Below are 57,671 nucleotides of genomic sequence, written 5' to 3'. Positions count from 1 at the left end.
CCGCCCGGCGGGCTGCCGGCGTGCATACAGCAACGGGATCAGCAGGTAGAAGGCAAAGAACAGCAGCAGGAACGGCTCGGTGCTGCTGAACTTGTCAGGCGCGTACTGCAGCACGCCCCAGAACGTACCGATACCGAAGGTGAAGGCGAAGCCCAGCAGGTTCAGCGCGCGCCACGGTCGGAACCAGGCAATGGCGAAGATGCCGGCGTTGAGCACCGCGTAGTAGCTGAACAAGCCCACGTGGTTGCCGCTGCCGGTGGACAGCCACAGCGGTGCCATGAAGCCGGCGAGGATGCCCAGCACCGCCAGCGTGCGCGAGTTCTGCACCACTGCCAGCACGCACAGCCCGGCCACCAGTGCAATGGAGCTGACGAACGCGAAGCCCGGGGGAATCAGGTCGAAGCGCTTGAAGGCCGCGAAGATGGTCAGCAGCAGCACCCCGATGGCGCCGCCCTGCAGGGCCAGCGCGAACAGGCGCCTGCGCTCGCGCTGGTGCCAGCCGAACGCCAGCAGGCCGAGTGCGCCGACGGTGACGCCGGCCAGGCGCAGCTCGATCGGCAGCACCAGCCAGCCCTGGTCACTGACGTACTTCAGCAGTGCGGCGACACCGGCCAGCAGCACCAGCATGCCGATCTTGACTGGCACGTTGCCCTCGGTGAACCAGCGCTTGACCGCACCGACGCCGCGCTCGATGAAATTCGGCAGCACCGGTTCTGGCGGCAACGGCGGCTGCACCGGCGCCGGCGGTACCGGCGGTGGCGCAGCAGGACGGGGGGCAGGCGCCTCGGTGGGCGGGGCCTCTCGCACCGGCGGTTGTGGGGGTTGCGGCGCAGCCGCAGCGACCGGGCGCAGGAACGGTGGATCGGCACTGGCCGCAGGCGTGACCATCGGCCGTTCAGGCGCGGGCGTGACGGCCGCCGGCTTGGCAGCGGCAGGCGCGGCGGCCATGGCGCTTTCCAGCGCGGCGACGCGGCGGCGCAGGCCGGCAATCATCACCAGCGCCACCACCAGCAGCAGCGGGATGGCCAGCAGGACCAGTACGACCAGGGCTATCAGTGCTTCCATTGCGTGCTTCCATTGCGTTCCCGCGCCCCAGCGGCAGCGGTCGACCGCCCCATGCTACGACAGGGCCGGCCCCATAAACGACGAACCCCGGCCAGGCCGGGGTCCGTCTGCGATCTACGCCGGCCTTACTTGGCGGCGATGACCTTGGCCATTTCCAGGCACTTGTTCGAGTAGCCCCACTCGTTGTCGTACCAGGTCACCAGCTTGACGAAGGTGCCGTCCAGGGCGATGCCAGCGTCGGCGTCGAACACCGAGGTGCAGGTTTCGCCGCGGAAATCGGTGGCCACGACCTTGTCTTCGGTGTAGCCCAGGATGCCCTTCAGCGGGCCTTCGCTCTGTGCCTTCACTTCCGCGCAGATCTCGGCGTAGGTGGCTTCCTTCTCCAGCTCGACGGTCAGGTCGACCACCGACACGTCCGAGGTCGGGACGCGGAAGCTCATGCCGGTCAGCTTCTTGTTCAGTTCCGGGATGACCACACCGACGGCCTTGGCCGCACCGGTGGACGACGGAATGATGTTTTCCAGGATGCCACGGCCGCCGCGCCAGTCCTTGTTGGACGGGCCATCGACGGTCTTCTGGGTGGCGGTGGCCGCATGCACGGTGGTCATCAGGCCGCGCTTGATGCCCCACTTGTCGTTGATGACCTTGGCCAGCGGCGCCAGGCAGTTGGTGGTGCACGATGCGTTGGAGATGATCGCCTGGCCGGCGTAGGTCTTGTCGTTCACGCCGTACACGAACATCGGCGTGTCGTCCTTCGACGGGGCCGACATGATGACCTTCTTGGCGCCGGCATCGATGTGCTTCTGCGCGGTTTCCTTGGTCAGGAACAGGCCGGTGGCTTCCAGCACCACGTCAGCGCCCACTTCGTCCCACTTCAGGTTGGCCGGGTCGCGTTCCTGGGTCAGGCGGATCTTCTTGCCGTTGACCAGCAGGTCGTTGCCCTGCACCGCCACGTCGGCCTTGAAACGGCCGTGCACGGAGTCGTACTTGAGCATGTAAGCCAGATAGTCCGGCTCCAGCAGATCGTTGATGGCCACGATTTCGATGTCGTCGCCGAAGTTCAGCACCGCCGAGCGCAGGACGTTACGCCCGATGCGACCGAAACCGTTGATACCAACCTTGATTGCCATGTTCTCAAGCTCCTGCAGCCGCGACGGGTGCGGCGGGATGGATAGGGCCCACAAGTCTAGCAAACCGGGGCTGGCCACCGTGGGCCGGCCGGGGCCCGCAGCGGGCTGGCGGACAGGATTTGATCCGGATCAAAGCGTTAGCGCGGCGTGAGGCCGAGACTGTCGCCATCCACCCAGCAACGAGAACACCCCCATGCGCAAGATGTCCCCCCTGATCGTGGCCAGCCTGGCCGCCGCCCTGTCCCTCGCCGCCGCCCCGGCCATGGCCCAGTCCAAGGGCGACTGGACGCTCTCCGCCGGCATCCACCAGGTGGCGCCGAAGTCGAACAACGGCTGGCTGGCCAACCACACCCTGAAGGTCGACGTCGACAACGACGTCAAGCCGACCATCACCGGTGAGTACTTCATCGCCGACAACCTGGGCATCGAAGTGCTGGCCGCGCTGCCGTTCAAGCACGACATCAACATCAATGGCCTGGGCCGCGTGGGCAGCACCAAGCAGCTGCCGCCGGTGGTGACCGTGCAGTACCACTTCAACAGCAAGGGCAAGGTGTCGCCGTTCATCGGTGCGGGCGTGAACTACACGACCTTCTTCAGCGAAGACACCACCGGTGCGCTGAAGGACAGCCGCCTGAAGCTGCAGGATTCGTGGGGCCTGGCCGCGCATGCGGGCGTGGACTTCGCGATCGGCGAGAAGGGCGCGCTGCGCGTGGACATGCGCTGGATCGACATCGACAGCAAGGTGAAGTTGAACGGCGAGAAGATCGGCACGGTCAACATCGATCCGCTGGTCTACGGCGCGTCGTACGTCTTCAAGTTCTAAGCGGTGTGTTGAGCGCGGGGGCTTCGCCCCCGCTCCCCCGCTACCAGCAAAACCCTCGCAGCATGTTGCCCCGGTGATTGCCGGGGCTTTTTTTGTCTGTGCGCGAAGCACCGGCTTCTGGAGTTGGGCGGAGAGGGTGTCTGCAGTTGCGAGCGGCAGGTTTTGATCCTGCATTTGCTTTTGATGTTGCCTTTGACGTTTGCATCCGCCTTCGCTGCCATGTTGGATGGGGGCTGCAGGGGCAGGCGCTGCAGCCCGCCCCCAGCAGACAGGAACGCGCCGCTCTTCAATCCACCTACCCCGCTAGAATGTGCGCATGAAAGCCCTGCACTCCCTCTTCCTCGCCGCCGCCCTGGCGCCGGCCCTGCTGTCCGTCTCCGCCCCCGCCCATGCCTGGGGCGCGCAAGGCCACCGTCTGGTCGCCGAAGTCGCCGACGCCCGCCTCACCCCCACCGCCCGCGCTGAAGTGGACCGCCTGCTGGCCATCGAACCGGATGCCACCCTGGCCAGCATCGCGCCGTGGGCCGACCAGCTGCGTGCCAAGGACCCGGGCCTGGGCCGTCGCTCGGCCGGCTGGCACTACGTCAACATCGCCGAGGACAACTGCCATTACGAAGCACCGAAGCATTGCAAGAACGGCAACTGCATCGTCGAGGCCCTGAAGGCCCAGAGCGCCATCCTCGGTGACCGCAGCCTGACCGACGGCGAGCGCCTGCAGGCACTGAAGTTCGTCGTGCACCTGGTCGGCGACATCCACCAGCCGATGCACGCCGGTTACGCCCACGACAAGGGCGGCAACGATTTCCAGCTGCAGTTCGGCAACCGCGGTACCAACCTGCACTCGCTGTGGGACAGCGGCATGCTCAACACCCGCAAGCTGGATGACGCAGGCTATCTGCCGCTGCTGCAGAGCCAGCGCGCGCCGAAGCTGGCGCGCCAGTCCAACCCGCAGCGCGACCCGCAGACGTGGGCCGAGGCCAGCTGCCGCATCTCCATGCAAGCTGGCGTTTATCCGGCCACGCGTAAAATCGGTGACGAGTACACCGAGCGCTACCGGCCGCTGGCCGAAGCGCAGCTGCGACTGGCCGGTGAGAACCTGGCGCAGTTGCTGAACCGCGTGCTCGGCGCGCGCTGAGGAGAGTTCCGATGTCGGTCCAGGTGCAGTCGTTCTTCCACCGTGACAGCAACACCTTCAGCTACCTGGTCAGCGACCCGGCCAGCGGCGAGGCAGCGCTGATCGACCCGGTCCTGGACTACGATCCGGATACCGACGCCAGCAGTGAAGCGCCGCTGCATGCCGCGTTGCAGGCCATCGAACAACAGGGCCTGCAGCTGCGCTGGCTGCTGGAAACCCATGCCCACGCTGACCATGTGTCGGCCGGGCGCCGCCTGAAGCATCGTTTCCCGCAGGCCACGCTGGCCATCGGCGAAGGCATCCGCGCGGTGCAGGCCACGTTCGCACCGCGCTATGGCCTGCAGCTTCCGGCGTCCGATGAGATCTTCGACCACCTGTTCAGCGATGGCGAGACCTTCACCCTCGGCGAACTGCGCGGCCAGGTGATCGCCGTGCCCGGGCACACCAGCGACAGCATCGCCTACCTGATCGGCGACGCGCTGTTCACCGGCGACTCGCTGTTCATGCCTGACGGCGGCACCGCACGCTGCGACTTCCCGGGTGGCGATGCAGCGCAGCTGTACCGCTCGATCCAGCGCCTGCTGGCCCTGCCCGATGCAACGCGCGTGTTCGTCTGCCACGACTACGGCCCGGGTGGACGCAGTTTCGCCAACGAAACCACCATCGGCGAACAGCGCGCGCACAACATCCACGTGCATGACGGCGTAGCCGAGGCGGAGTTCGTCAGCGTGCGACAGGCCCGCGATGCCACGCTGGAAGAACCGAAACTGATGCAGCCCGCAGTGAAGGCCAACATCCAGGGCGGGGCCTGATCGACGCCGCTGTATTGGCCGGGCATGGCCCGGCGCCACCCGGCATCACGCGCGATCATTTTCCCTGCGTGCGGACCGTCTGCCGGCCCTTCACGACCTCGAAGGTGAAGGCGTACTGCAGGGTGACGGCCACCGGTTCGACCCGCTCGGCACTGCGGCAGTCGCCGCGATCAGCCGGCACTTTGCCTGCCGCGAAGTGACAGACTGCGGCGGAGGAGTACTTCCACATGGCAACCGCCTCCTGCGCTGCCTGCAGCAAGGGCGCATTCTCCGGTGCCTCACCCGCACTGCATTCGCTGCGGTCGGTCAGCGGGATGCTGCGCTCAACGCTGCCCTGCGCATCCACCACCACCTGCAGGCAGACCGTAGTCGGCGGCAGCGAGGTGCGTGGATCACGCTCGCCCACTACCGGGTCCGGTGCCGTATGCAGTTGTGGCATGCGGTAGCCTTCGCTGGCGGCCAGTGCGTAGGGCTGGATCTGACCGGTCCCTCCCCCCGCATCGGGTCGCAGACGCTGGTGACCGACATTCTCGCTGCGGGTATCGGCCGTGGTCAGGCGATCCTGGGTTGCACATGCCGCCAGCAGCACCGCCATCATCAGCAGCGGCGCTCGCTTCACTTCGTGTCCTCGGTGTCATCCATGGCGTAGGTAATCGGGACGCGCACGGCACCGGCCACCGGCTTGCCGTTCTTCACTGCGGGCCGATAGGTCCAGCTGCGCGCCGCAGCAATCGAGACAGCATCGAACACCCCCGGATTGGTGGCGCTGAGCACCTGGACGTCGGTGGGATGGCCTTGGGCATCCACTTCCACGCGCAGGTTCACCACGCCCACCTGGCGCTGCTCGACCGCAGATTTCGGATAGGACGGTGGCGGCATCTTGTCGACCTGGATCTCCCGGTCCATGACGGACCCTGCGGCGCCTCCCGCGCCTCCCGCGCCTCCGCCCTGGCTGGCCCACGCCACCGCTCCCATTCCCAGGCACACCCCGACCACCAGTACCTGTCCCGACACCCACGGCAATGCCTTCCGCTTGGACTGCTTCAACATGGCGATGCGCTCCTTCAACACGGGTTGGCTGCGCCAATGGCAGACCGCGGGCGCAACCGGGTGGACCAGCTGCGCCTTCAGCAGCGTGCTGGCGTAGAGGCCGCGCAGCGCAGGCTGCGGGCCGATGGTGCGGGCATCGCAGGCCAGTTCCTGGTCGCGCAGGAAGCGGCGTGCGGCCCAGGGCAGCAACGGGTGGAACCAGAACAGCGCGCGCACCAGCAGCAGCGCGCCGTTGGCCCAGTGGTCGCCATTGCGACGGTGGCTGCGCTCGTGCTGCAGGATCAGGCCCTGTTCCTGTGCGGTGAACTGCTGGTCGAAGTCCGGGCCTACCACGATGCGCGGACGCCACAGGCCGACCAGCGCGGGCAGCCCGGGATCAGCGCTGGCCTGCCAGCTGCCATCTGCGCGTGCACACAGTTGGCCCATGCCACGTTCAAAGCGCCGCTGCGCACGTAGATCGCGTAGCAGACAAAGGACCGCCCCCAGCGTCCATGCCAGCAGCAACAGCCCGGCCCACGGCAGCGACTGCCCCGCCATGCCTTCGACGGCGCCGGGTACCACTTTCAGCGGCAACGTCGGCACATGCTCCAGAAGTGCCACCTGCGGCAACGGCAGCATCAGTGCCAGCAGCAGCATCGGCAGCAGCCACCAGCTGCGATAGGCCAGCGCAACGCCCCCCAATCGCACCAGCAGCGGCCGCATCACCGCCAGCAGGACCACGCCCACCGCCAACCACAGGCTGGCCTGCCACACTCCGTTGAGCAGCTCAGTCATGGTCCAGCTCCTGGATCAGCTTCTTCAGTTCGGCGATGTCCTGCGCACTCAACTGGCCGCGTTCGCTGAAGTGCGCGACCAACGGCGCAACGCGCCCTTCGAAGACACGGCCGATGAAGTCCTGGCTCTGCGCCTCCACCCACGCCTGGCGCTGCAGCAACGGCCGGTACAGGTAGCGCCGGCCATCACGCTCGGCAGCAATCGCGCCCTTGGTCAGCAGGCGGTTGAGCAGGGTCTTGATGGTCGGCTCGGCCCAGTCACGGTGGGCCAGCGCGGCCACCACGTCGTCGGCGCTGCGCGGTGCCTGCTGCCAGAGCACCTCCATCACAACGGCTTCGGCTTCGCTGATCGGGGTCATGATTTACATCCGTAATCGACGATTTGATTACGCGCGTAATCGAAAGCCTTGTCAACCCCCTCGACTCCAGGTTCATCGCACCTGCGCCAGCATCGATGCCTCCCGCCCCAGGCCCCGGATGAAAGCGCTGCCCAAGAAGGACGTCCCGGTCGAGCACGCCCGCCGCTTCCTCGAACCCGGCCCGATCGTGCTGGTCAGCACGGCGTGGCGTGGCCAGCACAACCTGATGACGATGGGCTGGCACATGGTGATGGGCATGTCGCCTTCGCTGGTCGCCACCTACCTGTGGCACGAAAACCACAGCCACGCATTGGCGCGCGGCAGCGGCGAATGCGTTATCAACGTGCCGGGGGTTGAACTGCTCGATACCGTCGTGGACATCGGCAACTGCAGCGGCCGCGAGGTCGACAAATTCGCCCGTTTCGAGCTCGATGCGCTGCCCGCGCGCGAGGTTGGCGCACCGCTGGTCGGGCAGTGTCATTCCTGCTTCGAATGCCGCCTCTACGACGACAGCCAGGTCGCAGCGAACAACCTGTTCATCTGGGAAGTCGTGCGCGCCCACGTGTCGCCACGGCCGAAGCTGCCACGCACGGTGCATTACCGCGGCGATGGGCAGTTCATGGTGTCCGGTGCGGAAGTCTCGCGTCGACGGCGGTTCAAGCCCGACATGCTGTAATGCCCGCACTCCCCCACACGCAGGACCACCGCGCATGACCGAACACCTCACCGACCTGGACGCCGCCGTCGATTGGTTGTTTGCGCGCGTGGACGGGCCGCTGCGGATCGGGGCACCGCTGGCACTGGGCAAGCCGCATCGGCTGCTCAATGCCCTCTACGCACGCGTCGAACACGATCCTTCGCGGCCGCTGCAGCTGTATACCGCGCTGTCGTTGAACCCGCCGAAGGCGCGCGGCAACGGCCTGGAAGCGCGCTTCATGGCACCGTTCGCGCAGCGTCACTTCGGCGACGATTTCCCGCGCCTGGCCTATGCCGATGCGATCGCGCGCGACGCGTTGCCGGCACATGTGCAGGTGGAGGAGTTCTACATGCAGTCCGGCGCCCTGCTCGGTTCGCGCCAAGCGCAGTCCAGCTATACCAGCCTGAACTACACCCACGCCGCCGATGCCGTAGCGCAGCGCGCGCCGCAGGTGATCGTGCAGAAGGTGGCGATGCGCCCGGATGACCGCCGGCTCTCGCTGTCGTGCAACAACGACATCACCCAGGACACGCTGGATGCGATGACCGCGCGCGGCCTGCCGCGCCCATTGATGATCGCCGAGATCGATCCCCAGCTGCCCTATCTGGGGGGCTCGGCGACGGTCGATGTGTCGTTCTTCGATCTGGTGATCACCCCACCGCCGCCGTACCCGGCGCTGTTCGGGCTGCCGCGGCAGCCGGTCGGCGATGCCGACTACGCCATTGGCCTGTACGCCAGCACACTGGTGCGCGACGGCGGCACCCTGCAGATCGGCATCGGCACGCTGGCCGACGCGCTCAGCCATGCGCTGGTGCTGCGCCACACCGACAACGCGCGCTACCGCCGCGTGCTGCATGCGCTGGATCCACAGCTGGCCAGCCACCCGCTAGTGCAGGAGATCGGCGGACTGGATCCGTTCGAGGTCGGCCTGTATGGCTGCAGCGAGATGCTCAACGAGGGCTTCCGCCGGCTGGTGCAGACCGGCGTGATCAAGCGCAAGGTGCACGACGACCTGGCGCTGATGCAGCGCATCGAGAATGGCAGCACGCTGTCCATCGACCACGCCACCCTGGCCGCCGAAGGCGAGTACCTGCATGGCGCCTTCTACCTGGGTTCGCCGGAATTCTACGAGTGGTTGCGCACGCTACCGGAAGACGAATGCCGTGCGATCGGCATGCGCCGCATCAGCGAGATCAACCAGCTCTACGGCGGCAACGAGACGCTGGAGCGCCTGCAACGCCGCCATGCGCGCTTCTTCAACTCCTGCATGATGGCCACTGCACTGGGCGCGGCCGTGTCGGATGCGCTGGACGACGGACGTGTGGTGTCCGGCGTGGGTGGCCAGTACAACTTCGTGGCGATGGCACATGCCCTGCCGGAAGCGCGCAGCGTCCTGATGTTCCGCGCGGCGCGCGATGACAAGGGCCGGCGCGAATCCAACGTGCGCTGGAACTACGGGCACACCACCATCCCGCGCCACCTGCGCGACATCTACCTCAACGAGTACGGCATCGCCGACCTGCGTGGACTGACCGACGAGGACTGCGTGCATGCGATGACGGCGATCACCGAAGCCCCGTTCCAGGGAGGCCTGCTGCAGCAGGCACACGCCTCGCGCAAGCTGCTGGCGGCCACGCAGCCGGATCCACAGCATCAGCAACGCAACACGCCGCAGGCACTGGCTGCGGCACTGGCCCCATTCCGCACCGATGGCAGCCTGCCCGACTATCCGTTGGGCAGCGACTTCAACGAGATCGAGCAGGTGCTGGTGAAGGCGCTGGGTTGGCTGAAGGCCAACACGCAGACCCGTGGCGACAAGCTGCGTACCGTCTGGTCAGCGCTGCGCCAACCGGCTGGCGACGGCGATGCGGTGTACCTGCAGCGCATGGGCCTGCAGGCCCCGAAGGATTTCGCCGAACGCCTGGACGCGCGACTGCTGCGCCTCGCACTGGCACGCACCGCCTGAAAAAAGGGGACGGAGGGGATTAAGTCGTTTGTGCACATGCGACTTAATCCCCTCCGTCCCCTTTTTCTCATCCACGCATGGCGTGGATCTACCGCTCTATCCTCACTGCATCCTCAAGATACAGACGGGCAATCGGTGGATGCGCTCGATGCTCGACCTGCCACAGGTCATATGCCGCCTGCATCGCCAGCCACATGCGGGCATTGCCCAGACCTGCAAGCTCAAGGCGGAATGCAAGTTCCGCGGAGATGCCCGCGTGCCCGTTGATGATTGTCGACAGCTGTCCGCGCGAATAGCCAAGATGCTGCGCCAGCGCACTGATCGACATACTGATCGCTGGCAGGATGTCTTCGCGCAGCGATTCCCCGGGATGCGGCGGATCATGCAACGGCATCGAGCAGACTCCTAGTGGTAATCAAGGTAATCGACCAGTTCGACGTCGAGCCCACGAAAGCGGAACACCAATCGCCAACTCGCCGAGACACTTACAGCCCAGTAGCCGCTATAGCTCCCGCGCAGGGGATGCAGGCGATTTCCGGGCAGCCCCATGTCCCCAGGCACGCGGGCCTGATCCAGCTGCAGAAGCAAACGCCGCAACCGGGCCACATGATCGGCACGGACTCCGGAAATGTCGCCCCGCTCATAGAGCGCTTTCAGGCCCTTGTGCCTGAAGCTGACGATCATGCGGCGCCAGTGTAAGGCATCACCTTACACCCCGCAAATCCACCATGGGTTTCTGCGCCGATCTTCTTGTCCATGACCACTTCTGAGGGTGCCTCGGCAGGTCCTCCTTTTCGCAAGGAATGCAGGTCAGATGAAGAGGCCAACGCGACACTGGTGCCGCGGGGGGCAACATGCCGGACGAAAAAAGGGACGGAGGGGATTAAGTCGTTTGTGCAAAAACGACTTAATCCCCTCCGTCCCCTTTTTCTTCCGGCAACGAGAAAGGCCGGCTTGCGCCGGCCTTTCCCTTCCTGCTTCGCGAGGCTGCTTACAGCGCCTTGGCGGCTTCCACCACGTGGGCAGTGGTGATGCCGAAGTGCTTGTACAGCTGGTCGGCCGGGGCCGAGGCACCGAAGGTGTCGATACCGATCACGGCACCGTCCAGGCCGACGAACTGGCGCCAGAAACCGGTGACACCGGCTTCCACCGCCACGCGCTTGCGCACGGCGTTCGGCAGTACCGATTCACGGTAGGCCGCATCCTGGCGCAGGAACACGTCGGTGGACGGCATCGAGACCACGCGGGTCTTGATACCGGCCGCGTCCAGCTGGGCCTTGGCTTCGGTGGCCAGCGAAACTTCCGAACCGGTGGCGATCAGGATCACGTCCGGGGTACCGGCGGCATCGGCCAGCACGTAGCCACCGCGCTCGATCTGGGCGATCTGCTCGGCGTTGCGCGGCTGGTGCGGCAGGTTCTGGCGGCTGAACACCAGGCAGCTCGGGCCGTCCTGGCGGGTGATCGCAGCCTTCCAGCTCACCGCCGACTCGACCGCATCGCACGGACGCCACACGTCGTTGTTCGGGATGTAGCGCAGCGAGGCCAGGTGCTCCACCGGCTGGTGGGTCGGGCCGTCTTCGCCCAGGCCGATCGAGTCGTGGGTGTAGACGTGGATGGCGTGCGCCGGAATCAGTGCGCTCATGCGCACGCCGTTGCGGGCGTAGTCGCTGAACACCAGGAAGGTGGCGTCGAACGGAATGAAGCCGCCGTGCAGGGCCAGGCCGTTGGCAATGGCGGTCATGCCGAACTCGCGCACGCCGTAGTACACGTAGTTGGCGTTGGCGTCGTCGCTGGCAACCGACTTGCTGCCCTTCCACAGGGTCAGGTTGGAGTGCGCCAGGTCGGCCGAGCCACCGACGATTTCCGGCAGCAGCGGGGCGTAGGCTTCGATGGCCAGCTGCGAGGCCTTGCGCGAAGCGATCGTCGGGCCTTCAGCGGCCACCTGGGCGATGTAGGCATCGGCCTTGGCAACGAAGTCGGCCGGCAGCTCGCCGTGCGAACGGCGGGTCAGCTCGGACGCTTCAGCCGGGTACTGGCTGGCGTACTTGTCGAACAGCTGTTCCCACTCGGCCTGGCGCAGGGTGCCAGCGCCATTGGCGCGCCAGCCGTCGTAGATCGCCTGCGGGATCTCGAACGGACCGTATTCCCAGCCCAGCTGCTTGCGGGTGGCTTCCAGCTCGTCCTTGCCCAGCGGAGCGCCGTGGCTGGATTCCTTGCCCGCCTTGTTCGGCGAACCGAAACCAATGGTGGTGCGGCAGCAGATCAGGGTCGGCTTGTCGCTCTGCGACAGCGCGGCCTCGATGCCGGCCTTGATGCTTTCCGGGTCGTGGCCATCGACATCGCGCACGACGTTCCAGCCATAGGCCTCGAAACGCTCCGGGGTATTGTCGGTGAACCAGCCCTCGACGTTGCCGTCGATGGAGATGTGGTTGTTGTCCCAGAAGCAGACCAGCTTGTGCAGGCCCCAGGTACCGGCCAGCGAAGCGGCTTCATGCGACACGCCTTCCATCAGGCAGCCATCGCCCATGAACACCCAGGTGCGGTGGTCGACCACTTCCAGTTCCGGGCGGTTGAAGCGCTGTGCCAGCAGCTTCTCGGCCAGGGCGAAGCCCACGGCATTGGCGAAACCCTGGCCCAGCGGGCCGGTGGTGGTTTCCACGCCCGGGGTCTCGTGGCGTTCCGGGTGGCCGGCGGTGTGGCTGCCCAGCTGGCGGAACAGCTTCAGCTGCTCGATCGGCAGGTCGTAACCGCTCAGGTGCAGCAGCGCGTACTGCAGCATCGAACCGTGGCCGTTGGACAGCACGAAACGGTCGCGGTTGAACCAGTGCGGGTTGCTCGGGTTATGGCGGAGGTAGTCGTTCCAGAGGACTTCGGCGATGTCGGCCATGCCCATGGGCATGCCGGGGTGGCCGGACTTTGCGGTTTCAACCGCATCGGCGGCAAGGAAGCGGATGGCGTTGGCCAACTGGCGACGGGTAGGCTGCGTCATGGTTCTGTCGGAATCGGGAGGCGGCCGCGGACGTGCGGGCGGCCTATTGTCCCATAGTCGCCGGGCGGGGGGTCGGTTCACCTTGCCCGGTCGTGCCGGCCGCTGGCCGGCAACGTCGTCACCTCCGCCGGATTCCGCATGTGAAACGGGGTCGGAGCCCTTTCCCTGCGGAAAGGAATCCGACCCCGATCAGGTCGCCAGCAGTGGCGTTGGACTCAGTCCTGCTGCGGGCCCAGCGCCGGGCCGTCGTGCGATTCGCCCTTGGCCACCAGGGTGGTCAGGGCCAGGTCGCCGGTCACGTTCAGGGCGGTGCGGCACATGTCCAGGAAGTGGTTCACGCCCAGGATCAGGCCGATGCCCAGCGGGTTCACGCCCACCATCGCGCAGATCATCGCCACCACCGGCAGCGAGCCCGACGGCACGCCGGCCGTGCCGATGCCACCGAGGATGCAGACCGCCATCACCATGATCTGCTGGCCGATGCTCAGGTCCACGCCGAAGAACTGGGCCAGGAAGATCACCGTCACGCCCTCGAACAGCGCGGTGCCGTTCTGGTTGGCGGTGGCGCCCACGGTCAGCACGAAGCGCGACACGCGCTGCGGCAGGCCCATCTGGTCAGCCACGCGCAGCGCGGTCGGCAGGGTAGCGTTGCTGGACGCGGTGGAGAACGCCATCACCGTCGCTTCCTGGGTATCGCGGAAGAACGACAGCGGCGAACGTCCGGACAGCCACACCGCGGTGCCGTAGGTCACGATCATGTGCAGGCCCAGCGCCAGCACCACCACGCCCACGTAGGCACCAAGGCGGATGATCAGCTCGAAGCCGAACAGTGCGGCCAGGTTGAACATGAAGCAGGCCACCGCATACGGGGCCAGGCGGATGACCAGGTTGATCAGGGTCATCGAGATTTCGAACACGCCTTCGATGGCGCGGCGCAGCGGGGCGACCTTCTCGTTGTCAGTCAGCACCATGCCGATGCCGAACATCAGCGCGAAGAACATCAGCGACAGGATCGCGCCGTTGTCCGACGCCGCCTGCAGCACGTTGCTCGGCACGATCGACAGCAGCATGTCCATGCCCTTCGGCGTGCCATGGATGCCCGCGACGATTTCCTTGCTGCGCTCGGCGTTCTCAGACAGCATCATCGCGGCGACCTGCGGGTCGACGCCGGCACCCGGCTTGAGCAGGTTGACCAGCACCAGGCCGATGCCCACGGCGATGCCGGACAACAGCACGGTGTAGGCCAGGGTCTTCCAGCCGATGCGGCCGAGGGCGCGGATGTCGCCCATTTCCGACACGCCCATGATCAGCGCCGAGAAGATCAACGGCACGATCAGCATGAAGATCAGATTGAGGAACAGGCCCGACGCCGGGGTGGTGACGTAGTCCATTACCCACTTGGCACCGGCCTGCAGACCATCGACGCTGCCGCCCAGGGCGTGCACGATCAGTCCCAGGACCAGGCCGATCGCAAAGCCGATGCCCATCTTCCAATGCAGGGGCAACTTCTTCTTGTCGGCAGCAGCTGCTGTCATACGCGGGTTTCCTCGAAAAATGAATGCACTCTAACAAAGCGCGCAAGCGGCGCCGGTTCAGGTTCGCCGTGGCGGATACAGCGGCGCCAGGCCAGTGTCGGCGGTGCCCGTAGCCGCCGACCAGTGCGGTCCGTCACGGAAGACCTCGCGCAGGCGCGCACGCAGCGGCGCCAGATCACCCTGCCCGCCCCAGCGCGCCTGCTGCAGGTCCTGCAGCACCTGGCGCTGGGCAGCATCCTCAAGCCGCGCGATGACCTGCTCGATGCGTTCAACGCCGGCCATCGCACACAGCTGTGCTTCCACCTGGTCGAAGCCTTCGCCATCCAGCGCGCGGCGCAGTTCGGCCAGGCCGGCACGCCCGCTCGCCATAGTCGGCACAGCGGGCTTGCCCGCCACAGGCGCCACTGCACGCGGGCGCCGGCCACGCTGCCAGCCCCACAGCAGGGTCAACAGCCATAGCAATGCCAGGCCGATGGCGGCGCCCATCCATGGCCACGGACGTTCGGCCAGGCCACTAGCGCGTGGATCGGCCGCCGCGATGCGGCTGTCCTGGCCATCGGCACCGGGCAGCGCCGCATCGGTGTCGATCGGCGGCAACGGTGCCGGTGTGGCCGTGCCACCCCCATTACCCGCGGCGACGACCAACGTCAGGTCCGGCAGCTTCGCTTCCTGTGCCTTGCCGTTGCGCACATCCCACCACGGCAGGCGCGGCCCCGGCACCACCAGCGAACCCGGCTGGCGCGGCACGATCGAATAGCGGCGAGTGATCTTCAGCCGCGGCGTACTGCCGTTGAAGGTCTCTTCGTACTGCGCAGGTTCGGCGAACACCTGCGCAGCGTTGCCGACGTCCGGCACCGGCAGGTCGGTGAACTGCGCGCGGGTCGCGCCTTCGGCAATCGCCTCCACCACCACGTTGGCGGCCTCACCGCTGCGGGCGCTGGTCGGCGCGCTGGTGTAGCGCAGCTGCAGGCTCTGCAGCGGCAGCCATGGCTGCGGCGCCTGTGCCGGTTGTGCCTGCACCTGCAGCGTGCGGTCCGCACCGGTGGCATTCATGCGGCCGTCGCCGCCACCGAAGAAGTCATCGAAGAAACCGCCAGCGCTGCGCCCGTTGAAGCGGGCACCGGCGAGGCGCAACGCACCACTGCGCTCCGGAATCAGCAGGAAGCGGCGTTCGACCATGTTGTAGCGGCGGCCGTTGACCTGGCGCACATCGGTGCGGTCGTCACCTACCCGCTGCAGCGACGCACCCGCCGGGGTATCCAGCACCAGTTCGCCCGACGCCAACTGCGACGCGAAGTACAGACGCACGACCACGCCCACGCTCTGTTGCACGTAAGGCGTCTCGTCATCGACCACGGTCTCGATGAACGCCATCGCATTGCTGTCCGGACCGGCCACGACGGCCGCATCCACCTGCAGGGTCAGCGGCGCGGTGCGCGTGCTACCCACCTGCAGGCCCGGAACCACCAGCGCGCCGCTGCGCCGTGGCGTCAGCGCCACGCCATACAGGTTGCGCTGCTGCATGCTGCCGTTGCTCCACTCCACCTGGCGGCTGCTGGTCTGCCCGCTGAGATCGAAGTCGGTACGCAGCGGTGTGAAGTCTGGCGCGCCTTGATCACTCTCGACATTGAGAGTGACCGTGTCGCCCATCGCGATGCGGTCGCGGTCCAGCCAGGCACGCGGCTGCGCCCAGGCCAGCAGCGGCAGCCACAGCAGCAGTGCCGCCAGTACCTGCAATGGCCAGCGCCCGTGCATGTTGATCGCCCGCGTCATCGCCCTTCCCTCTTCCTGCGTTCGTTTTCCAGCTGGAACTTGGCCCGCAACAGCGCACCCGGATCATCCGGTACACGCCGCATCCACGCCTCCACCGCCTGTTGCTCCTCGCGCTGGCGCGGGGTGCTGCCCTCACTGCCCGGCACCGGCTTGCCGTCCTTGTCAGCCTTGCCCTCGCGCGCCTGCTGCATTGCCTGCTGCATGCGCTGGCGCTGCTGTTGGTCGGCCTGCGCCTGTGCCTTGGCATCTTCCACCTGCGGCGGTGCCTGCTGGCCATCGCGGCCACGCTCGCCGGGCTGCGGGCTCGACTGGGATGTGTCGTCACCCGCCTTGGGCTGCCCCTGCTGGCCCGACCGCGGCTGCCCTTGGCCGGGATCCTGCTGGCCCTGCTGCGGTTGCTGGCCCTGCGGGTTCTGCTTGCCGCGCGAATCGTCCTGCTGCTTCTGCTGGCCGTTCTGCGGCGGCTTCTGCTGATCCTGGCCCTGCCCCCCCGACTGCTTGCGCTTGCGCGCGGCATCGACCACGGCACGGTTGGCCACCGCATCGGCCATGCCGGGATGCAGTGCCAGCGCGCGGTCGTAGGCGGCGATGGCCTCATCGTAGTTGCCCTGGCGTGCCAGCGCGTTGGCCAGGTTGTACCAGCCTGCATCGCTGTCGATGCCTTCGAACTGCTTGCGTGCACTGGCAAAGTCGCCATTGCGGTAGGCCTGTACGCCTTCGGCCAGGCGCTGGTGCTGCAGTTGGTCGGCGCGCTTCCACAGGGTGCCCTGCACGGGCGGCGAAGACGGTGCAGCAGGCGTCTGTGCCTGTACATCCGTCATCCACGGCAACAGGCCAACCGCCAGCACGGCGGCCAGCACCGCGCGGCGACGGAAGGCCAGCAGCGCCAGCAGCATCACCGGCGGCAGCAGCCAGAAGCCCTCGTCACGCCATTGCTTGCCTTCGCCCGGCCGTTGCGCTGCCGTACCCTCGCGCGCATCCAGCACGCCCAGTGCGCGCAGGTCACTGTCATCGGCCGCGATGCGCGCATAGCGCCCACCGCCTGCCGTGGCCAGCGCGCGCAGGCTGCCTTCATCCAGCGCGGTCTGGCGGATCTGGCCACTGCTGTCGCGATAGGCGGCACCGGCTGGCGTGCCCAGGCCCAGCACCGACACCTGCATGCCGAGACTGCGCGCCTGCGTGGCCGCCAGCGTCGCTTCACCGTCGGCCTGATCGGTGACCAGCAGGATCTGCCCCTGCGGCGCAGCAATCTGTCGCATCAACCGGGTGGCCCAGTCGATGCCGCGGTCGGCGCGCTGGCCCTCGCGCGGCATCACATCGGGCGACAAGGCATCCAGATACAACGCAACATTGCTGCCGTCGTCGGTCAGCGGCGCGACGGTATAGGCATCGTCGGCATACACCACCAGGCCGACCTGTCCGCCCTGGCGTGCGCGCAGCAGTTCACCCACCTTGGCCCGCGCCTGCAGCAGGCGCGAGGGCGGCAGATCGGTGGCGGTGATCCGGCTGGACAGGTCCAGCACCACCAGCAACGGCGCGCTGGCCTGGAACATCGGTTGCGCCTGCTGGCGCCAGCTCGGTCCGGCCATCGCCAGCGAGGCCAGCGCCCAGCCCAGCAGCAGTGCCCACGGCAGGCGCGCACGACGGCGCGTTCCGGCAGCCAGCAGATGCGGCAACAGGTGTGCATCCACCGCCTGTCGCCACACATCGCTGCGTCGCTGCCGGTACAGCGCAAGCACCAGGATCACTGGCAACGCGAGCAAGGCCCACAGCCATTCCGGGCGCAGGAAGTGCAGCGCGTTCCAGTCGGGAAGATTCGAAGCCAATGCGATCATCGGCGTCGCTCCGGCCACAGCCAGGCCAATGCGCCCAGCAGCAACGCCAGGCCCAACGGCCATGCATAGCGTTCTTCGCGCGGGCGCAGGCTCGGCCCCTTCGCCGCGATCGGCTCCAGCCGATCCAGCTCGGCATAGATGCCGGCCAGCTGCGCGGTATCGCGGGCGCGGAAGAACTGGCCGCCGGTCATGCTCGCGATCTTCTTCAAGGTGGCCTCGTCGACCGGGTCCTGATCGGCGGAAATGGGAATGCCGAACAGGCGCATGCTGCCATCGCCACCAAACGCAACGGTGTGGATGCGTACGCCTTCCGCACGCGCGACTTCGGCGGCACGCAGGGGTTCCAGCACGCCGGCATTGCTGACGCCGTCGGTCAGCAGGATCAGCACGCGCTGGCCTTCGGGCTGGCTGCGCAGGCGCTTCACCGCCAGGCCGATGGCATCACCGATGGCGGTCTCGCGCCCGGCCAGACCAACCACGCTGTCGCGCAACTGGTCGCGCACGCTGGCCAGATCGGCAGTCAGCGGCGTGAGTGTGTAAGCGCGGTCGCCGAACACCAGCAGGCCGATGCGGTCACCGGCACGGCGGTCGAGGAAATCGGCCAGCACGGCCTTGGCGGCGGTGAGGCGATCGACCACCTGCCCGCCCAGCACCATGTCGCCCTCGCCCATGCTGCCGGACACGTCCATCGCCAGCATCATCTGCCGGCCCTCCTGCGGTGGCGTGACTGCCTCACCCAACTGCTGCGGACGGGTCAGCGCGATGCACAGCGCGCACCAGCCCAGCCACAGCAGCAGCGTACGCAGCCACGACACATCAACGCGTCCACCACCGGCCAACGCTTCCAGTTCGGTGGCCGCATATGGCACGCGCAGCGCAGCGCCCGGATCGGCACGACGTTTCCACCAATGCATCAGCAACGGCAACGGCAACGCCAGCAGCGCCAGCGGCCACGCCAGCTGCAGGTCCGGCCACGGCCAGTAGCTCGCCAGCAGGTTCATCGACGGCGCTCCAGCAGCATGGCCAGATAGCGCTCACGCGCCCAACTGCGCACGGCGGCCACTTCGCTGGCGTCAACGCGTGGACGGTAGGCCCCTTCGGCCAGCAGGCTGCGGCGGGCATCGGGCAACGTGCCCTGCGGATCCACCCGCCGCCACCAGGCATCATCGCGCAGGGATTCACTGCCAGGCCGTGCCTGACGTGCGGCGCGACGCAGCAGTCCTGCGATCGCCGCCAGTTCCGCAGCAGCATCGGCGGTCGATGCCAGCTCCTGATCGAACAGCTGCAACCAGCGTTGGCGGCGACGGCGACGCTGCCAGCCGAAGAATGCGACCACCAGCAGCACCAGCAGGACCGCACCTGCGATCATCAGATAGCCCGGTGCCGGCGGCCACCATGAGGGCGCGGGCGGCAGCTGCACGTCGCGCAGCGGCAGGTTCGCGCTCATGCCGGCACCTCGGTCGGTGACGGCGCCAGCCAGGCGTCGCTGGCTGCATCGGTGGACAGTACCTGCACGTCGACGTGGCGTGCGCCGAGCTGGCGGCGCAGCGCCTGCAACGGTTCGACAAAGTGCGCCTGCCAATGTGCCTGCACCTCGCTGCGGCGCAGGTCGAGACCGACGCGCTGCTGCGCGGTCTGGAACTGCAGCGCGGCCGAGGGCGGCTGCATCTCCAACGGATCGACCAGCAACACCAGGCTGAGGTCATGGTGCTGGGCCAGCGCGCTCCAGCGCGCCGGTGGAATGCGGATGGCCTGCCGCGGATCGGCCAGCACCAGCATGCGCGCACCCGGGCGAAGCACGCGGGCGGCGTGGTCCAGCGCGCGCTCCAGGCCGAGGTCATCGGCAGGCGGCTGTGCATACCAGCGGGTGAGTGCATCGAGCACGCGCAACACGCCACGGGGGCCGCCGGCGGGTGCGATGGGCGGCTCACGATCACTGCCGCGCAATGCACCGATGCGGTCGCCCCGACGCTGCGCCGACCATGCGGCGACGGCGCCCGCGCGCGCGGCCTGCACCGACTTGAAGCGCACGCGGGTGCCGAAATACAGGGCCGGCGACGTATCGGCCACGATCAGGCTGACCCGCTCGCGCTCGGCCTGGAACAGCTTGGTGTGGGCACGGCCGGTCCGCGCGGTCACCCGCCAGTCGATATGCCGCGCATCATCACCGGCCACGTACTCGCGTGACTCGGCGTATTCCATGCCGCGCCCACGCAGCGGCGACGGCGCCTGCCCGGCGTTGCCCGCACGGCCACGGCGCGGCGGTGGCGGCCGCTGTGCAAGGCGGCGCAGCGCCACCAGTTCGGACAGCTGCGGGCGCAGCCCGTCGCCATCACTGGCGTTGGATGCAGGTTCCAGGGACGGATCGGTCATGCGCAGGCTCAGGGTGCCGGCACCCGGGCCAGCAGTTCCTGCACCAGGCGCTCACCATCCCAGCCTTCGGCGGTGGCCTCGTAGCTGGGCAGCACGCGATGGCGCAGCACGTCGGCAGCGACCGCACGCACGTCATCAGGGGTGACGAAATCGCGGCCGGCCAGCCAGGCGCGCGCACGTGCGCAGCGTTCCAGCGCGATCGATCCACGCGGGCTTGCACCCCAGGCGATGCGGCGGCCGAGACCGGCGTCATAGCGCGATGGATCGCGCGAGGCCAGCACCAGTTCGATCAGGTAGCGCTCCAGCGCCGGCGCCATGTGCAGGTCCAGTACTTCGCGGCGGGCGTCGAACACATCCTGCATCGGCAGCTTCTCCGGTGCCGGTGCCGCCTCGCCCAGCGCGCCGCGGGCACGCTCGCGGGCCAGCCGCAGGATCTCCGATTCGGCGGCCTGGTCCGGGTAGCTGATGCGCACATGCATCAGGAAACGGTCCAGCTGCGCTTCGGGCAGCGGGAAGGTGCCTTCCTGCTCGATCGGGTTCTGCGTGGCCATCACCAGGAACAGCGACGGCAGTGCGTAGGTGTGGCGACCCACGGTGACCTGGCGCTCGCCCATCGCTTCCAGCAGCGCCGACTGCACCTTGGCCGGTGCGCGGTTGATTTCGTCGGCCAGCAGGATCGGATGGAAGATCGGACCGGGCACGAATTCGAAGCGGCCTTCCTGCGGGCGCCAGATCTCGGTGCCGGTCAGATCGGCCGGCAGCAGGTCGGGGGTGAACTGCACACGGGCGAAATCGGCCTCCAGGCGCGCGGCCAGCGCGCGGATGGCGGTGGTCTTGGCCAGGCCCGGGGCACCTTCCACCAGCAGATGGCCGTCGGCCAGCAGGGCAATCAACAGACGTTCGACCAGTGCGGCCTGGCCCACGATCTCCGCTGACAGCGCGTCGCGCAGCTGGGTGAAGGCGGCATGCAGGCGGGAGGTGGCCGGCGCAGGCGGCGGCGAGGCGGTTTCGGGCATCGGCGGTGGCAGGTTCATGGGGGCCTTTGACCGGCGCGGGACGGCACGGGTTCCCGACATCATCGCAGGGTGCCCTGCGATTGGCATCAAGAACGGCTGAACGGCCCATCCGCGCATGGCGTGGATCTACCGGCGGAAACGAAGAAGGGCCGCACGCGGCGGCCCTTCTTCGCATCGTGGGTTGCGCGGGCTTAGTTCTGCTTGGCCACGCGCAGCACCTTCGGGGTGACGAACACCAGCAGCTCGGCCTTGTCCTTGTTGCGGCCACGCTTCTTGAACAGGTTGCCGAGGAACGGCACGTCGCCGAGGAAAGGCACCTTGTTGATGCTGTTGCGGTCGGTGAACTCATATACGCCACCGATGACCACGGTCTGCCCATCCTCGACCAGTACCGCGGTGTTGACCTCGCGGCGGTTGATCGACGGCACCGTGCCGTAACCGTCCAGCTGGATGAGCTGGTCCACTTCGTCCTTCTTCACCTGCATGTTGAGGAAGACGCGGTTGTCGTTGGTGATGGTCGGGGTGACCTTCAGCTCCAGCACCACTTCCTTGAACTGCACGTTCGGCGTGGCAATGCCGCCGGCACCACCACCGCTGATGGTGACGTAGCCGATTTCCTTGCCCTGCTTGATCAGCGCTTCGCGCTGGTTGGTGGTGACCACGCGCGGGTTGGAGATCACTTCGCCACGGGACTCTTCCTGCATGGCCGACAGCTCCACATCCAGCAGGTAGCCGGCGTTGAGGATCGACAGGGCCAGCGAACCCGGATTGCTGGCCGTCGCGACCGGCAGGCTCCAGTTCAGGCCACGGGTGATGGTCGAGCCCGTCGGCACCGGCGGGGGACCGACGCGGCCGCCAGCAATCCAGTCACGCTCGGCCTTGGCATTGTCCTGCGCCGTCTTGACCTGCGATTCGCGGGTCAGGCGATTGGATTCCAGATCGCCGCTGAAGTAGACGTTGTCACGGCTGCCACTGATGCCGAACTTCGCACCCAGCTCGCGGGCGAAGGTATCGGTGGCGATGACGATGCGGCTTTCGATCAGCACCTGGTCGACCGGGCGATCAATCACTCCGATCAGCTCGCGCATGCGCGCGATCTTCTTCGGAATGTCGCTGATCATCAGCGTGTTGGTGCGCTCGTCGGCGACGATGCGGCCACGCGAGGACAGGAAGCCGCTGTCTTCCTGCGAGGGCGAGCCCGAGCCACCCGCACCACCGCTTCCGCTGCCGCCGATACCCTTGGCTTCGGTCAGCGCTTTGAAGATCTGGGTGGCGCTGTGGTAGTTGATCTGGACGTAATCGGTAACCAGGTCCTCGCGGTTCTCGATGGCGATGCGCGCGTCTTCCTTCTCCTGCTCGAACTTGGCCAGTTCAGCCTGCGGAGCGACCCAGATCACGCTGCCGTCGCGGCGCTTGTCCAGGCCCTTGGCACGCAGCACGATGTCCAGTGCCTGGTCCCACGGCACATTGACCAGGCGCAGGGTCACATTGCCCTGTACCGAATCGGACGCCACCACGTTGAGATTGGATTCTTCAGCGATCAACTGCAGCACGGTGCGCACCGGCACGTCCTGGAAGTTGAAGGTCACCGGCTTGCCGGTGAAACCGCGCTGGCCGACAGCCTTGGCGGCCTGGGTGACGCTGCCGGCAGTGACCGCACCAACGGCGGCCGGAGCCTGCCGCGGGCTGATCTCCACCACGTACTCGTTGCCGCTCTGGTAGGCCAGCGATTCCACGGCGCCACCGGTGCTCAGCACCAGCTGGGTGCCGGCACCGGACGGCTTGGCGTCGATGCGCTGCACCGGCGTGGCGAAGTCGGTGACGTTCATCGGCTTCTGCAGGTTGGCCGGCAGTCGGGCGTTACCGACATCGACCACCACGCTGTTGCCCTGCGTGCGCAGGTCCGGGATCGCACCCTGGCCGTCGAACTGGACGATCAGGCGCCCGGCGCCATCATCGCCACGCTTGAAATCGATCTTGGCCACCGACAGGCCGGCCGGCGCGGTCGCCGGGGCCACGGTAGCGCCCACCGGCTTTTCCGCCGGTGCGGCGGCCAGCGCCGGAGCGCAGGCCAGCATCAGCGCGACTCCCAACGCGCTGACACGGTTCAAGGTAGAGCGCCGGATGGGACGCAGCCCCTTGGCTTGGTGAAAGGTCATCGTGCTATCCCCAGTAAACGATCATTGATCTTCAAGCGAGAGCGTTGCCGGCCGTTCCAGCCAGCCGCCCGCGCCATCCGGCACCAGTTCGATCAGCTCCACGCGGTCTTCGAAGACCGCCGTGACCCGCCCGTCGCTCTGCCCGAGGTAACCGCCCGGGCGCACCCGGTAGGTGACCTTGTCCGGCCCCATCACCAGCGCGACGGTGCCTGCACCGGTGCCGATGGTACCGACCATGTCCAGTGCATCCAGCGGGAAGCCTTCCAACGGCTCCTTGCGCCGGTTCGGATCCGGACGCATTCCGCCATTCCCCTGCTGCGGATTGGTCCAGGCATCGGTGAACGGGTCGCGCATGCCCTGCGCGGAGTACTCGAAGGTCTCGAACTGCTGCATCACCGGCAGCGGCTCCAGCGGCTGTGCCGGTCGTGCACGCTCGCCCTCCACCCACTTTTCAAGATTCGGCGCATCACCCGGCGTGCTGGTCACGCCGCGGCCGCATGCGGCCAGCAGCAGCACGGCAGCCACCATTCCACAACGTGCAAAGAAGGAACGGATCACTTCTTGTCCTCCTTGCCGGCTTCAGCCTTCTGCTGTTCCTGCACCTCGGTCTCGTCCAGGTAGCGATAGGTCTTGACCGTGCCGGACAGTTCCAGCGCGCCACTGCGGACGTTGCCGCTGGTCTTGTCCTTGGGCTTGAGGTTGATGTCGTGCATGGTCAGGATCACCACCCGCGGCAGCGAGGCCACGCCGCTGACGAACGCGCCGAACTGGTGGTAGCTGCCCACCATCCGCAGCTTGATCGGCTTCTCGGCGTAGAACTCCTTGACCTGCTCCTGCTCGGGCTCGAACAGCTCGTTGGTCAGGCCGCTGGACAGCGCGGTCTGCGAAATGTCGATGATCAGGTCCGGCATTTCGGTCTTGCTGGGCAGCTGCCGCAGCATCTGCTGCAGCACCTGCTCCATCTGCGCCAGCTGCTGCTTCAGCGGCGCCAGGTTCACCGCGCGTTCCTGCTGCTTGGTGAACTCCGAACGCAGCTCGGTTTCCTTCGATTCCAGGCCGGCCAGTTCCTCGCGCTTGCCGCTGATCAGCAGCATCCACGCCAGGAACATGATCACCAGTGCCAGCAGCGAACAGAAGACGATCTTGGCCTTCTGCGGCCAGTTGCCGATGTCGTTGAAATCCAGGTTCTTCAGATCGATCTTCTGGCTCATGCGCGGTCCCCCTGCAGCGGGGCATTGAAGGCCTGCGGCGGCTGCGCCAGGCGGCTGCCCTCAGGCTTCGGGGCAGGCTGGGCAGCCGGTGCGGCCGGTTGGTTCGGCTTGGCCGGAGCAGCGGCCGGCGCACTTGCCGGCGCGGCAGCAGGTGCCGCCGGCGTCGGTGCAGCCGGGTTCGCTGCCGGACCTGCAGCCGGAGCCGCAGGCGTGGCCGCATCCGGGCCAGCGGCGAGCGGTGCCACCGGCGCCGGCGCAGCCGTCGCCACCGAACCGTCGGCGTTCAGGCCCGGCGTCGCCGCCACTTCCTCGCTCTGTGCCGGCAGTTTCACCTTGACCACGAACACGTACGGCAGCGCCTTGATATCCGCAACCGGGCCGGTCTTGCCGTCCTTGTCCTTCTCGGGGTCACGCGCTTCGATGATCGACAGCTCCGGGTTGGTCATCCAACCGGAGGTCTCCAGGTTGCGCATGTAGGCCGAAACACGGGCATTGGACTGGGTACGGCCTTCCAGGGTCAGCACATCGCCTTCCTGCTTCAGCGCGGTCAGCACCAGGCCATCGGGGATCGTGCGCACCAGCGCATCGAACAGGTGCACCATCTGCGAGCGCTTGGCCTGCAGTTCCTCGATCACCTTCTTGCGGGCCAGCAGGCGGTCCTTCTGGGCGTCGAGGCGATCGATCTCCTTGTTCTGTTCCTTGACCTTCTCGATCTCGGCTTCCAGATAGGCGTTGCGGTCCATCTGGCCGCTCACCTGGCGGTCGTAGTAGAACCAGATCAGCAGCGACAGCAGCAGGCCACCGATCGCGGCCATGCCCAGCATTGCGTAGAACTCGCGCTGGCGTTGCTTGCGCCGTTCGGCGCGCCAGGGCAATAGATTGATGCGTGCCATCAGTCGAAGCTCCTCAGCGCCAGACCGGTGGCGATCATCAGCGCGGGGGCATCCTGGGCCAGCGCATGCGCGTTCACCTTCGGGCCCAGGGTCATCTGTGCCAGCGGGTTGGCGACCACGGTCGGCACGCCCAGCTGTTCCTCGACCATTTCCGGCAGACCGCCGAGCACGGCGCAGCCGCCGGCCAGCACGATGTGGTCGACGCGGTTGAACTCACTGCCCGCATAGAAGAACTGCAGCAGGCGGCTGATCTGCTGGACCGTGGCTTCCTTGAACGGCTCCAGCACTTCCATCTCGTAGCTTTCCGGCAGCCCGCCCTGGCGCTTGGCCAGTCCGGCTTCCTCGTAGCTCAGGCCGTAGCGGCGCATGATCTCGTCGGTCAGCTGCTTGCCACCGAACACCTGTTCGCGGCTGTACAGGCTGCGGCCGCCGCGCAGGACATTGAGGGTGGTCATGGTGGCACCGATGTCGACCAGCGCGACCACGCCCTCGATGGATACCGGCAGCTCGCTGGCGACCAGGGCATAGGCGTTCTCGACCGCGAAGGCCTCCACGTCCATCACCTTGGCCTGCAGGCCGCCCAGCTCCAGCGCCGACTGGCGCAGTTCCACGTTCTCCGAACGCGACGCGGCCAGCAGCACCTGGACCATCTCCGGGTTGTTCGGGATCGCCCCGATCACCTCGAAGTCCAGGTTCACTTCCTCGATCGGGTACGGAATGTAGTTGACCGCTTCCAGCTCGATCTGGGCTTCCATGTCGTTTTCGTCGAGCTCGGCCGGCATCGGGATCACCTTGGTGATCACCGCCGACCCGGCGACGGCGGCAGCGGCCAGCTTGGCCTTGCTCCCCGAGCGGTTCATCGCGCGGCGGATGGCCTCACCCACGGCCTCCACTTCCACGATGTTCTTCTCCACCACCGCATTCGGCGGAAGAGGTTCCACAGCGTAATGTTCCACACGAAAACGGTTGCCACTGCGGGACAGCTGCAAAAGCTTTACCGCAGTCGAACTGATGTCGACGCCCACAAGCGGCGACTGACTTTTTGGGATGAGCCCCACGGTTTCTCCCCTGCCGACGGGCACTTGGACGCAAGACCTGCGCCCGAGCATTAATAACGTATTCTTAGCAAATGGCAACGGCCCTGCTGTGAAGTCCCTCACGGATTCACCATGCAGCCCCTGACTGTTCCCTTTGCGCTCCCCGGCGACGACCCCAGCCGCCACCTTGCGTAATCTATACTCTGCGACCACGAAATTCGCAATCGGAATCTGAACCCGATGACTCGACTCCGCCGCTGGCTGCGCTGGATCTTCCTGATTGTCCTGGTCCTGGCGCTGATCGGCGCGGCCGCCGTGGGCGGTCTGTACTACGCTGTGTCCTCCAAGCTGCCCGACGTGCAGACCCTGCGCGACGTTGAAATGCAGGAGCCGATGTACGTCTACGCTGCTGACGGCAAGCTGATGGCCGTGTTCGGCGAGACCCGGCGTACCCCGATCACCATGAAGGACGTGCCGGAGAAGCTGAAGCAGGCGTTCCTGGCCACCGAGGATGCCCGCTTCTACGAGCATGGCGGCGTGGACTACATGGGTATCGGCCGCGCGGTGTGGCTGCTGGCCACCACCAACGACAAGCGCGTGCCGGGTGGCTCCACCATCACCCAGCAGGTGGCCCGCCAGTTCTTCCTCAGCTCCGAGTACAGCTACACCCGCAAGCTGGCCGAGATCCTGCTGGCGCGGAAGATCGAGTCCGAGCTGAGCAAGGACGAGATCTTCGAGCTGTACCTGAACAAGAGTTTCTTCGGCAACCGCGCCTACGGCGTGGCCGCTGCTGCCGAGTTCTACTACGGCAAGAAGCTGAACGAGCTGGACCTGGACGAGATGGCCTCGCTGGCCGGCATCCCCAAGTTCCCGTCTTCGGGCAACCCGATCTCCAACCCGGAACGTGCCCGCCAGCGCCGCGACAACTACGTGCTGCAGCGCATGGCCGACCTGAAGTTCGTCAGCCAGGCCGAGGCCGACGCGGCCAAGGCGGTGCCGATGCACGCCACCGCGCATGAGCCACCGGTGCAGGTCGATGCCCCGTACGTGGCCGAGCTGGTGCGCCAGGAAATGATCGCCCGCTTCGGCGGCGATGTGGTCAACAAGGGTTACCACGTCACCACCACCATCGACTCGACCCTGCAGACCGCCGCCAACCTGGCTGTCCGCGATGGCCTGCTGCTGTACGACCACCGCCACGGCTGGCACGGCGTGGAGAAGCAGGTCCAGGTGGGTGCCGGCGAAGACGCCGCCGCCCTGGCCGAGCACCTGCGTGGCATGTTCGGCCAGGCCGGACTGCTGCCGGCCATCGTCGCCAGCACCGGCGCCGACGGCAGCGCCACCGTGGTGCTGGCCAACCGCAGCGAGATCGTGCTGCCGGCCGGTGCCGCCAAGTGGACCAACAAGACCCCGGGCAAGCTGGTGCAGCGCGGCGACATCGTGCGCGTACGCGCCGGTGCCAAGGACGGTGAGTGGCTGCTGGACCAGCTGCCGCGCGGCCAGTCCGCGCTGGTCTCGCTGGATGCCCACAACGGCGCGCTGAAGGCGCTGGTGGGTGGCTTCAGCTTCTCCGGCAACAAGTTCAACCGCGCCACTCAGGCCCGTCGCCAGCCGGGTTCGAGCTTCAAGCCGTTCGTCTACGCGGCTGCCTTCGACAAGGGTTACAACCCGGCCTCGATCGTGCTCGACGCCCCGGTCGTGTTCCGCGACCGCCGCGGCAAGACCTGGGCCCCGCAGAACGACGGTGGCGGCTTCCGCGGCCCGATGCGCCTGCGTGAAGCGCTGGTGCAGTCGCGCAACCTGGTCTCGGTGCGCCTGCTCGATGGCATGGGCGTGGACTACGCGCGCAAGTACATCAGCGAGTTTGGCTTCGCCGAATCGGAACTGCCGCCGAACCTGTCGATGTCGCTGGGTACCGCCTCGCTGACCCCGCTGTCGGTGGCCCGTGGCTACGCCGTGTTCGCCAACGGCGGCTCGCGCGTGGATACGTGGCTCATCGACCAGGTGAACGACCGCGACGGCAACCTGGTGTTCAAGGAAAACCCGGCACTGGCCTGCCGCGACTGCGCCGGCAGCAGCGACCAGCCGGTCAACCAGGTGGTGGACGGCTTCAACTTCGGCGCCCCGGCCCCGAAGGTCGACCCGGCCGCTGCGGCCAAGGCCGAAGCCAAGACCGAAACCCCGGTGGCTCCGGCCAACCCGGATGCCCGCACCGCCCCGCGCGCGATCGACGCCCGCACCGCCTACCAGCTGGTGTCGATGATGCGCGACGTGGTCCAGCGCGGTACCGGTGCCCAGGCCAAGGTGCTCGGCCGCGAGGACGTGGGCGGCAAGACCGGCTCCACCAACGACCACCGCGACGCCTGGTTCTCCGGCTTCGGCGGCCCGTACGTGACCACCGTGTGGGTGGGCCGCGACGACTTCCGCTCGCTGGGTTACCGCGAATACGGTGGCAAGGCCGCGCTGCCGATCTGGATCGACTACATGCGCACCGCGCTGAAGGACACCCCGATCGCGCAGAACGACCCGCCCAGCGGCATGGTCCAGGCCACCCTCAACGGCGCCACCGAGTGGGTGAAGGTGGAAGACATGGACCGCCTGACCGACTACGACCTGAACCTCAATACGCCGCAGGCCGACGCCGCCGCGTTCGATATCTTCTGAGGAAGGGTGCAGCGGGTGCCCCCAGGTAGATGCCAACCTTGGTTGGCACCGATGCGGCTCTGGTAGATGCCAACCTTGGTTGGCACCGATGCCGCCCCGGTAGTTGCCAACCTTGGTTGGCGCCCTGTGCCGACCAAGGTCGGCACCTACCAAAGCGTTGGTGGGTGCCAACCTCGGTTGGCACCGATGCCGCCCCGGTAGTTGCCAACCTTGGTTGGCGCCCTGTGCCGACCAAGGTCGGCACCTACCAAAGCGCGGGTGGGGCCAACCTTGGTCGGCGCCGATGCCGCCCCGGTAGTTGCCAACCTTGGTTGGCGCCCTGTGCCGACCAAGGTCGGCACCTACCAAAGCGTTGGTGGGTGCCAACCTCGGTTGGCACCGATGCCGCCCTGGTAGATGCCAACCTTGGTTGGCGCCCCTTGCCGACCAAGGTCGGCACCCACCAAAGCGGTTGCATCCGCCATACCCACGCAGATGTCACATCCGTGCGCTAGTCTGTAGCCAGGTCGCAACAGGGAGTCATCGCATGCATCGCGCCCGTCAGCATGCTGCCAGCCAGACCCGCGAGCGGCGCCACCGCCTCGCCCACGAAGCCGCCCGCCTGATGGCCGAAGGCGGCATCCGCGACTACCACCAGGCCAAGTTGAAGGCCGCCAGCCGGCTCGGCATCCACGACGATGCCTCCCTGCCCCGCAATACCGAGATCGAAGACGCCCTGCGCGAGTACCAGCGGCTGTTCTCCGGGCCCCAGCACGGCAACGAACTGCAGCGCCGCCGCGAAGCCGCCATGCGTGCCCTGGAGTTCCTGCACGGCTTCGCCCCGCGCCTGGCCGGCCCCGTACTGGACGGCACCGCCGACGCCAACAGCCCCGTGCAGCTGCACCTGCACAGCGACGACCCGGAAGCCGTGCACCGCTTCCTGGACGAACACGGCATTCCCGCCGAATCGCGGACGCGCCGCCTGCGCATGGACCGCGAACGCTGCCTGGATGTGCCGGTGTGGGTCTTCAGTGCCGAAGAGCTGACCTTCGACCTGGCCGTGCTGCCGTACGACGCCCTGCGTCAGGCGCCGCTGTCACCGGTGGATGAGAAGCCGATGCGGCGCGCGTCTGTGGCGCAGTTGCGGCAGGTGCTGGCCGAGGCGGAGATCACCGCGTACATCGGCGGTTGACGGTAGCGCCGGTCCTGGTGGGTGCGGACCGGTGGTCCGCACTGTGCTTCAGGCGTCCGGATGTCTGACCGAAGAGCAGTCGAGCGCGAATCCTGCCCTCGGCCCAACGGCATTCCGCGCGCATGGCGATGCGTTCATCTGGAGGGCGCCTACAGATCCTTCGGCGCGGCACAACTCTACAGAAGGCAACGGCCGTCGCGTTACGGCGGCATTCCGCTGCCGGTTGAGGACTCCGTGCCCATCATCCACTCCGGCAGCCACGGCGCCGGGGCGCGCCTGGGGTACTCCGCCATCATCCGTGCGTGCATGCTCTGCAGATCGTTCAACAACCATGTCTGGTAGTAGATGTCGTCGAACGAATCCGACCAGCCGCTCTTCACCCGCTGGCGGTCACCACGTTCCAGGCTCGGCATCAGATCGCTCGGCCCGTCCAGAATCCGCTGCAAGGTCTGGTTGATACCCGCATTCTGCACCGCCGCCTCGCGCAACAGTAGGAGGCGGGCCTGCACCTGAGCGCACGGGTAAGGCACACATCCTCCGGTAACCTCGATGTAGTCCGCGATGTCCGCCAGCAGATTCGCCTTCAGGCGCCATGCCACTTCCCCGTCCAGCACCTGTCGCACCCGCATCGTGCGCACCGTACTGGCGCGAACCTCCTGCGGCGTGGTGAATTCCTGGCCCGGCGTGCTGCCGCCATGGCGCACCAGCACGATGCGGTGGATCGCTTCGTTGGTGATGCCTTCCACCCGCAAGGCTGCAGCCTGTGGGTGCATCCGCGGCGGCGGCACGTTGGTGTACCGCCAGTAGTACCAGAGCAGCAGCACCACACCCGCCAGGCACAGCGCACTGACCACGATCCTGCCATTCAAGTGGCGCGTGTAGTACCGGTAGCGCGCACGCCACACATAGAAGGTGCGGTAGCTCATGAACCGGCTTACCCAACCATACATTGCCATCTCCTCGGCAAGGACCCCGGCGCGACGGGGTGGATTACGCGCGTCACGCCGGGGCTGCATGGCTTACCAGCCGATGCCCACACCCACGCCCATGCTGCGCTCACCGCTGTTGGTGAACGCACCATTGAGGCTGAAGGTGGCTGAGCCCTTCTCGTTGAGCACGCGCTGGTAACCCACCGCCATGGCCGACTCACCCTCGCTGTAACCCACGCCCGCACCAAGGCGGTTGTAGGTGGCCAGGCCGGCGGTGTTCATCGCCATCGCCGTCTGCGCGCTGCTCATCGCCGCCATGCGGTTGAAGCGCTTGTCCATCTTGTCCAGGCGGTGCTCGAAGTTGCTGATCGCACCATCGGTGTACTCGTTGGCGCGGGCCAGCATCTTCTCCAGCTCGGCGGTGTCGACCTGCGGCTTCGGCGTGTCGTCCTGCTTGGCCTTCGGCTGCGGCGTGGGCTTGCCGCCCTCGCCTACCGAGGCGACCTGCTGGGAGTCCTTGCCTTCCGGTACCACAGGGGTGTCTTCGGTCTGCGGCTTCGGCACCGAGGTCGACGCCAGCGCACGCGGTGCCGGGGCGTCGTCGATGCGTTGCTCCAGACCGTCCATGCGGCTGTTGAGCTGCTGCTGCATCGAATGCAGTTGGCCACCGTTGACCGCATCACGGCTGCCTGGCGCCACTCGGCCGTCCGCAAGATTGGTCAGCACCATGCCATTCACGCCATTCAGCGCGATCTGGCTCATGCCGTCGGCACGGGCCGAAGGTGAATCCTGGAAAATCGAATTGAGCTGACCTTCCACCTTGTCCGCGCGACGCCCGGCGGTGATGACGGCGCCATCGAGTGCCGTCAGCGCATCTTCTACAGTGTTCTGCGTTCCGCCCTGCACCGTGTAGGTCGGGGCGATGATGTTTCCATTGCCGTCCATGCCTGCGCCGCCGCCGAAGGTGGCGAGGGAATCATTGAGCTGAGAAACGGTGGTGGCGTTGTGGTCGGCGGTGCCTCGGGCGATGTTCACCATCCGGCGTTCGGTTCCAGCACTGCCAAAAGACACAGTTCCTGCCTCAGTAGCTTCCGATCCTGCGCCCAGTGCCAACGACCCTTCGGCACCAACATGAACCCTTGAACTTGCACCAATTGCAACGCCGTTTGTCGAAGCCACATGTGCGCCGGCGCCCAAAGCAAACCCATTCAATGCAGCAACTGACACGGTCGCGCCTCGTCCAACTGCAACCGAGTTGACCCCCAAGGCAGAAGAGAGTGCACCGATAGCAGTGGCGCCCTCTTCTACTGCCCGCGCTGAATCCCCGATCGCAACACCCAGCACCCCAGCTTCAGCACGCTGGCTAAACGAATCCACGCCGATGCCAACGTACTGAGCGACATCTTCCAATGACGCAACTCTGCTGTTCGTCGCATGAAGCTGACGCCCCGAGACTGCCTCTGCACTACTCGCGTCGATGGCGCCATCCGCCACACCACTAATCTTCCTATTGGCATTCGCGCCGTTGCGCACATCCAAGATCGTGCCACTGTTCTTCTCGCCCAAACGCACACTCCCAGACGCAGATACCTGCGCCACCAGCCCACCCAGCGCCGCAGTCTCGACCAACGCCTTGGCCGCATCCGTCTTTGCCACGCCAGCTTCCGTACCCGCAGACCTGGCAATGCCCTCCACCGTCACCACCTTGTCATTGGTCGCGTTGAGCTGCCTGCCATTGACGGCCTCGTAGCTGCTGGCGCTGACTACTCCATCAGCCACGCCGCTCAGCTTCCGATTCGCGTTCGCGCTGTTGCGTACATCCAGCACGGTGCCACTGTTCTTCTCACCCACGCGGACATTGCCGCTGGCACTGGCCTGACTGAGCAACCCATTGAGCGTCCCCACCTGGGTCAGGGCTGAGTTTGCGGTGGTCTTGGCCGCGCTGGCGTCGCTCAGCGCGGTGCTGACGTTGCTGTTGGTGGTGTTGAGCTGCCGGCCGGTCACCGCATCGGTGCTGGTAGAGGACAATGCTGCATCGGCAACACCGGTGATCTTGCGGCTCGCGTTGGCGCTGTTCCGCACGTCCAGCACAGTGCCGCTGTTGCTTTCGCCCACACGGACGTTGCCCGATGCGGACGCCTGACTCAGCAGTCCAGAGAGCGTGTTCGCTTTCGACAACGCACTATCGGCACTGGTCTTCGCGGAGTCAGCGACAGATCGAGCGGCCGTGACGTTGCTGTTGGTGGCATTGAGCTGCTTGCCGGATACGGCCTCAGTGCTTGTTGTACTGAGCGTGGCGTCTGCCACGCCCGTGATCTTGCGGCTGGCGCTTGCGCTGTTGCGGACGTCCAGCACAGTGCCGCTGTTGCTTTCGCCTACTCGGACATTGCCCGAAGCTGAGGTCTGGCCCAGCAGCCCTGAGAGCGCATTGGCCTTCGACAACGCGCTATCGGCATTGGACTTCGCGGTGTCCGCAGCCGTCTGCGCCTTCGATACGGCCTGATGGGTAGCATGCAACTGATTGCCAGTGACTGCATCGGTACTACCGGCACTGACCGCACCATCTGCGATGTACTGGATCTTGCGCTTCTTGCTGGAGCTACCAACGGACACGGAATCGACCGAAGTCGTGACTGAGCCAGCGCCCAAAGCCACTGCATTTTCATGCTTGGCTTGTGCACGGTCGCCCAATGCCACCGCACTGATGGTGGTCGCCTTGGCCAGATTGCCCAGCGCGCTGGCGAACTGCGCCGTCGCCTCGCTGCCACGCCCCAGCGCGGTGGTCTGGCTGGCACTGGCCTTGCTCAAGTAGCCCGCAGCAGTACTATGCTCCGCTTCTGCCTTGGCATCCGTGCCAACGGCAATGGAGAAATTCCCACTCGCGTTCGCACGGAAACCCGTCGCCACACCGCCATTGGCACTGCGTGTGCCTGCACCAATGGAGATGCCTGCGTTCTGGCCCGAGACCTTGTTGCCCTCCGCATCCACGCCAGCACGTGCGTCGTCACCCAGTGCCACACTGCGCCCGTTGTAGGCCTTGGCATTGTTACCGAGTGCCGTACTGATGCCGTAGCTGCCATTTTCGGCGGTGGCTCCTCTCCCGAGTGCCAGGGTGGTTGCGTCAATACGATTGCTCGCCGCCTGGGCAATGCCTCGGACGGCGGCGGCCTCCGATTTGGCCGCATCGGCCGTCTTCTCGATCACGGCCAGTTTCGTGTTGGTCGCATACAACTGCTTGCCGGTCACCGCATCCGTGCTGGCCGCGGTGAGGCGGGCATCCGTAACATTCACGATCCTCCGGGTCAGCTTGGTACTGCTGTTCCCAACCGAGACACTGTCCACCTCCGTTGCACGGGAGTCGGCGCCAAGTGCAATTGCATTGTCTGCCGAGGAGCGCGCACCACTACCAATTGCAATCGCATTGAACTTCTCGGCCAGTGCGCTGTTTCCCAGCGAGGTGGCCCCCAGTCCCTTGGCCTTCGCACGGGTGCCCACAGCAACGGCGTGTCCGCTGCCCTCTGTTTTGGCGTGAAACCCCAATGCAACGCTGTCAACACCCGATGTCTCGGCAAAAAAGCCGACGGCAGTGCTGTACTGACTGTGTGTGGCGGCTGCACTGCCCAAAGCCGTGCTCCTGTCCCCGAACGCCTTCGCGTCCTTGCCTACTGCGGTGGAGTGGCTGTATGTCGCCTCAGCGGCAAGTCCGATGGCCACCGCTGACTGATCAAGCATCTTGGCGTTCGCGCCGAGGATTGCGACACCTTTTCCAGAGTAGATCGGAGCGAAGGGAGGGCTCGAGACGGCAAGGCCGCTAGCCTCAAGGACGCCGCTCATGGGCCTGAAACATCCGGGCCTCCGGTCCTGGCCATCCGGCTCGCACGGGAAGTACGGCACCTCTTGATTTTCGGCAGCGTAGACGGTGGCAATGCTGAACAAGGCACTGGTCAGCAGCAGGATACGCAGCGGTGCCGACGACGAAGCCTTGCCGGCGTTGCGGGAGCGCACGCCTGCAAGTTCGCTGGCCACCACCCAGCACTGTTTGGCCGTGCTCCAGATGCGGCAATAGATGTGATTCATGTTCTTTCCTTAACAGGACAAGGGAAATGAAGCCCCGCGCGTGCGCGGGGCAATAGAAGGTCAGGCGCTCGGCGCCAGGGTCGTTACGTGATCGCGATAGCTGTCGTTCGACAGTCGGTACTGCAGCTGCAGAGTGCTGCCCGGCTGGAGTTGGAACGGCAAGGTCAGCGCAGCGTCGGGGTAGAGACTTCTGGACAGCTCAAGCGGCGTGCACACGCCACCGGTTTTGCACTCGGCAGCACCGGTAATGCCCACACGCAGCGTGCCGGTGTTGCGCAGGGTGTTGCCCTGCAATTGCAGATCCACGCTGCCCTTGGTGGGCACTACGTTCACCAGCGCGCCCCAGACCAGGCTGACGCCGACGTTGGCCTGCGCCGCCTGCTCGTCGCCTTCCAGAATGGTGCCGTCGGGGCCCTTCACGCCCTCGAAGTAGATGCGGTAGGCCACCTCCTTCTCGACCGTCTGCAGCGGAATCACCCGGATCAGGCGATTGCCACCACCGCTGAGTGCGAACTTGCCGGGCGTGATGGCAATCGCCGCATCGGCCACTTCCACTTCAATCTCTTCCTCACCCACCTGTGCCGGGTTCGCAATGCGCAGCAGGCGGGCCTGCACGTACTGCGGCTGGGTGGATTGCGAGTACACGCGGATCTTCGTGCCATGCTTGGCATCCACCGCTGCACGCATCGGATGAATGGACAGATTGGCCTGTGCCGGTGGGGCCAGCAGTGCGCTCAACGGCAACAGGCAGAACAGCAGCTTCTTCATGATGAGCCTCCGTGGGGATCAGGGTTTGGCGGTCGGCACGCGTAGCTCAACCGTCAGCTCGCCGTCGTAGAGACCGGGGCGTTTGCTGGCGATGGGCGTGGGCGGGGTTTCCAGCGTCAGTGGCGTGGGCACGCAGTACACGGGTTGACTGATGCCCGGCAGCAGCACCATGCGCAGCTGCGCGCTGTCGATACCGCGCAGCAGCTGTTCCTCGCCGTGCTTCATTGCCAGCAGGTTGCCGCCGTAGTTCACGCCAACCTGGTAGTCGAGGCGCTGGGTATCGTCGCTGCCACCGTCCTGATGCCAGACCGAGAAGTCCCGCCCAGGCGGTGGGCGCGGCCCACTGTCACGCACGGTGACGCCGAGGAATTCGCTCTGCGAACCCACGCCGTCGTAGAGGCACATGTCCACGTCTTTGCGCCCGGCGACGACCTTGCGGATGGGGTCGTAGCGCAGGTCCATATTGACTAGGGGGGCGACACCGTCGAAGCCTGGGAAGTAGATCGTGATGGCGTCGTAGTCGGTGACGGTGAAATCGAAATTGAAGGTGGCTGTTGCAACCGGTGCGGTGGCTGGATCGGCTTTGATGTTCAGGCGCATCGTGGCCTTCCAGTGGCCTGCTACAAGCCTGGAAAGTTCGGCTTGAGGAAGGACCAGTTCCGCCCCCGTTCCGAGGGGAAACTCCACGCCTGGAGAGCATTCGAACCAGAACGCAGCATTTAGCCAGCGCTTGTCTTTGTCCCAGAAATCGGCAGAGCAAATGCGACCGGAGAACACCCTCCGCACGTGGCCAATTGCGCGAACATCGGCACGTAGGCCAGTCCGCTGCTCAACCATCCGAAGCCAGATCTCCGACTCGCCCAAAACGATGTTCGTCCTTCCTTCTGTCTCGCACCTTCCAAATTCAGGATCAGAAGCAGACCCACAAACCACATGGATCTGCCCGTACTTGAACGCCAAGTCGTGACTGAACCCCAACACCGTCCGCGGCGCCCACAGCTCCACATCACCCGGCACCGCCGAGCGATCCCAGGTCATCACGATGTCCCTGCTCTGATCCGCCGGATGCGTCTCCGGCGGCCACTGCGCCCACGCCCTCGGCGCCAGCGCCACCAGCGCACACACCAGCATCAACACCAACAACACACGCCGGTTCATGGCGTTCCTCCTGCAGCAGCGGTCTGGGGCGTGGCGGCAATCAATGCGCGTTCCTGCAGCAGGCGGGTCACCCGGGCCTGCTGGCGGATCTCAGCCGGCAGCTGGGCCACGGCCAGCGGCTCGCAATGCACGGCGCCCACCAGCAGCACCACCTGGCGGCGCTCGCGCACCTGCAGCGGGCAGTGCAGCAGGCGGTCGTCCTGCAGCAGGTACAGCGTTGTTTCGCGACGCGGGAAGTCGGCAACGAAGCCGCCGTTGGCGCTGGTGCCGGGTACCGGCGCGTTGAGGATGCGGGCGCCACCCAGCGGCGCTCCGGCAAGATCCTTGGCATTGCCGATGAAGGTGTAGGTCACCTCGATCGGCACCGGCATGCGCATCAGCCGCCCGGGGCTGAGGAACATCGGCCGCGCGCCACCCACGCCGGTCACGCGGATGGCGGCAATGCTGTCCAGCGTGCTGGCGTCCTGTACTTCGGCGCGGTGCGCCTGGTACGACGACAGCGGCAGCAGGCGGCGCTCGCCGATCTGCAGGCGTTGCCTGCGCAGGCCGCCCACCTGCAGTTCGGCCGCCACGCCACGCAGGTCGACATCGTCGGTGTCGGCCACCTGCACGGCCAGGCCGGCGTCGGCGCCGTTGCTGCCGCTCCAGTAAAAGCCGCGCTTGCCCAGTGCAAAGCCGGAGCTGTGCATGCCGCTGTAGGCGGTCTCGCTGCGGCCGCGCTGCTGGTAGTGCGCCAGCGTGGCGCCGCTCTGGCCCAGGCTGTTCTGCAATTGGCCGCTGAGCGTGGCGCTGTAGCGGTCACTGTTGTTGGCGCGCAGTTCGGCCGACAGCTCGCGGTACTGCGCATCGACGTCCTGGCGCAGGCTGTGGCCGACGCTGTAGTTGATGTCCGGGCGCTGGTGCTGCGGCTGGCGCACGTCCACGCTGTAGCGGCGCTGGCCGCTGCCGGCGGTACCGCGCAGCAAGCGGGTCAGACTCAGGTTGAAGTAGATGCCGCGGTCGCGTTGGTCACTGCCACGCAGGCTGTCGCTGGCACGCTGCTGCCACACACCCACGCGCGTGGAGACACTGAAATCCTGCCAGCGATGGCTGCGGCTGAAGCTGGCCTGCCAGGTGCGGCTGAGCTGCGGCTCGCGGCGCGGTTGCCACGGCGACGGCGGCGGCAGCAGCGGGTCCAGCCCGGCCAGCGGATCGTCTTCCGCACCCGGCAGGATGCGCCCGGCGCGCCAGGTCTGCCGACGCGTGTAGCCCACATAGGCGCTGCCACCGGCCAGCGGCAGCGCCATCGAGGCGCTGAGCGAATTGGTGCAGCCCAACTGGTCGCGGGCGTCGGCCTCGAACTGGCAGGCCTTGCCGCGCATGCGCTGCTGGTAGATGTTCCAGGACGCGGTGCGGCGGTACGACAATTGGTGCTGCTGGCCGGTGCTGCCATCGTTGCCGCGCATGCCGCCGAAGCTGGCGCGCAGTTCCTGGGTGGCATACAAGCGGCGCAGGTCCACGCGCAGCTCGCCGTAGCGGAAGCCGCCCAGGTCGGCGGCGCCGGCTACCATCGCCACATCACGGCCCAGCGGCACGCGCATGCCGGCCACGGCCACGCGTTCGCCATCGAAGCGATCACTGCGACGCTCGTTGCGCCTGCCGCCCTGCACGAACCACTGCCACTGGCTGTTGGTCCAGTCGCCGCCCTTGTCGAACGGCGCGTCTTCGCTGCGCACCAGCACGCCGTCTTCGTAGATGCGCAGGGTGATGGTGTAGTTGCCGAACGGGAAGTTGCGGGTGTCGATCTGGTTGATGCCGGCCTGCAGGTAGGAGGTCTGCAGCAGGCGCGTGCCGTCGTAGGCGTCCACGCGTGCGTCGCGGGCCAGCAGCACGGTCAGCGGCGTGGCCTGCACGGCGGCATCGGCATCCACATAGGCCTGGGTAGTGCCCACGCGCAGGCCCTGCAGGCGGTCCAGCGGCAGCATGCTGAAACTGAAAGTGCCGCCCTGCGGGCTGGACAGGTTGCGGCGGTCCATGCGTCCGGCCTGCAGGTAGTGCGCCTGCCCCAGGTCATGGCGGTAGTAGACGTTGTCGAACTGAAACGCGCTGTCACTGCCGCGGCTGCGATAGCGCTGCTGGTTGAAGTTCCATTCGGCGGAGACATGCCCGCGATCGAACAGGCCAAGCACGCCGGTGCCACGCGCGGACAGCGTCTGGTAGTCGCGGCTGCCACTCACATTGATCACCTGCTGGTGCAGGAAGGCGTTCTCGGCATTGGCACTGACGGTGTGGAAGCGTTCGGCAGCCGGCTTGCCGGGAATCCAATGGCGGGCGACGAACAGGCGCACTGCGCCCTCGCCTTCGTCGTACAGCGCGCGCACGGCAGCGGGGTCTTCTGGTGGATCGAGATAGCCGCAACCAGCAGTGGCGCCACCGAAGCGGCAGGCCAGGTGGCTGTTGCGCGGCATGGGCTGCGACAACGCGGGCAGCAGCGCGGCCTGCGCATCGGCAGGCAGGTCGAGCGCCTGCAGCACGCTTGCTGGATCTTCCAGCTGTACGTGTTCCAAGGTCACGCGCACCGGCGACAGCCCGGCCGAGCGGCCGAACAGCTGGATGTCGAGTTGTTCGGTCTGGCCTTCGACCAGATCCTCGAAGCCGGGCGGGACGCCGCGCGCCGCCGCCAGCGGCGTTGCCAGCGCCAGGGCGAGCGCGACCGCCAGCCGGGTGATGGCGGGGGCGTGTGGGGTCATGGGGGTACCGCTGGAAAGGCAGCCGGCCCGGCGTACGGGCCGGCGCGGGGATTACGGCGTGGTGGCCTTCTGGTTCAGCACGATGTTGACGATGCCGGTGTAGGCACCCTTGGTGGCGATCGGGGCCGGCGTGGTCTGGGCGATGACCAGCGGCATCGAGATCGACGCGCCCGGGGTGGAGCCGGCACCGGTGAACAGATCGGCGGCCTTGAACTCGACCGGAGTCACTGCCAGCGCGCGGTTGTTGAGGCTGACCGTCATCGGCACAGTAACCTTGCCATCACCATTGGCGAGCACAAAGGCGCTACCAATCTTGGCCTCGATATCGGCGCTTTCATCATTGGAGTGGATGCGCACATGCTGGGTGCTCGGCACCAGGCCACGCAGCGGATCGTGGGTCAGGGTGACGGCGTCCGGCAGTGCGCTGCCGTCATCACGCAGCAGGGCCAGGGTCGGGTCGACGTCGGCGTAGACGGAGATCTTGGTTTCCACGGCGTGCGCGGACAGCGAAGCCGTGGCCAGCGCTGCAGCGAGCGCGGCCTTCTTGATAGTGGCGTGCATGGGTGTCTCTCTCGGACAAGGGGGAATATGAAAGCCCCCCTCCCCTAAGGAGATAGGGAGGGAGGCGCCGCCCGCAGAGGTGGTTGCGGGCGACGGAGAGAATGTTAGAAATCCCTTGTCCTGCCGGCCATTCAAGCATTCCTAAAACATTGAATGCTAAGGAAGATTCTTGAAGGCGCTCAATGTTTGAGGGTTATGCAATTTCCCTCATTCGTTGAATGCAACAAACCTCATTGCCTTGCTTTTGTAGAGTCGAGCCATGCTCGACTGCTGTTCGCGCCGCTCGCGCTATGCGTGCGAGTCGAGCATGGCTCGACTCTACAGTGGTTCATCCACGCATGGCGTGTATCTACAGACAAGGTTACGCAACTTCCCTCACGCGTTGAGTACAACAAACCCCATTGCCTCGCCTTTGTAGAGTCGAGCCATGCTCGACTGCTGTTCGCGCTGTGCGTGCGAGTCGAGCATGGCTCGACTCTACATGTCGCAATCGTGACCGAGCCTCAGCCTGCGGGCACCACGGTGGCCCGATCAACAACGATGTCGGTCGGCTTGAACCGATACGTGTCGACCTCGCCATGCGGTTCCACCACCGTACCCATCCGATGGCCTCCGTCGGCAGATCGTCGTCGATCTCCTATTCGATCAAGGCGATGACAACAGAAAGGACTCCATGGCCGCCACCAGGGCCAAGGGTGTCTCATTCATCGGGTAGTGCCCTGCATCCTCCAGAACCTCCAGCGTGGCCTGCCGGTAGCGGCGCAGATAGGTGCGCTCCATCAGTGATCGGTTGAAGGTCGGATCGTGCCCACCTATCAGCACCTTCAACCGGTGCTCGCCGACGATCTCGTCGCTGAAATCCGTATCTGCCCACGCGGCTAGATAGGCAGCAAACGCGTCGGGCGCGGAGTGCTGCATTGAATAACGGGCCTTCCAATCCAGCCAGGCTGCGGGCAGCCGCCCGCCGGTACTGCGATCGATGATGGCCCTTCGGCTGGCCACGCTGCCGGAAGCGCTCTCCAGAAGTCCTCGCGTGGATGCGTCATAGGCAATGCCGCCACAGGGAACGGGTGCGATGGCCAGCATGGACCGCACCCGCTGGGGGGCGAGCACGGCAATGCGCTCGATCGCCATGCCCCCCATGGAATGCCCCGCTACGCTGAACGTTTCCAGCTGAAGTGCATCGGCGAGCGAGAGTGCGTCACGGGCGATTTCGTCGATGCTGTACTGCCCCACCACATCGCGCATGCCGCCGTATCCACGGCAGTCCATGAAGATGTAGCTGAAGTGGTCGCGTGACAGCCACGGCTCGATCGGTTCGAACGCGTGTGCGTCGCCGAACCAGCCATGCAGGACCAGGACGGAGTGAGGCCCCTGCCCCACGCGATGAAAAGTGTTGGCCATGAAGCATTGCCGCAATGAGGAGGAGTGTTGATGCTAGGCAGCGCAGGCCCGGCCCACCGTCGATGACAGGTCAACCGCTATAGAATCCGGGCCATGCGCAATTCGCTGCTCGATCCCTATGAAGACCTGCCGCGCGATGTCGTGGTCACCTCGAACGACTACGCAGCGTCGTCCACCTTTCCGCGCCATGCCCATCGACGCGGACAGTTCGCGTTCGCCGCGCGCGGCACCATCAGCGTGACGACACCGCAGGGGCGCTGGCTGGTGCCGCCACAGCGCGCCTGCTGGGTTCCCGCCGGGCTGGCCCACGAGATGACGATGCGCGGGCCGGTGACGATGCTCAACGCCTTCCTTTCCATCGAGGCCGCTGCTGCGGTGACGATGCCGGCGCAGTGCCACGTGTATGCCGTTTCGCCGCTGCTGCGGCAGCTGCTGGAAGGCGCAGTGGACCTACCTGCGCTGTACGACGAGGACGGGCGTGCGGGCAAGCTGATGCAGTTGCTGGTCGCGGAGATCGCGTCGATGCCGATGCTTTCCCTGCATGCGCCGTTGCCTGCCGATGCACGCCTGGCACACGTCTGCCGGGCGCTGTTCGATGCGCCCTCACTCGCCATCGGGCTTGATGAGGTGGCTGCGGATGCAGGCATGAGCCGGCGCACCTTCACGCGGACGTTCCGCGCGGATACCGGGGTGAGTTTCGCCGAGTGGCGGCAGCAGGTGTGCCTGCTGGCGGCCATCGAACGGCTGGGCCAGGGGCAGGCGGTGACACGCGTGGCCCTGGACCTGGGGTATGCGAGTCCCAGTGCGTTTTCCGCCGCGTTCCGGCGCGAACTGGGGTGTTCGCCGAGCCAGTATTCAGAGGTGTAGTGCTCTGCTTTTGTAGAGTCGAGCCATGCTCGACTCAGCAAGAGCAGTCGAGCATGGCTCGACTCTACAAAAGCGTGCCGACCAAGGTTGGCACCCACCAGGACGGCAAAAAAAACGCCCCGCGGATGCGGGGCGTTCTCGGCACAACCTACGCGGGCGATCAGCCCTGGTAGTCGCGCACGTCGCTGCCGGTGTAGACCTGGCGCGGACGGCCGATCTTCATTTCCGGGTCAACCTGCTGTTCGAGCCAATGCGAGACCCAGCCGGAGGTACGGCCCAGGGCGAACATGACGGTGAACATTTCGGTCGGGATCTGCAGCGCCTTGTAGATGATGCCGCTGTAGAAATCGACGTTCGGGTACAGCTTGCGGGCGACGAAGTACTCGTCCTGCAGCGCGGCCTGTTCCAGCTTCACGGCCACGTCCAGCAGCGGATCCTGCACGCCCAGCTGCTTGAGCACCTTGCTGGTCATCTCGCCGATGACCTTGGCGCGCGGATCGAAGTTCTTGTAGACGCGGTGGCCGAAGCCCATCAGGCGGAAGCCGGAGGTCTTGTCCTTGGCCTTGACCACGGCGGACTCGACGTTGTCGGCGCTGCCGATCTCTTCCAGCATCTTCAGCACGGCTTCGTTGGCACCGCCGTGGGCCGGACCCCACAGCGCGGTGACGCCAGCGGCGACCGACGCGTACGGGTTGGCACCGGTCGAGCCGACCAGGCGCACGGTCGAGGTCGAGGCGTTCTGCTCGTGGTCGGCGTGCAGGATGAACAGCAGGTCCAGCGCCTTGACCACGTCCGGGTTCAGGTCGTACTGGCCATCAGCCGACTCGAAGGTCTGCTTCAGGAAGCGGCTGACGTAGTCCAGCGAGGTATCCGGCTTGTTGGCCGGCAGGCCCTTGCCATGGCGGTAGATCAGCGCCGACAGGGTCGGCACCTTGGCGATCAGGCGCACGGCGGCCTGGCGGCGCTGTTCGGCGTCGGACAGGTCCAGCGAGTCGTGGTAGATGGCCGACAGCTGCGCGATCGCGGCAGCCAGGATGGCCATCGGGTGGGCGTCCTTGGCGAAGCTGCCGATCAGGGTGTTGATCGACGCATCGACGTTGGCTTCGGCGGTCAGCTCATCGGTGAAGGCCTTCAGCTGCTCGGCGCTCGGGCGCTCGCCGTTGATCAGCAGGTAGGCCACTTCGACGTAGCTCGACTTTTCCGACAGCTGTTCGATCGGGTAGCCGCGGTACAGCAGCACGCCCTTGTCGCCGTCGATGTAAGTGATGGCGGACTTGCAGCTGGCCGTCGCGGTGAAGCCGGAATCGTAGGTGAAGAACCCCGTTTCCTTGGTCAGCTTCGCGATGTCGACGCAGTCGTTGCCAAGGGTGGGTTTGATGACGGGCAGAACGACGGACTTATCGCCGGCGTTGAGCGTGACCTGATCAAGATCGGACACTGTGTGCGCTCCTTCATGGGAAGGCGCCTGCCCAAGCGCATTGGTCAGGCACGTGAATGACGTCCTCGGCCTGTGCCGGGGATCACGCCATTATCGCACAGCAGCATTTGCCCGGCGCTAGACAGAAGTCGTATACGACAGGCGGCCAGACGCCGGCCGTTGAGCGGCCCGGATCGGCAAAAGCGTTGTCACACGAACGCAGTGTTCCGTCCATCCAAACGCCCGTTGGGTTGGCGTTGGGGAAAAACAAACGGCCGCGCAGAGCGCGGCCGTCGGTTCGAAGCTGGATCGACAGATCAGCGCGCGTAGCGCTTCTGGAACTTGTCGATACGGCCCGAGGTGTCGATGACCTTGTGCTTGCCCGTGTAGAACGGGTGCGAAGCCGAGGAAATTTCAACCTTCACCAGCGGGTAGTCGTTGCCGTCTTCCCACTTGATGGTTTCCTTCGTCGCCATGGTCGAGCGGGTCAGGATCTTGAAATCGGAGGTGACGTCATGGAAGACGACGTCGCGGTAGTTCGGATGGATATCGGCCTTCATGGGCTCACACCGTAAATGGGCTGGTGGTCAAGAGCGGCATTATAAGCACCGGTTGCCGCTCGGGGCAACCGGTGCCGGTCAATCAACTTCAGTCCGCGCCCAGGGCCTGGCGCACAAGGGCCTCGAAACGCTGCTGGTCGTAGGCCATCAGCAGATCGCAGTTGTCCGGCTGGCCGGTCTGGCGGTTCCAGTCGACGATGGTGGCGCCGCGGCTGAACGTGCCGTTCAGTTCCACGTTCAGCGGACGCGATTCGACCTGCAGCTGCCCTTCCGGGTTCAGTGCCCAGGCCATGGCCACCGCATCGGCGGTGTACCAGCGCCCGCCCTTGCTGTCTTCGGACAGGCCACGGGTCTTGCGGGAGATCAGCTCGTAGAAGCGGGCACGATCGGAATCGGCCTGCAGCCACTTCTCGGCATCCTGCAGCGGCAGGCCATGGGCGACGGTGGCCTCCCAGTCCGACACCAGCAGGTGCTTGAACGAAGTGAACACCACGTGCGCCGCTTCCGGATCGAACGCAATGTTGAATTCGGCCGCCGGGGTGATGTTGCCGTGGCAGGTGACCGCGCCACCCATGACCACGATGCGCTTGATGCGCTCGGGCAGGGTCGGGTCCAGCTTCAGTGCCAGCGCCAGGTTGGTCAGCGGGCCAAGCATCACCAGCATCAGTTCGCCGGCGTGCTCGTGCGACAGGCGCAGGATGGCCAGCGCGGCATGCTCGGCCTCGGCCTGGCGGCTCGGCGGCGGCAGGTCCACGTCGCCGTAGCCGTCACGGCCATGCACGTGGGCGGCGTCAACGGAGGGATGCAGCAGCGGATCCGGGCTGCCGGCAAACACCGGCACGTCGGCGCGGCCGACGATGTCGCAGAGCTTGAGGGCGTTGCGGACGGTGTACTGCAGGCCGACATTGCCGGCGGCGATGGTCAGGGCGACCACGTCATGCCGTTCGTCGGCAAAGGCCATCAGCAGGGCCAGGGCGTCGTCCACACCGGGGTCGGTGTCGATCAACAGGGGGATCTTGTGGGTCATCGTTGCCGTCTTCAGATCGGCAACGAAGTGTGGACCGGGATGATGACCGTTGCAAGTACGGGGGGTTGGGGTTCGGCAGGGCTGCGCCCTGCACCCGCAGAGGCAGGAGCAACGGCAACAGCAACGGCAACGTCAGAAGCTGGTTTTCTGGAGGATGGCGGGATGGGTCCGGTGGCAGGGGCCGCCGTGAACCCGTCCATGGGGGCTTGGTCGCGGCATCCATGCCGCTCACACCCCTGCCACCGGACCCATCCCGCCTTCGACAGATTTCCGCGATCTGTCGGAACGGCGTTCTGCTCTGGTGGGTGTCGACCTCGGTCCACACATCCACGCAATGCGTGGAGGAACATGTAAATGATCGAATTGGCTCTCTGTAGAGTCGAGCCATGCTCGACTCCCGCGCGCAGCGCGAAAAGCAGCCGAGCGTGGGCGTGGGCGTGGCTCTACAGTAGATCCACGCCATGCGTGGATGAGCGTCCCGGGGATGGGGTCAGAGCCCTTTGCTGTGCAAAGGGGTCTGACCCCGCCACTTACGCCGAGGCGTAACGCACGGCGGTGCCGATCCAGCGCTGCACCACGCGATCGGCCAGCGCGGGTTGCTGGGCCAGCAGGCGTTCGGCAAGATCGTGCACGCCGGGCAGCAGGCCGGCGTCGCGGGCCAGGTCGGCAATGCGGAAGCCGGCCAGGCCGGTCTGCCGGGTACCCAGCAGTTCGCCGGGGCCGCGCAGTTCCAGATCCTTTTCGGCGATGACGAAGCCATCGTTGGTTTCGCGCATGGTCTGCAAACGCTCGCGCGCCATCTGCGAAAGCGGCGCCTGGTACAGCAGCACGCAGCGCGATACCGCCGAACCACGACCCACGCGGCCGCGCAACTGGTGCAGCTGGGCCAAGCCCAGCCGTTCGGCATTCTCGATCACCATCAGCGAGGCATTCGGTACGTCCACGCCCACTTCAATCACGGTGGTCGCCACCAGCAGGTCGATCTCACCGGCCTTGAACGCCACCATCGTCGCCAGCTTCTCGGCGGCCTTCAGGCGGCCATGCACCAGCCCGACGCGCACGCCCGGCAGCAGCGCCTGCAGCGACTCGTAGGTGGCCTGCGCCGGCGTCGCATCCAGCTCCTCGCTTTCCTCGATGAGCGTGCACACCCAGTACACCTGCCGCCCTTCCTGGCAGGCCAGCGCGATGCGCTCGATCAGTTCGGGACGGCGATCGTTGTTGAGTGCCACGGTCTGCACCGGTGTGCGGCCGGGAGGCAGTTCGTCAATGGCCGACACATCCAGATCCGCGTATTCGGACATCGCCAGCGTGCGCGGAATCGGCGTGGCGGTCATCACCAGCTGGTGCGGCACGCTGTTGCCACCCGCGCCCTTGTCGCGCAGGGCCAGCCGCTGGTGCACGCCGAAGCGGTGCTGTTCGTCGACGATGGCCAGAGCCAGATCCTGGAATACCACCGCCTCCTGCATCAGTGCATGGGTACCGACCACCACCTGCGCTTCGCCGTTGGCGACCTGCTCCATCACCTTGGCGCGCGCCTTGCCGGTGACCTTGCCGGCCAGCCAGGCGATACGCACGCCCAGCGGTTCCAGCCAGCCGCGCAGGTTGTTGAGATGCTGCTCGGCCAGCAGTTCGGTGGGCGCTGCCAATGCGACCTGCTTACCCTGCTCGACTGCCAGCATCGCGGCCAGTGCGGCGACCACGGTCTTGCCGGAGCCGACGTCGCCCTGCACCAGCCGCAGCATCGGGCTGGGCCGTGCGAGGTCTTCGCGAATCTGCTTGAACACACGCGCCTGTGCACCCGTCAGCGCGAACGGCAGCTGTTTCAGCAGCGCCTTGGCCAGCTTGCCGGGGCCGGCCAGCGGCGGCGCATGGTGCGCCTGCAAGGCAATACGCTGGCGGCGCAGGCTAAGGTGATGGGCCAGCAGCTCTTCCATTGCCAGACGACGCTGCGCCGGGTGGGTGCCTGCTGCCAAGGCGGCCAGATCGGCATCCGGCGGCGGCCGATGCACGGTCAGCAGCGCACTGCGCAGCGACGGCAGGCCGAGGCCATCCAGCCAGCCGCTGGGCAGTAGTTCCAGCGTGCTTTCCTCAGGCAGGCGATCCAGCGCCTGACCGATCAGCTTGCGCATGGTCATCGGGCCGACGCCTTCGACGGTGGGATACACCGGGTCGAGGCGGTCGCCGAGTTCGGGATCGTCGTTGCGGCCCAGCACCTGGTAGCTGGGATGGACGATTTCCAGGCCGAGGTGGCCGGGTTTGGGCGTGCCGAAGCAGCGCAGCCGGTTGCCGACCGCGAACTGGCCGACCTGCTGCTGGCGGAAATGGAAGAAGCGCAGCACCAGGGTGCCCTGCCCCTCATCCTCCACCGCCACTTTCAGCATCGGCCGGTAGCGCATGCCGCGCTCGACCGCGACCACCCGCACTTCCACCTGCGCCGGCACGCCATTGCGCAGGTCTTCGATGCGGGTCAGCCGGGTCCGGTCTTCATAGCGCAGCGGCAGATGAAGCCAGAGATCCTGCAGGGTGGCCAGGCCACGCGCCTGCAGTTTGGCGGCCACGGCCGGCCCCACGCCAGCGAGCATCGCCAGGGATGCTTCGCCGGACGGTGACAGGACCGGGGTGACCGCCGCCTTGCGTGCCACGTGGCGGTCAGTCGATGACCATCACCGCGTCGACCTCGAAGTTGGCGCCCTTCGGCAGGCCGGAGACTTCGATGGTGGAACGGGCCGGGTACGGGGCCTGGAAGTAGTCCTGCATGACCGCGTTGACCTTGGCGAACTCGCCCAGGTCGGTCAGGTACAGGCCCAGGCGCACGACCTTGTCCAGCGAGCCGCCAGCGGCTTCGGCCACGGCCTTGAGGTTGTCGAAGGCGCGGCGGGCCTGCGCTTCAACGTCACCGGCGCCGACGATGTCGCCGGTGACCGGGTCGAGCGGGATCTGGCCGGAGAAATACACGGTGTTGCCGGCGCGCACGGCCTGCGAGTACGGGCCGATGGCGGCGGGGGCCTTTTCGGTGTTGATGATCTGGCGGGACATGGGTCGCTCCGGTGCTTGGGGGAAAACAGAGCGGTGATTGTACCGGGTGGGGGCGCGCGTCGGCTGGGGTCGGATCCGTTTCCCGGCGGGAAACGGCTCTGACCCTGCACGGTGATGGTAGTGCCGGCCGCTGGCCGGCAACTCCATGAACGTTTGCCGGCATCGCAAGGTTGCCGGTCAGCGGCCGGCACAACCGGGAATATCCACGCATGGCTTGGATCTACTGCGATACAACCGGTAGCGTCGGGCCATTCCCGGCGAGCGCGCGATCATCCACGCATTGTGTGGACCTACGGGGGGATTCAATGGGGTCAGAGCCCTCTCCGCAGGAGAGGGATCCGACCCCCGGGTTCGCGTTACTGGCGGCGTACCGATTGCACGACCGACAGGCGGCGCAGGCGGCGCATCACTTCGGCCAGGTGGTTGCGGTCGCGCACCTGGATGTTGAACGCCAGCACGGCAGCGTTGAAGTCACGGTCCAGGTAGTCCACCCGTTCGATGTTGGAGTGGCTCTGGGCGATGGCGGCGGCCAGCTGCGCCAGCACGCCGGTGCCGTTCTCCACTTCCACCACCAGCGAGGTGTCGTAGTCGCCGGAAACGGTGGTGTCCCAGCCGATCGGCACCCAGCGCTCGGGCGACTTGCGCAGCTCGGCCAGGTTCGGGCAGTCCATGCGGTGCACCACGATGCCCTTGCCGGCGGTGTGGTAGCCCATGATCTCGTCGCCGGGAATCGGCTGGCAGCAACCGGCGAAGGTGACCACGCCGCGCTCGCTGCCGTTGATCAGGATCTTTTCCTGCGAGTGGTGGCGCGAATGCGGGCCGCCACGCAGTTCGGCATAGGCCATCAGCGCCTGCGCGGCCTGGGTCGGCATCCAGTTGCCCAGTGCGACCTCGGCCAACAGTGCCTCCAGGCGCGGGAAGCGGTGCTCGGTCAGGAACGCATCCAGGCGCCCCTTCGGCAGCCGCTCCAGCGACGAATCCATCGCCTCCAGCGCACGGTCGAGCATGCGGTGGCCGAGCTGCACGGCGTCTTCGTGCTCCAGCTGCTTGAGCTGGTGGCGGATGGCGGTGCGCGCCTTGCTGGTGACCACGAATTCCAGCCACTGCGGCTTCGGCGTGGCCGAACGGGCGGTGATGATCTCCACCGACTGCCCGGACACCAGCTTGGTGCGCAGTGGCACCAGCTTCTTGTCCACGCGCGAGGCCACGGCCATGTTGCCGACGTCGGTATGCACGGCGTAGGCGAAGTCCAGCGCGGTGGAATTGCGCGGCAGGGCCAGGATCTTGCCCTTCGGGGTGAACAGGTAGACCTCGTCCGGGAACAGGTCGACCTTGACGTTGTCGAGGAACTCCAGCGAGGACCCGGCGGCGCGCTGCGAGTCGATCAGCTCGACGATCCAGGCGTGCGCGCGGCTCTGTGCGCTGTTGGGCGAATCACCACCGAACTTGTAGGTCCAGTGCGCGGCCACGCCGCGTTCGGCAATCAGGTCCATTTCCTCGGTGCGGATCTGCACCTCGATCGGCGAGCCATAAGGCCCGAACAGCACGGTGTGCAGCGACTGGTAACCGTTGGCCTTGGGAATGGCGATGAAGTCGCGGAAGCGGCCATCCAGCGGCTTGAAGGTGGCATGCACCGAACCCAGCGCGTGGTAGCAGCTGGGCACGCTGCGCACGACCAGGCGGAATCCGAACACGTCCATCACCTGGTCGAAGGATTTGTTCTCGTCGCGCATCTTGTTGTAGATGCTCCACGGGGTCTTGATGCGGCTGACCAGGCGGTGCTCGATCCCTTCTTTGGCCAGGCGCTGCGACAGCTGCACTTCCACCTGCGCCATCGCCTCGCGGCGCACTACCGGCTGACTGCGGATGTGTTTCTCGATGATGGCGTGGCGCCACGGGTACAGCGCCTTGAAACCGAGGTTCTGCAGCTCGCTCTTGACCAGGCTCATGCCCAGGCGCTGGGCGATGGGTGCGTAGATCTCCAGCGTCTCGCGGGCAATGCGGCCGCGTGCTTCGCGGCTCTGCGCGCCCAGCGTGCGCATGTTGTGCAGGCGGTCGGCCAGCTTGATCATGATCACGCGCAGGTCGCGCGACATCGCCAGCAGCATCTTGCGGAAGCTCTCGGCGGCTGCTTCCTGGCGGTCGCGGAACTTCAGCTTGTCCAGCTTGGTCACGCCGTCGACCAGTTCGGCCACGGCTTCGCCGAACTCGGCGGCCAGCGCCTCACGGGTCAGCGGGGTGTCTTCGATGGTGTCGTGCAGGATCGCGGCGATCAGCGCTTCCACGTCCAGGCCGAGCTCGGCCAGCACCTGGGCCACGGCCACTGGATGGGTGATATAGGGCTCGCCCGACTTGCGCGTCTGCCCAGCATGCGCGGCGGCGCCGACTTCCCAGGCACGGCGCAACAGCGGCAGCTGTTCCGGCGGCAGGTAATGGGCGGCGCGTTCAAGCTGGAGGACGTAGTCGGGTACGGCGGCAGCGGGGGCTGCGGCGACCTTGGCAGTGGGGCCTGGGTTCATGCCCGAAGCCTATTCCAGCGCGACGTTTACGGCAAATCCTGAATGCGAAACAGCCCGCACGGGGCGGGCTGTTCGGCACATCCAACGATTACGTTGATCGATGCGATCAATCGTCGTTCTTGGACATGTCTTCGTCGGCGACCACTTCCGCGGCAGCCCACTCCAGCGCTTCGCGCTCGGCGCGCTCACGCTCGGCCTTCTCGACTTCGTCGATCAGCGCGTTGTCGATCTTGCGGGCAGCGATTTCGCGCAGCGCCAGCACGGTCGGCTTGTCCTCGGTCTCGCTGTTGTCCAGCGTGGCCTGCACGCCGTTGGCGAGCTGGCGGGCACGCTTGGAAGCCATCATGACCAGTTCGAAACGGTTGTTAACGACTTCCAGGCAATCTTCTACGGTGATGCGGGCCATACGGGCTCCCGGCGACCGGTCGGCCGCTCAGTCGAATGAGGGAAAGGGGACGGAGTGTACTGGCAGGGGCTGGACAAAATCAAGCCAACCCCTACCCGATTCTTTTGGAATCAGTCAGTTGCGCCCGGATCAGGGGTCAGCAGGGCCTGGATCAGGCCGGCGTGGCGGACCTTCTGGGCCTCCCGGCGCAGCCGGCTGGCGGTGAAGATGGCGCACAGCTCGTCCACGGCGGTGTCGAACACCTCGTTGACGATGACGTAGTCGAACTCGTTGAAGTGCAGCATCTCGTCACGGGCCGCGCCCAGGCGCTGGGCGATGACCGCCTCGCTGTCCTGGCCGCGCTTGCGCATGCGGTCCTGCAGGGCCTGCTTGGACGGCGGCAGGATGAACACAGTGACCGTGCCTGGCACCAGCTGGCGCACCTGCTGCGCGCCCTGCCAGTCGATCTCCAGCAGCACGTCCTGGCCGGCGGCCAGCTGCGGTTCCACCGACTGGCGGGCGGTGCCCTTCCAGTCGCCGTGCACCCAGGCATGCTCGAAGAAGTCGCCGGCGGCGATCATCTGTTCGAACTTCTCGGCGCTGACGAAGTGGTAGTGCTGGCCGTTCACTTCACCGGGGCGCATCGCGCGCGAGGTGAAGGAGATCGACAGGGCGATCTGCGGGTCACGCGCCAGGGTGGCGTTGACGATGCTGCTCTTGCCGGCGCCGGAGGGCGCCGCAACGATGTACAGCGTGCCGCGCGCGACGGCGTCCGACGGAGTAGACGGGGCGCTCATGCACGGAACCCAACTGGTTGATTTCGCAAAATTTTTCCTCGATGTTCCAGATCCGGCGCGGAGGATCGCGCCAGGACGGCGGGGGCTGCGCGGAACATCCTGGAACCAGGCCCGGCAGACGACTCCCCGGGGTGCGGGCACGCAACTTTACCAGAGCCACCCCTTGCCGCGCCCGCCCGGCAGGCGCCGGGCCTTGTGCCACATGGGCGTGCGGGGGCCTGTGCTATAACCGGGCCGTACCCAACGACAGCCCGGAGGCCCGTGCCTCCCCGCCATCCCAGGAGAACGGCATGTCCTCGATGAGCCGCCGCCAGTTCCTGAAAGTGACCGGGACAACCCTGGTCGGCTCCAGCCTGGCACTGATGGGCTTCGCGCCCGGCATCGCGCTCGCGGAGGTTCGGCAATACAAGCTGACCCGCGCGACCGAGACCCGCAACACCTGTACATACTGTTCGGTGGCCTGCGGCATCCTGATGTACAGCCTCGGCGACGGCGCCAAGAACGCCGAGCCGAGCATCTTCCATATCGAGGGCGACCCGGACCATCCGGTCAACCGCGGCACGCTGTGCCCGAAGGGTGCCGGCCTGGCCGACATCATCCACAGCAAGTCGCGCCTGCTCTACCCCGAGTACCGCGCACCGGGCTCGAACGAGTGGAAGCGGCTGAGCTGGGACGATGCGCTGGACCGCATCGCGCGGCTGATGAAGGAAGACCGCGATGCAAACTTCGTGCAGAAGAACGAGGCCGGGCAGACGGTCAACCGCTGGCTGACCACCGGCATGCTGGCGGCCTCGGCGACCAGCAATGAAACCGCGGTGCTGACCCACAAGGTCGTCCGCTCCCTTGGCATGTTGGCATTCGACAACCAGGCACGTGTCTGACACGGCCCGACGGTGGCAGGTCTTGCCCCGACGCTAGGCCGTGGTGCGATGACGAATCACTGGGTCGACATCAAGAATGCCGACCTGATCCTGATCATGGGTGGCAATGCCGCCGAGGCACACCCGTGCGGGTTCAAATGGGTGACCGAGGCGAAGGCACACAACAAGGCCCGACTGATCGTGGTCGATCCGCGCTTCAACCGCTCGGCCGCGGTGGCCGACGTGTATGCGCCGATCCGTACCGGCACCGACATCGTGTTCCTGGGCGGCCTGATCAACTACCTGTTGACCGAGGACCGCATCCAGCACGAGTACGTGCTGAACTACACCGACATGTCGTTCCTGGTGAAGGACGAGTTCGCCTTCAAGGACGGCCTGTATTCGGGCTACAACGAAGAGAAGCGCAGCTACGACCGCTCCAGCTGGGACTACGCCTACGGTGACGATGGCTTCGTGCGCAGCGACCCGACGCTGAAGGACCCGCGCTGCGTCTACACCCTGCTCAAGCAGCACTACGCGCGCTACACCGTGGAGATGGTCGAACGCATCTGCGGCACGCCCGCCGACAGCATCCGCCAGGTCTGGGACATGATCGCGTCCACCGCCGGCAAGGACAAGGCGATGACCATCCTGTACGCGCTGGGTTGGACGCAGCACTCGATCGGCGCGCAGAACGTGCGCGCCGGCACCATGGTGCAGCTGCTGCTGGGCAACATCGGCGTGGCCGGCGGCGGCATGAACGCGCTGCGCGGGCATTCCAACATCCAGGGCCTGACCGACATCGGCTTGATGTCCGACCTGCTGCCCGGCTACCTGACGCTGCCGAAACAGGACGAGCAGGACTACGACGCTTACATCGCCAAGCGCACGCAGAAGCCACTGCGCGCCAACCAGATGTCGTTCTGGCAGAACTACCCGAAGTTCCACGTCAGCCTGATGAAGTCGTGGTGGGGCGACGCCGCTACCGCCGACAACAACTGGTGCTTCGACCATCTGCCCAAGCTCGACAAGCCGTACGACATGCTGCAGGCGTACGAGCTGATGAACGAGGGCAAGATCCACGGCTACATCTGCCAGGGGTTCAACCCGCTGGCTTCGGCGCCGAACAAGGGCAAGCTGATCAGTGCGTTCTCCAAGCTGAAGTTCATGGTCAGCATGGACCCGCTGGAAACCGAGACCATTGCCTTCTGGCAGAACCATGGTGCGTTGAACGACGTCGATCCGGGCACGATCCAGACCGAAGTATTCCGCCTGCCGACCACCTCCTTCGCCGAGGAGAACGGCGCGGTGGTGAACTCCTCGCGTTGGCTGCAGTGGCACTGGAAGGGTGCCAATCCGCCGGGCGAAGCGCGCAGCGACATCGAGATCATGTCCGAGCTGTTCCATCGCATCAAAGCGATGTACGAGAAGGACGGCGGTGCGTGGTGGGAGCCGGTGCGTGACCTGGCCTGGAAGTACTCCAACCCGGAACTGCCGACGCCGGAAGAACTGGCGATGGAATACAACGGCAAGGCACTGGCCGACGTGTTCGATCCGAAGGACCCGACCAAGCTGGTGCGCAAGGCCGGCGAGCAGCTGGCCGCGTTCGGCGACCTGCGCGACGACGGCAGCACATCCTCCGGCTGCTGGATCTACATCGGTGCCTGGGGCCCGACCGGCAACATGATGGCGCGGCGTGACAACAGTGACCCTACGGGCATCGGCAACACGCTGGGCTGGGCATGGGCATGGCCGGCCAACCGCCGCGTGATGTACAACCGCGCGTCGTGCGACGTGGCTGGCCAACCATTCGATCCGCGCCGCACGCTGCTGGCCTGGAACGGCAAGAACTGGGGCAGCGTGGACGTGCCGGACTTCAAGGCCGACGAAGATCCCGCCGGCGGCATGGGCCCGTTCATCATGAATCCGGAAGGCATCGCCCGCTTCTTCGCAAAGGCTGGCATGGCCGAGGGCCCGTTCCCGGAGCACTACGAACCGTTCGACACCCCGCTGCGCAGCAACCCGCTCAGCCCGGGGCAGGCACTGACGCTGAACAACCCGGCGGCACGCGTGTTCGCCAGCGATCGCGCACAGATCGGTTCGCCGGACGAGTTCCCGCATGTAGCCACAACCTACCGCCTGACCGAGCATTTCCACTTCTGGACCAAGCACGGCAAGTTGAACGCCATCATCCAGCCCGAGCAGTTCGTCGAGATCGGCGCGGCGTTGGCCGATGAGCTGGGCATCAACAACGGCAGCCGCGTGCGGGTCAGTTCCAAGCGCGGGCACATCGAAGCGGTGGCGATGGTGACCAAGCGCATCAAGGCCCTGCAGATTGATGGCAGAACCGTGCACCAGGTGGGCGTGCCGATCCACTGGGGTTTCCTCGGTGCGGCCAAGCCCGGATACATCGCCAATACGCTGACCAACGCCATCGGTGACGGCAACTCGCAGACGCCCGAATCGAAGTGCATCCTGGTCAAGGTCGAGAAGGTGTAGGAGACACGCCATGTCACTGCAATCCCTGGACATCATCCGCCGCTCGGCCACGACCACGCCCTCGCCGGAGGCGCGCGGTGCGCACACCGGCCAGGTCGCCAAGCTGATCGATGTGAGCAAGTGCATCGGCTGCAAGGCCTGCCAGGTCGCCTGCATGGAGTGGAACGACCTGCGCGACGAGGTCGGCAGCTGCGTTGGCAGCTACGACAACCCGCCCGACCTGAGCGAACAGTCGTGGACGGTGATGAAGTTCCGCGAGTACGAGGACGAGAAGGGCAAGCTGGAGTGGCTGATCCGCAAGGAAGGCTGCATGCACTGCAGCGATCCGGGCTGCCTGAAGGCCTGCCCGTCGCCGGGCGCGATCATCCAGTACGCCAACGGCATCGTCGACTTCCAGGAAGAGAACTGCATCGGCTGCGGCTACTGCGTGACCGGTTGCCCGTTCGACGTGCCGCGCATTTCCAAGAAGGACCACAAGGCCTACAAGTGCACGCTGTGTTCGGACCGGGTGGCGGTGGGCCAGGAACCGGCCTGCGTGAAGACCTGCCCGACCGGTGCGATCACCTTCGGCAGCAAGCAGGCGATGACCGAGCATGCCGCCGGCCGCGTGGAGGACCTGAAATCGCGTGGCTACGAGAACGCCGGCCTGTACGACCCGCAGGGCGTCGGCGGCACCCATGTGATGTACGTGCTGCAGCACGTGGACAAGCCCGAGCTGTACGCCGACCTGCCCAAGGACCCGCGCATCAGCCCGATGGTGGAAGTGTGGAAGGGCGTGGCCAAGCCGCTGGGCGTGCTGGCGATCGCCGCCACGGCCTTCGCCGGCTTCCTGCATTACATCGGCATCGGCCGCAACACGGTGGACGAGGAAGAGGAAGAACACGCCGAGCGTGAGGCCGAGAAGATCGAGGAGGACCGGTCATGAGCCGCGCCCCGCGCCCCCGCGAGATCATCCGCTACCGTGCGCCGACCCGCATCAACCACTGGATCGTGGCGATCTGCTTCGTGCTGACCGCGCTGTCCGGGCTGGCGCTGTTCCACCCTGCCCTGTTCCCACTGACCCAGCTATTCGGTGGCGGGCCGTGGACGCGCATCCTGCATCCGTTCATCGGCCTGGCCATGGTGATCGGCTTTGCGCTGCTGGCGCTGCGGATGTGGCGTGACAACTTCCTCAGCGCCGATGACCGCGCGTGGATGCGCGGCATGCGCGATGTACTGCGCAACGAGGATGAGAAGCTGCCACCGGTGGGCCGCTTCAATGCCGGCCAGAAGCTGCTGTTCTGGGCCATCATCGGTTGCCTGTCGGCGCTGCTGCTGACCGGCTTCGTGATCTGGCGGCAGTACTTCAGCCACTTCTTCCCGATCGGGGTGATCCGCTTCTCGGTGCTTGCCCATGCGCTGTTCGGCTGGGTACTGGTCTGCGCGATCGTGGTGCACATCTATGCAGCGATCTGGATCAAGGGCTCGGTGCGGGCGATGACCCAGGGCAAGGTGACCTACGGGTGGGCGTACAAGCATCACCGGCAGTGGTTCCGGGACATCCTGCGCGGGCGGCGGGAACAGGGTTAGCGGCAGGGCCTGCGGCCCTGCACCCGCAGAGGCAACGTCAACG

Annotated in this window: 46 protein-coding genes (1 of these 46 running past the window's edge); 11 read left to right on the top strand and 35 right to left on the bottom strand. The window is 66.3% G+C overall.

The features are described 5' to 3' along the window. Together N5D91_RS13390 and gap are read right to left on the bottom strand one after the other, a co-directional pair. Positions 1 to 1,065, bottom strand: the beginning of a protein-coding gene (locus N5D91_RS13390; RefSeq protein ID WP_180854246.1) for a DUF2339 domain-containing protein. It extends 1,605 nt beyond the left edge of the window; only the first 1,065 of its 2,670 coding nucleotides appear in the window; the start codon lies at positions 1,063 to 1,065; its stop codon lies off the left edge, out of view. A 125-nt stretch (positions 1,066 to 1,190) separates the two neighbouring features. After that, the gene (gene gap, locus N5D91_RS13385; protein ID WP_005414333.1) at positions 1,191 to 2,195 is read right to left on the bottom strand and encodes a type I glyceraldehyde-3-phosphate dehydrogenase; all 1,005 of its coding nucleotides are present in this window, start codon (positions 2,193 to 2,195) and stop codon (positions 1,191 to 1,193) included. A gap of 193 nt (positions 2,196 to 2,388) precedes the next feature. Here gap and N5D91_RS13380 point away from each other — a divergent pair, with 193 nt between their 5' ends. From N5D91_RS13380 to N5D91_RS13370, 3 genes are all read left to right on the top strand, one after another. Next, positions 2,389 to 3,018: an OmpW family outer membrane protein gene (locus N5D91_RS13380; protein WP_110713419.1), complete on the top strand. Its 630-nt coding sequence runs from the start codon at positions 2,389 to 2,391 to the stop codon at positions 3,016 to 3,018. A gap of 316 nt (positions 3,019 to 3,334) precedes the next feature. Further along, positions 3,335 to 4,153: a S1/P1 nuclease gene (locus N5D91_RS13375; protein WP_180854247.1), complete on the top strand. Its 819-nt coding sequence runs from the start codon at positions 3,335 to 3,337 to the stop codon at positions 4,151 to 4,153. Positions 4,154 to 4,164: 11 nt separating this feature from the next. Further along, positions 4,165 to 4,965: an MBL fold metallo-hydrolase gene (locus tag N5D91_RS13370; RefSeq protein WP_164161063.1), complete on the top strand. Its 801-nt coding sequence runs from the start codon at positions 4,165 to 4,167 to the stop codon at positions 4,963 to 4,965. 55 nt (positions 4,966 to 5,020) lie between these two features. Here N5D91_RS13370 and N5D91_RS13365 read toward each other — a convergent pair whose 3' ends face one another. The 3 genes from N5D91_RS13365 to N5D91_RS13355 are packed head-to-tail and all read right to left on the bottom strand — an operon-like array spanning position 5,021 to position 7,147. Further along, on the bottom strand, positions 5,021 to 5,584 hold the full coding sequence (locus tag N5D91_RS13365) for a hypothetical protein (RefSeq protein ID WP_088431135.1): 564 nt from the start codon (positions 5,582 to 5,584) through the stop codon (positions 5,021 to 5,023). Next, positions 5,581 to 6,789, bottom strand: a complete 1,209-nt coding sequence (locus tag N5D91_RS13360; protein WP_110713428.1) for a TonB family protein — start codon at positions 6,787 to 6,789, stop codon at positions 5,581 to 5,583. Before N5D91_RS13360 ends, N5D91_RS13365 begins: the two co-directional genes overlap by 4 nt. Beyond that, positions 6,782 to 7,147 carry a BlaI/MecI/CopY family transcriptional regulator gene (locus N5D91_RS13355; protein WP_010484077.1) on the bottom strand — a complete coding sequence of 122 codons (366 nt, stop codon included), beginning with the start codon at positions 7,145 to 7,147 and terminating at the stop codon, positions 6,782 to 6,784. The genes N5D91_RS13360 and N5D91_RS13355 overlap by 8 nt, the downstream gene beginning before the upstream one ends. A 118-nt stretch (positions 7,148 to 7,265) precedes the next feature. On the opposite strand from N5D91_RS13355, the gene N5D91_RS13350 reads away from it, so the two are divergent. Together N5D91_RS13350 and N5D91_RS13345 are read left to right on the top strand one after the other, a co-directional pair. Then, entirely contained in the window at positions 7,266 to 7,823 is a 558-nt protein-coding gene (locus tag N5D91_RS13350) for a flavin reductase family protein (RefSeq protein ID WP_180854248.1), read from the top strand. Between the two features lie 34 nt (positions 7,824 to 7,857). Beyond that, a complete protein-coding gene (locus N5D91_RS13345) occupies positions 7,858 to 9,810 on the top strand; it encodes an acetyl-CoA hydrolase/transferase C-terminal domain-containing protein (RefSeq protein WP_110713432.1) in 1,953 nt (650 codons plus the stop codon). A gap of 88 nt (positions 9,811 to 9,898) precedes the next feature. Here N5D91_RS13345 and N5D91_RS13340 read toward each other — a convergent pair whose 3' ends face one another. The 15 genes from N5D91_RS13340 to N5D91_RS13270 all read right to left on the bottom strand — a co-directional run bounded on the left by N5D91_RS13340 (position 9,899) and on the right by N5D91_RS13270 (position 26,652). Continuing rightward, a complete protein-coding gene (locus N5D91_RS13340; protein WP_014038309.1) occupies positions 9,899 to 10,204 on the bottom strand; it encodes a HigA family addiction module antitoxin in 306 nt (101 codons plus the stop codon). Between the two features lie 11 nt (positions 10,205 to 10,215). After that, positions 10,216 to 10,494: a type II toxin-antitoxin system RelE/ParE family toxin gene (locus tag N5D91_RS13335; RefSeq protein ID WP_093999576.1), complete on the bottom strand. Its 279-nt coding sequence runs from the start codon at positions 10,492 to 10,494 to the stop codon at positions 10,216 to 10,218. Positions 10,495 to 10,801: 307 nt separating this feature from the next. Next, complete coding sequence (gene tkt, locus N5D91_RS13330) at positions 10,802 to 12,799, bottom strand: transketolase (RefSeq protein WP_049442708.1); 1,998 nt, start codon at positions 12,797 to 12,799, stop codon at positions 10,802 to 10,804. A 215-nt stretch (positions 12,800 to 13,014) separates the two neighbouring features. Next, complete coding sequence (locus tag N5D91_RS13325; RefSeq protein ID WP_110713434.1) at positions 13,015 to 14,334, bottom strand: dicarboxylate/amino acid:cation symporter; 1,320 nt, start codon at positions 14,332 to 14,334, stop codon at positions 13,015 to 13,017. Positions 14,335 to 14,391: 57 nt separating this feature from the next. Then, positions 14,392 to 16,107, bottom strand: a complete 1,716-nt coding sequence (locus N5D91_RS13320; RefSeq protein WP_110713436.1) for a BatD family protein — start codon at positions 16,105 to 16,107, stop codon at positions 14,392 to 14,394. After that, positions 16,104 to 17,942: a tetratricopeptide repeat protein gene (locus N5D91_RS13315; RefSeq protein ID WP_180854249.1), complete on the bottom strand. Its 1,839-nt coding sequence runs from the start codon at positions 17,940 to 17,942 to the stop codon at positions 16,104 to 16,106. The genes N5D91_RS13320 and N5D91_RS13315 overlap by 4 nt, the downstream gene beginning before the upstream one ends. Beyond that, positions 17,939 to 18,943: a VWA domain-containing protein gene (locus N5D91_RS13310; RefSeq protein ID WP_180854250.1), complete on the bottom strand. Its 1,005-nt coding sequence runs from the start codon at positions 18,941 to 18,943 to the stop codon at positions 17,939 to 17,941. The genes N5D91_RS13315 and N5D91_RS13310 overlap by 4 nt, the downstream gene beginning before the upstream one ends. Continuing rightward, positions 18,940 to 19,389, bottom strand: coding sequence for a DUF4381 family protein (locus N5D91_RS13305; RefSeq protein ID WP_180854251.1), 450 nt, complete (start codon positions 19,387 to 19,389; stop codon positions 18,940 to 18,942). Before N5D91_RS13305 ends, N5D91_RS13310 begins: the two co-directional genes overlap by 4 nt. Next, the gene (locus tag N5D91_RS13300) at positions 19,386 to 20,315 is read right to left on the bottom strand and encodes a DUF58 domain-containing protein (RefSeq protein WP_180854252.1); all 930 of its coding nucleotides are present in this window, start codon (positions 20,313 to 20,315) and stop codon (positions 19,386 to 19,388) included. Before N5D91_RS13300 ends, N5D91_RS13305 begins: the two co-directional genes overlap by 4 nt. A gap of 8 nt (positions 20,316 to 20,323) precedes the next feature. Then, the gene (locus tag N5D91_RS13295) at positions 20,324 to 21,349 is read right to left on the bottom strand and encodes a MoxR family ATPase (protein WP_110713444.1); all 1,026 of its coding nucleotides are present in this window, start codon (positions 21,347 to 21,349) and stop codon (positions 20,324 to 20,326) included. A gap of 173 nt (positions 21,350 to 21,522) precedes the next feature. Further along, positions 21,523 to 23,490, bottom strand: coding sequence for a type IV pilus secretin PilQ family protein (locus N5D91_RS13290; RefSeq protein ID WP_180854253.1), 1,968 nt, complete (start codon positions 23,488 to 23,490; stop codon positions 21,523 to 21,525). A gap of 21 nt (positions 23,491 to 23,511) precedes the next feature. After that, the gene (locus tag N5D91_RS13285; RefSeq protein WP_239496496.1) at positions 23,512 to 24,048 is read right to left on the bottom strand and encodes a pilus assembly protein PilP; all 537 of its coding nucleotides are present in this window, start codon (positions 24,046 to 24,048) and stop codon (positions 23,512 to 23,514) included. Next, positions 24,045 to 24,701, bottom strand: a complete 657-nt coding sequence (pilO, locus tag N5D91_RS13280; RefSeq protein ID WP_110713450.1) for a type 4a pilus biogenesis protein PilO — start codon at positions 24,699 to 24,701, stop codon at positions 24,045 to 24,047. Before pilO ends, N5D91_RS13285 begins: the two co-directional genes overlap by 4 nt. Beyond that, positions 24,698 to 25,594 carry a PilN domain-containing protein gene (locus tag N5D91_RS13275; protein ID WP_153855643.1) on the bottom strand — a complete coding sequence of 299 codons (897 nt, stop codon included), beginning with the start codon at positions 25,592 to 25,594 and terminating at the stop codon, positions 24,698 to 24,700. The genes pilO and N5D91_RS13275 overlap by 4 nt, the downstream gene beginning before the upstream one ends. Beyond that, positions 25,594 to 26,652 (bottom strand): pilus assembly protein PilM, encoded by a 1,059-nt coding sequence (locus N5D91_RS13270; protein ID WP_010484061.1) that lies wholly within the window; start codon positions 26,650 to 26,652, stop codon positions 25,594 to 25,596. The genes N5D91_RS13275 and N5D91_RS13270 overlap by 1 nt, the downstream gene beginning before the upstream one ends. A 219-nt stretch (positions 26,653 to 26,871) precedes the next feature. On the opposite strand from N5D91_RS13270, the gene N5D91_RS13265 reads away from it, so the two are divergent. Continuing rightward, positions 26,872 to 29,295 carry a penicillin-binding protein 1A gene (locus N5D91_RS13265; protein WP_164161079.1) on the top strand — a complete coding sequence of 808 codons (2,424 nt, stop codon included), beginning with the start codon at positions 26,872 to 26,874 and terminating at the stop codon, positions 29,293 to 29,295. Between the two features lie 526 nt (positions 29,296 to 29,821). After that, a complete protein-coding gene (locus N5D91_RS13260) occupies positions 29,822 to 30,466 on the top strand; it encodes a hypothetical protein (RefSeq protein WP_012511978.1) in 645 nt (214 codons plus the stop codon). A 200-nt stretch (positions 30,467 to 30,666) separates the two neighbouring features. On the opposite strand, the gene N5D91_RS13255 is transcribed toward N5D91_RS13260, so the two are convergent. The 7 genes from N5D91_RS13255 to N5D91_RS13225 form a co-directional block, all read right to left on the bottom strand. Further along, the gene (locus N5D91_RS13255; protein WP_110713454.1) at positions 30,667 to 31,416 is read right to left on the bottom strand and encodes a hypothetical protein; all 750 of its coding nucleotides are present in this window, start codon (positions 31,414 to 31,416) and stop codon (positions 30,667 to 30,669) included. A 69-nt stretch (positions 31,417 to 31,485) separates the two neighbouring features. Then, complete coding sequence (locus N5D91_RS13250) at positions 31,486 to 35,472, bottom strand: ESPR-type extended signal peptide-containing protein (protein ID WP_180854254.1); 3,987 nt, start codon at positions 35,470 to 35,472, stop codon at positions 31,486 to 31,488. A 60-nt stretch (positions 35,473 to 35,532) separates the two neighbouring features. Continuing rightward, a complete protein-coding gene (locus tag N5D91_RS13245; RefSeq protein WP_180854255.1) occupies positions 35,533 to 36,240 on the bottom strand; it encodes a pilus assembly protein in 708 nt (235 codons plus the stop codon). An 18-nt stretch (positions 36,241 to 36,258) separates the two neighbouring features. Continuing rightward, positions 36,259 to 37,398, bottom strand: coding sequence for a CfaE/CblD family pilus tip adhesin (locus tag N5D91_RS13240; RefSeq protein WP_180854256.1), 1,140 nt, complete (start codon positions 37,396 to 37,398; stop codon positions 36,259 to 36,261). Next, entirely contained in the window at positions 37,395 to 40,127 is a 2,733-nt protein-coding gene (locus N5D91_RS13235; RefSeq protein ID WP_180854257.1) for a TcfC E-set like domain-containing protein, read from the bottom strand. Before N5D91_RS13235 ends, N5D91_RS13240 begins: the two co-directional genes overlap by 4 nt. A gap of 51 nt (positions 40,128 to 40,178) precedes the next feature. Further along, positions 40,179 to 40,688, bottom strand: coding sequence for a CS1 type fimbrial major subunit (locus tag N5D91_RS13230; protein ID WP_180847531.1), 510 nt, complete (start codon positions 40,686 to 40,688; stop codon positions 40,179 to 40,181). Between the two features lie 645 nt (positions 40,689 to 41,333). Further along, entirely contained in the window at positions 41,334 to 42,092 is a 759-nt protein-coding gene (locus N5D91_RS13225; protein ID WP_180854258.1) for an alpha/beta hydrolase, read from the bottom strand. A gap of 93 nt (positions 42,093 to 42,185) precedes the next feature. Between N5D91_RS13225 and N5D91_RS13220 the strand changes: the two genes are divergently transcribed. Further along, positions 42,186 to 42,959, top strand: coding sequence for a helix-turn-helix transcriptional regulator (locus N5D91_RS13220; protein ID WP_110713465.1), 774 nt, complete (start codon positions 42,186 to 42,188; stop codon positions 42,957 to 42,959). 160 nt (positions 42,960 to 43,119) lie between these two features. On the opposite strand, the gene N5D91_RS13215 is transcribed toward N5D91_RS13220, so the two are convergent. The 8 genes from N5D91_RS13215 to gmk all read right to left on the bottom strand — a co-directional run bounded on the left by N5D91_RS13215 (position 43,120) and on the right by gmk (position 52,700). Next, the gene (locus tag N5D91_RS13215; RefSeq protein ID WP_110713467.1) at positions 43,120 to 44,397 is read right to left on the bottom strand and encodes a citrate synthase; all 1,278 of its coding nucleotides are present in this window, start codon (positions 44,395 to 44,397) and stop codon (positions 43,120 to 43,122) included. Between the two features lie 296 nt (positions 44,398 to 44,693). After that, complete coding sequence (locus N5D91_RS13210; RefSeq protein WP_010484049.1) at positions 44,694 to 44,936, bottom strand: type B 50S ribosomal protein L31; 243 nt, start codon at positions 44,934 to 44,936, stop codon at positions 44,694 to 44,696. A gap of 88 nt (positions 44,937 to 45,024) precedes the next feature. Further along, positions 45,025 to 45,963, bottom strand: coding sequence for a nucleoside hydrolase (locus N5D91_RS13205; RefSeq protein WP_032127836.1), 939 nt, complete (start codon positions 45,961 to 45,963; stop codon positions 45,025 to 45,027). A gap of 530 nt (positions 45,964 to 46,493) precedes the next feature. After that, a complete protein-coding gene (gene recG, locus N5D91_RS13200) occupies positions 46,494 to 48,605 on the bottom strand; it encodes an ATP-dependent DNA helicase RecG (RefSeq protein ID WP_180854259.1) in 2,112 nt (703 codons plus the stop codon). A 7-nt stretch (positions 48,606 to 48,612) separates the two neighbouring features. Next, positions 48,613 to 48,999 (bottom strand): RidA family protein, encoded by a 387-nt coding sequence (locus N5D91_RS13195; protein WP_110713470.1) that lies wholly within the window; start codon positions 48,997 to 48,999, stop codon positions 48,613 to 48,615. A 356-nt stretch (positions 49,000 to 49,355) separates the two neighbouring features. Beyond that, a complete protein-coding gene (locus tag N5D91_RS13190; RefSeq protein ID WP_110713471.1) occupies positions 49,356 to 51,518 on the bottom strand; it encodes a bifunctional (p)ppGpp synthetase/guanosine-3',5'-bis(diphosphate) 3'-pyrophosphohydrolase in 2,163 nt (720 codons plus the stop codon). Positions 51,519 to 51,624: 106 nt separating this feature from the next. Beyond that, on the bottom strand, positions 51,625 to 51,924 hold the full coding sequence (rpoZ, locus tag N5D91_RS13185) for a DNA-directed RNA polymerase subunit omega (RefSeq protein ID WP_005410877.1): 300 nt from the start codon (positions 51,922 to 51,924) through the stop codon (positions 51,625 to 51,627). A gap of 110 nt (positions 51,925 to 52,034) precedes the next feature. Continuing rightward, entirely contained in the window at positions 52,035 to 52,700 is a 666-nt protein-coding gene (gmk, locus tag N5D91_RS13180; protein WP_110713473.1) for a guanylate kinase, read from the bottom strand. A gap of 290 nt (positions 52,701 to 52,990) precedes the next feature. On the opposite strand from gmk, the gene fdnG reads away from it, so the two are divergent. From fdnG to N5D91_RS13165, 3 genes are read left to right on the top strand one after another with little or no spacing between them, the layout of a single operon-like run. Then, positions 52,991 to 56,059 carry a formate dehydrogenase-N subunit alpha gene (gene fdnG / locus N5D91_RS13175; protein ID WP_180854260.1) on the top strand — a complete coding sequence of 1,023 codons (3,069 nt, stop codon included), beginning with the start codon at positions 52,991 to 52,993 and terminating at the stop codon, positions 56,057 to 56,059. A 10-nt stretch (positions 56,060 to 56,069) separates the two neighbouring features. Continuing rightward, positions 56,070 to 56,984, top strand: a complete 915-nt coding sequence (gene fdxH / locus N5D91_RS13170) for a formate dehydrogenase subunit beta (protein WP_097049444.1) — start codon at positions 56,070 to 56,072, stop codon at positions 56,982 to 56,984. Continuing rightward, complete coding sequence (locus N5D91_RS13165) at positions 56,981 to 57,628, top strand: formate dehydrogenase subunit gamma (protein ID WP_164119395.1); 648 nt, start codon at positions 56,981 to 56,983, stop codon at positions 57,626 to 57,628. The genes fdxH and N5D91_RS13165 overlap by 4 nt, the downstream gene beginning before the upstream one ends. Positions 57,629 to 57,671: the final 43 nt, after the last annotated feature.

Origin of the sequence: Stenotrophomonas sp. GD03794 (assembly GCF_029842145.1) — a bacterium.
Classification (GTDB): domain Bacteria; phylum Pseudomonadota; class Gammaproteobacteria; order Xanthomonadales; family Xanthomonadaceae; genus Stenotrophomonas; species Stenotrophomonas riyadhensis.
This window is presented reverse-complemented; position numbering and strand designations above follow the sequence as displayed.

Coding starts and splice junctions, on each gene's coding strand:
- gap (WP_005414333.1), bottom strand. CDS start 2,195: ATGGCAATCAAGGTTGGTATCAACGGTTTCGGTCGCATCGGGCGTAAC.
- N5D91_RS13380 (WP_110713419.1), top strand. CDS start 2,389: ATGCGCAAGATGTCCCCCCTGATCGTGGCCAGCCTGGCCGCCGCCCTG.
- N5D91_RS13375 (WP_180854247.1), top strand. CDS start 3,335: ATGAAAGCCCTGCACTCCCTCTTCCTCGCCGCCGCCCTGGCGCCGGCC.
- N5D91_RS13370 (WP_164161063.1), top strand. CDS start 4,165: ATGTCGGTCCAGGTGCAGTCGTTCTTCCACCGTGACAGCAACACCTTC.
- N5D91_RS13360 (WP_110713428.1), bottom strand. CDS start 6,789: ATGACTGAGCTGCTCAACGGAGTGTGGCAGGCCAGCCTGTGGTTGGCG.
- N5D91_RS13355 (WP_010484077.1), bottom strand. CDS start 7,147: ATGACCCCGATCAGCGAAGCCGAAGCCGTTGTGATGGAGGTGCTCTGG.
- N5D91_RS13350 (WP_180854248.1), top strand. CDS start 7,266: ATGAAAGCGCTGCCCAAGAAGGACGTCCCGGTCGAGCACGCCCGCCGC.
- N5D91_RS13345 (WP_110713432.1), top strand. CDS start 7,858: ATGACCGAACACCTCACCGACCTGGACGCCGCCGTCGATTGGTTGTTT.
- N5D91_RS13340 (WP_014038309.1), bottom strand. CDS start 10,204: ATGCCGTTGCATGATCCGCCGCATCCCGGGGAATCGCTGCGCGAAGAC.
- N5D91_RS13335 (WP_093999576.1), bottom strand. CDS start 10,494: ATGATCGTCAGCTTCAGGCACAAGGGCCTGAAAGCGCTCTATGAGCGG.
- tkt (WP_049442708.1), bottom strand. CDS start 12,799: ATGACGCAGCCTACCCGTCGCCAGTTGGCCAACGCCATCCGCTTCCTT.
- N5D91_RS13325 (WP_110713434.1), bottom strand. CDS start 14,334: ATGACAGCAGCTGCTGCCGACAAGAAGAAGTTGCCCCTGCATTGGAAG.
- N5D91_RS13320 (WP_110713436.1), bottom strand. CDS start 16,107: ATGACGCGGGCGATCAACATGCACGGGCGCTGGCCATTGCAGGTACTG.
- N5D91_RS13315 (WP_180854249.1), bottom strand. CDS start 17,942: ATGATCGCATTGGCTTCGAATCTTCCCGACTGGAACGCGCTGCACTTC.
- N5D91_RS13310 (WP_180854250.1), bottom strand. CDS start 18,943: ATGAACCTGCTGGCGAGCTACTGGCCGTGGCCGGACCTGCAGCTGGCG.
- N5D91_RS13305 (WP_180854251.1), bottom strand. CDS start 19,389: ATGAGCGCGAACCTGCCGCTGCGCGACGTGCAGCTGCCGCCCGCGCCC.
- N5D91_RS13300 (WP_180854252.1), bottom strand. CDS start 20,315: ATGACCGATCCGTCCCTGGAACCTGCATCCAACGCCAGTGATGGCGAC.
- N5D91_RS13295 (WP_110713444.1), bottom strand. CDS start 21,349: ATGAACCTGCCACCGCCGATGCCCGAAACCGCCTCGCCGCCGCCTGCG.
- N5D91_RS13290 (WP_180854253.1), bottom strand. CDS start 23,490: ATGACCTTTCACCAAGCCAAGGGGCTGCGTCCCATCCGGCGCTCTACC.
- pilO (WP_110713450.1), bottom strand. CDS start 24,701: ATGAGCCAGAAGATCGATCTGAAGAACCTGGATTTCAACGACATCGGC.
- N5D91_RS13275 (WP_153855643.1), bottom strand. CDS start 25,594: ATGGCACGCATCAATCTATTGCCCTGGCGCGCCGAACGGCGCAAGCAA.
- N5D91_RS13265 (WP_164161079.1), top strand. CDS start 26,872: ATGACTCGACTCCGCCGCTGGCTGCGCTGGATCTTCCTGATTGTCCTG.
- N5D91_RS13260 (WP_012511978.1), top strand. CDS start 29,822: ATGCATCGCGCCCGTCAGCATGCTGCCAGCCAGACCCGCGAGCGGCGC.
- N5D91_RS13255 (WP_110713454.1), bottom strand. CDS start 31,416: ATGTATGGTTGGGTAAGCCGGTTCATGAGCTACCGCACCTTCTATGTG.
- N5D91_RS13250 (WP_180854254.1), bottom strand. CDS start 35,472: ATGAATCACATCTATTGCCGCATCTGGAGCACGGCCAAACAGTGCTGG.
- N5D91_RS13245 (WP_180854255.1), bottom strand. CDS start 36,240: ATGAAGAAGCTGCTGTTCTGCCTGTTGCCGTTGAGCGCACTGCTGGCC.
- N5D91_RS13240 (WP_180854256.1), bottom strand. CDS start 37,398: ATGAACCGGCGTGTGTTGTTGGTGTTGATGCTGGTGTGTGCGCTGGTG.
- N5D91_RS13235 (WP_180854257.1), bottom strand. CDS start 40,127: ATGACCCCACACGCCCCCGCCATCACCCGGCTGGCGGTCGCGCTCGCC.
- N5D91_RS13230 (WP_180847531.1), bottom strand. CDS start 40,688: ATGCACGCCACTATCAAGAAGGCCGCGCTCGCTGCAGCGCTGGCCACG.
- N5D91_RS13225 (WP_180854258.1), bottom strand. CDS start 42,092: ATGGCCAACACTTTTCATCGCGTGGGGCAGGGGCCTCACTCCGTCCTG.
- N5D91_RS13220 (WP_110713465.1), top strand. CDS start 42,186: ATGCGCAATTCGCTGCTCGATCCCTATGAAGACCTGCCGCGCGATGTC.
- N5D91_RS13210 (WP_010484049.1), bottom strand. CDS start 44,936: ATGAAGGCCGATATCCATCCGAACTACCGCGACGTCGTCTTCCATGAC.
- N5D91_RS13205 (WP_032127836.1), bottom strand. CDS start 45,963: ATGACCCACAAGATCCCCCTGTTGATCGACACCGACCCCGGTGTGGAC.
- N5D91_RS13195 (WP_110713470.1), bottom strand. CDS start 48,999: ATGTCCCGCCAGATCATCAACACCGAAAAGGCCCCCGCCGCCATCGGC.
- N5D91_RS13190 (WP_110713471.1), bottom strand. CDS start 51,518: ATGAACCCAGGCCCCACTGCCAAGGTCGCCGCAGCCCCCGCTGCCGCC.
- rpoZ (WP_005410877.1), bottom strand. CDS start 51,924: ATGGCCCGCATCACCGTAGAAGATTGCCTGGAAGTCGTTAACAACCGT.
- gmk (WP_110713473.1), bottom strand. CDS start 52,700: ATGAGCGCCCCGTCTACTCCGTCGGACGCCGTCGCGCGCGGCACGCTG.
- fdxH (WP_097049444.1), top strand. CDS start 56,070: ATGTCACTGCAATCCCTGGACATCATCCGCCGCTCGGCCACGACCACG.
- N5D91_RS13165 (WP_164119395.1), top strand. CDS start 56,981: ATGAGCCGCGCCCCGCGCCCCCGCGAGATCATCCGCTACCGTGCGCCG.